Source organism: Pseudomonas sp. rhizo25 (assembly GCF_031931935.1).
Classification (GTDB): domain Bacteria; phylum Pseudomonadota; class Gammaproteobacteria; order Pseudomonadales; family Pseudomonadaceae; genus Aquipseudomonas; species Aquipseudomonas synxantha.
This window is the reverse complement of the sequence record NZ_JAUJXA010000006.1, coordinates 1-56,668: the sequence shown is the minus strand read 5'-3', so window position 1 is coordinate 56,668 and position 56,668 is coordinate 1. Positions and strand designations below refer to the sequence as shown.

Annotated in this window: 51 protein-coding genes (1 of these 51 cut by a window edge); 21 read left to right on the top strand and 30 right to left on the bottom strand. The window is 60.5% G+C overall.

Features of this window, described 5'->3' with window-relative positions:
- The 4 genes from QZR30_RS15245 to puuE form a co-directional block, all read right to left on the bottom strand.
- A protein-coding gene (locus tag QZR30_RS15245) for an ureidoglycolate lyase (RefSeq protein ID WP_005789953.1) crosses the window boundary here: on the bottom strand, nt 1-61 show its 5' portion. 443 nt of this gene lie to the left of the window's left edge; only the first 61 of its 504 coding nucleotides appear in the window; the start codon lies at nt 59-61; the stop codon falls past the left edge of the window.
- Nucleotides 62-206: 145 nt separating this feature from the next.
- On the bottom strand, nt 207-1,202 hold the full coding sequence (gene alc, locus QZR30_RS15240) for an allantoicase (protein ID WP_005789952.1): 996 nt from the start codon (nt 1,200-1,202) through the stop codon (nt 207-209).
- 41 nt (nt 1,203-1,243) lie between these two features.
- Entirely contained in the window at nt 1,244-1,759 is a 516-nt protein-coding gene (uraD, locus tag QZR30_RS15235) for a 2-oxo-4-hydroxy-4-carboxy-5-ureidoimidazoline decarboxylase (protein ID WP_046071842.1), read from the bottom strand.
- On the bottom strand, nt 1,756-2,682 hold the full coding sequence (gene puuE, locus QZR30_RS15230) for an allantoinase PuuE (RefSeq protein ID WP_046071843.1): 927 nt from the start codon (nt 2,680-2,682) through the stop codon (nt 1,756-1,758). Before puuE ends, uraD begins: the two co-directional genes overlap by 4 nt.
- Before the next feature lie 431 nt (nt 2,683-3,113).
- Here puuE and uraH point away from each other — a divergent pair, with 431 nt between their 5' ends.
- Together uraH and QZR30_RS15220 are read left to right on the top strand one after the other, a co-directional pair.
- Nucleotides 3,114-3,467: a hydroxyisourate hydrolase gene (gene uraH / locus QZR30_RS15225; protein WP_046071844.1), complete on the top strand. Its 354-nt coding sequence runs from the start codon at nt 3,114-3,116 to the stop codon at nt 3,465-3,467.
- A 160-nt stretch (nt 3,468-3,627) separates the two neighbouring features.
- Complete coding sequence (locus QZR30_RS15220; RefSeq protein ID WP_311903616.1) at nt 3,628-8,850, top strand: dermonecrotic toxin domain-containing protein; 5,223 nt, start codon at nt 3,628-3,630, stop codon at nt 8,848-8,850.
- On the opposite strand, the gene QZR30_RS15215 is transcribed toward QZR30_RS15220, so the two are convergent.
- The gene (locus QZR30_RS15215; protein WP_311903615.1) at nt 8,837-9,466 is read right to left on the bottom strand and encodes a LysE family translocator; all 630 of its coding nucleotides are present in this window, start codon (nt 9,464-9,466) and stop codon (nt 8,837-8,839) included. The genes QZR30_RS15220 and QZR30_RS15215 overlap by 14 nt on opposite strands.
- Before the next feature lie 66 nt (nt 9,467-9,532).
- A complete protein-coding gene (locus tag QZR30_RS15210) occupies nt 9,533-10,879 on the bottom strand; it encodes an NCS2 family permease (protein WP_046071847.1) in 1,347 nt (448 codons plus the stop codon).
- A gap of 307 nt (nt 10,880-11,186) precedes the next feature.
- On the opposite strand from QZR30_RS15210, the gene QZR30_RS15205 reads away from it, so the two are divergent.
- Nucleotides 11,187-11,789, top strand: a complete 603-nt coding sequence (locus tag QZR30_RS15205) for a glutathione S-transferase family protein (protein WP_046071848.1) — start codon at nt 11,187-11,189, stop codon at nt 11,787-11,789.
- Nucleotides 11,790-12,465: 676 nt separating this feature from the next.
- On the opposite strand, the gene QZR30_RS15200 is transcribed toward QZR30_RS15205, so the two are convergent.
- Nucleotides 12,466-13,362 carry a LysR family transcriptional regulator gene (locus QZR30_RS15200; protein ID WP_056847951.1) on the bottom strand — a complete coding sequence of 299 codons (897 nt, stop codon included), beginning with the start codon at nt 13,360-13,362 and terminating at the stop codon, nt 12,466-12,468.
- Between the two features lie 111 nt (nt 13,363-13,473).
- Between QZR30_RS15200 and QZR30_RS15195 the strand changes: the two genes are divergently transcribed.
- Genes QZR30_RS15195 through QZR30_RS15185 form a run of 3 tightly spaced genes read left to right on the top strand, consistent with a single transcriptional unit; the run spans nt 13,474 to nt 16,410 of the window.
- The gene (locus tag QZR30_RS15195) at nt 13,474-14,766 is read left to right on the top strand and encodes a CitMHS family transporter (RefSeq protein ID WP_046071850.1); all 1,293 of its coding nucleotides are present in this window, start codon (nt 13,474-13,476) and stop codon (nt 14,764-14,766) included.
- Between the two features lies 1 nt (nt 14,767).
- Nucleotides 14,768-16,093 (top strand): acyclic terpene utilization AtuA family protein, encoded by a 1,326-nt coding sequence (locus QZR30_RS15190; RefSeq protein ID WP_311903614.1) that lies wholly within the window; start codon nt 14,768-14,770, stop codon nt 16,091-16,093.
- A complete protein-coding gene (locus tag QZR30_RS15185; RefSeq protein WP_046071852.1) occupies nt 16,090-16,410 on the top strand; it encodes an AtuA-related protein in 321 nt (106 codons plus the stop codon). The genes QZR30_RS15190 and QZR30_RS15185 overlap by 4 nt, the downstream gene beginning before the upstream one ends.
- A 120-nt stretch (nt 16,411-16,530) precedes the next feature.
- Here QZR30_RS15185 and QZR30_RS15180 read toward each other — a convergent pair whose 3' ends face one another.
- The 5 genes from QZR30_RS15180 to QZR30_RS15160 all read right to left on the bottom strand — a co-directional run bounded on the left by QZR30_RS15180 (nt 16,531) and on the right by QZR30_RS15160 (nt 19,307).
- Nucleotides 16,531-16,902 carry a glutathione S-transferase N-terminal domain-containing protein gene (locus QZR30_RS15180; protein WP_046071853.1) on the bottom strand — a complete coding sequence of 124 codons (372 nt, stop codon included), beginning with the start codon at nt 16,900-16,902 and terminating at the stop codon, nt 16,531-16,533.
- A gap of 101 nt (nt 16,903-17,003) precedes the next feature.
- Nucleotides 17,004-17,549, bottom strand: coding sequence for a GTP cyclohydrolase I FolE (folE, locus tag QZR30_RS15175; protein WP_043051833.1), 546 nt, complete (start codon nt 17,547-17,549; stop codon nt 17,004-17,006).
- Nucleotides 17,550-17,627: 78 nt separating this feature from the next.
- Nucleotides 17,628-18,185, bottom strand: coding sequence for a Smr/MutS family protein (locus QZR30_RS15170; RefSeq protein ID WP_046071854.1), 558 nt, complete (start codon nt 18,183-18,185; stop codon nt 17,628-17,630).
- Nucleotides 18,186-18,260: 75 nt separating this feature from the next.
- On the bottom strand, nt 18,261-18,581 hold the full coding sequence (locus tag QZR30_RS15165; RefSeq protein WP_046071855.1) for a hypothetical protein: 321 nt from the start codon (nt 18,579-18,581) through the stop codon (nt 18,261-18,263).
- A gap of 135 nt (nt 18,582-18,716) precedes the next feature.
- Nucleotides 18,717-19,307, bottom strand: coding sequence for a cysteine hydrolase family protein (locus QZR30_RS15160; protein ID WP_043051836.1), 591 nt, complete (start codon nt 19,305-19,307; stop codon nt 18,717-18,719).
- A 241-nt stretch (nt 19,308-19,548) separates the two neighbouring features.
- Between QZR30_RS15160 and prmB the strand changes: the two genes are divergently transcribed.
- Nucleotides 19,549-20,457 carry a 50S ribosomal protein L3 N(5)-glutamine methyltransferase gene (prmB, locus tag QZR30_RS15155; RefSeq protein WP_046071857.1) on the top strand — a complete coding sequence of 303 codons (909 nt, stop codon included), beginning with the start codon at nt 19,549-19,551 and terminating at the stop codon, nt 20,455-20,457.
- Between the two features lie 94 nt (nt 20,458-20,551).
- Here prmB and QZR30_RS15150 read toward each other — a convergent pair whose 3' ends face one another.
- Together QZR30_RS15150 and QZR30_RS15145 are read right to left on the bottom strand one after the other, a co-directional pair.
- Nucleotides 20,552-21,355, bottom strand: coding sequence for a hypothetical protein (locus QZR30_RS15150; protein ID WP_274355263.1), 804 nt, complete (start codon nt 21,353-21,355; stop codon nt 20,552-20,554).
- Between the two features lie 99 nt (nt 21,356-21,454).
- Complete coding sequence (locus QZR30_RS15145; RefSeq protein ID WP_046071859.1) at nt 21,455-22,417, bottom strand: alpha/beta hydrolase; 963 nt, start codon at nt 22,415-22,417, stop codon at nt 21,455-21,457.
- A 143-nt stretch (nt 22,418-22,560) separates the two neighbouring features.
- On the opposite strand from QZR30_RS15145, the gene aroC reads away from it, so the two are divergent.
- From aroC to QZR30_RS15125, 4 genes are all read left to right on the top strand, one after another.
- The gene (aroC, locus tag QZR30_RS15140) at nt 22,561-23,652 is read left to right on the top strand and encodes a chorismate synthase (protein WP_311903607.1); all 1,092 of its coding nucleotides are present in this window, start codon (nt 22,561-22,563) and stop codon (nt 23,650-23,652) included.
- A 58-nt stretch (nt 23,653-23,710) separates the two neighbouring features.
- Nucleotides 23,711-24,874 (top strand): MFS transporter, encoded by a 1,164-nt coding sequence (locus QZR30_RS15135; RefSeq protein WP_311903606.1) that lies wholly within the window; start codon nt 23,711-23,713, stop codon nt 24,872-24,874.
- On the top strand, nt 24,871-25,401 hold the full coding sequence (locus tag QZR30_RS15130) for an acireductone dioxygenase (protein ID WP_046071862.1): 531 nt from the start codon (nt 24,871-24,873) through the stop codon (nt 25,399-25,401). Before QZR30_RS15135 ends, QZR30_RS15130 begins: the two co-directional genes overlap by 4 nt.
- A 211-nt stretch (nt 25,402-25,612) precedes the next feature.
- On the top strand, nt 25,613-25,882 hold the full coding sequence (locus QZR30_RS15125) for a response regulator transcription factor (RefSeq protein ID WP_046071863.1): 270 nt from the start codon (nt 25,613-25,615) through the stop codon (nt 25,880-25,882).
- 58 nt (nt 25,883-25,940) lie between these two features.
- On the opposite strand, the gene QZR30_RS15120 is transcribed toward QZR30_RS15125, so the two are convergent.
- Both QZR30_RS15120 and QZR30_RS15115 read right to left on the bottom strand, forming a co-directional pair.
- Entirely contained in the window at nt 25,941-26,219 is a 279-nt protein-coding gene (locus tag QZR30_RS15120; RefSeq protein WP_003172952.1) for a DUF3509 domain-containing protein, read from the bottom strand.
- Nucleotides 26,220-26,319: 100 nt separating this feature from the next.
- A complete protein-coding gene (locus tag QZR30_RS15115; RefSeq protein ID WP_148666909.1) occupies nt 26,320-26,628 on the bottom strand; it encodes a hypothetical protein in 309 nt (102 codons plus the stop codon).
- Here QZR30_RS15115 and QZR30_RS15110 point away from each other — a divergent pair.
- From QZR30_RS15110 to QZR30_RS15095, 4 genes are all read left to right on the top strand, one after another.
- Nucleotides 26,627-28,453 (top strand): long-chain-acyl-CoA synthetase, encoded by a 1,827-nt coding sequence (locus QZR30_RS15110; protein ID WP_311903601.1) that lies wholly within the window; start codon nt 26,627-26,629, stop codon nt 28,451-28,453. The genes QZR30_RS15115 and QZR30_RS15110 overlap by 2 nt on opposite strands.
- A 106-nt stretch (nt 28,454-28,559) precedes the next feature.
- Nucleotides 28,560-29,075, top strand: coding sequence for an ankyrin repeat domain-containing protein (locus QZR30_RS15105; protein ID WP_311903599.1), 516 nt, complete (start codon nt 28,560-28,562; stop codon nt 29,073-29,075).
- A 40-nt stretch (nt 29,076-29,115) separates the two neighbouring features.
- Complete coding sequence (locus QZR30_RS15100; RefSeq protein ID WP_046071866.1) at nt 29,116-29,646, top strand: hypothetical protein; 531 nt, start codon at nt 29,116-29,118, stop codon at nt 29,644-29,646.
- Between the two features lie 68 nt (nt 29,647-29,714).
- Entirely contained in the window at nt 29,715-29,906 is a 192-nt protein-coding gene (locus tag QZR30_RS15095) for a PLDc N-terminal domain-containing protein (RefSeq protein ID WP_003172956.1), read from the top strand.
- A 77-nt stretch (nt 29,907-29,983) separates the two neighbouring features.
- On the opposite strand, the gene QZR30_RS15090 is transcribed toward QZR30_RS15095, so the two are convergent.
- From QZR30_RS15090 to QZR30_RS15055, 8 genes are all read right to left on the bottom strand, one after another.
- The gene (locus tag QZR30_RS15090) at nt 29,984-31,117 is read right to left on the bottom strand and encodes a spermidine synthase (protein WP_311903596.1); all 1,134 of its coding nucleotides are present in this window, start codon (nt 31,115-31,117) and stop codon (nt 29,984-29,986) included.
- Between the two features lie 41 nt (nt 31,118-31,158).
- Complete coding sequence (locus tag QZR30_RS15085) at nt 31,159-32,463, bottom strand: MFS transporter (RefSeq protein ID WP_056847956.1); 1,305 nt, start codon at nt 32,461-32,463, stop codon at nt 31,159-31,161.
- Between the two features lie 46 nt (nt 32,464-32,509).
- Nucleotides 32,510-33,634, bottom strand: coding sequence for a HesA/MoeB/ThiF family protein (gene moeB, locus QZR30_RS15080; RefSeq protein ID WP_068967532.1), 1,125 nt, complete (start codon nt 33,632-33,634; stop codon nt 32,510-32,512).
- A 1-nt stretch (nt 33,635) separates the two neighbouring features.
- Complete coding sequence (locus tag QZR30_RS15075) at nt 33,636-33,908, bottom strand: MoaD/ThiS family protein (RefSeq protein WP_046071870.1); 273 nt, start codon at nt 33,906-33,908, stop codon at nt 33,636-33,638.
- Nucleotides 33,909-33,911: 3 nt separating this feature from the next.
- Nucleotides 33,912-34,682: a hypothetical protein gene (locus QZR30_RS15070; RefSeq protein WP_152973744.1), complete on the bottom strand. Its 771-nt coding sequence runs from the start codon at nt 34,680-34,682 to the stop codon at nt 33,912-33,914.
- Nucleotides 34,657-35,358, bottom strand: a complete 702-nt coding sequence (locus QZR30_RS15065) for a TfuA-like protein (RefSeq protein WP_052721990.1) — start codon at nt 35,356-35,358, stop codon at nt 34,657-34,659. Before QZR30_RS15065 ends, QZR30_RS15070 begins: the two co-directional genes overlap by 26 nt.
- Nucleotides 35,339-36,556, bottom strand: coding sequence for a YcaO-like family protein (locus QZR30_RS15060; RefSeq protein ID WP_056847958.1), 1,218 nt, complete (start codon nt 36,554-36,556; stop codon nt 35,339-35,341). Before QZR30_RS15060 ends, QZR30_RS15065 begins: the two co-directional genes overlap by 20 nt.
- A gap of 77 nt (nt 36,557-36,633) precedes the next feature.
- Nucleotides 36,634-36,810, bottom strand: coding sequence for a hypothetical protein (locus QZR30_RS15055; protein WP_156382953.1), 177 nt, complete (start codon nt 36,808-36,810; stop codon nt 36,634-36,636).
- Between the two features lie 719 nt (nt 36,811-37,529).
- Here QZR30_RS15055 and QZR30_RS15050 point away from each other — a divergent pair.
- On the top strand, nt 37,530-39,617 hold the full coding sequence (locus tag QZR30_RS15050; protein ID WP_056847959.1) for an LTA synthase family protein: 2,088 nt from the start codon (nt 37,530-37,532) through the stop codon (nt 39,615-39,617).
- A 71-nt stretch (nt 39,618-39,688) separates the two neighbouring features.
- On the opposite strand, the gene QZR30_RS15045 is transcribed toward QZR30_RS15050, so the two are convergent.
- Nucleotides 39,689-39,841: a DUF3309 family protein gene (locus tag QZR30_RS15045; protein WP_015885095.1), complete on the bottom strand. Its 153-nt coding sequence runs from the start codon at nt 39,839-39,841 to the stop codon at nt 39,689-39,691.
- A 326-nt stretch (nt 39,842-40,167) separates the two neighbouring features.
- Here QZR30_RS15045 and QZR30_RS15040 point away from each other — a divergent pair, with 326 nt between their 5' ends.
- On the top strand, nt 40,168-40,983 hold the full coding sequence (locus QZR30_RS15040) for an SDR family oxidoreductase (RefSeq protein WP_046071874.1): 816 nt from the start codon (nt 40,168-40,170) through the stop codon (nt 40,981-40,983).
- A 127-nt stretch (nt 40,984-41,110) separates the two neighbouring features.
- On the top strand, nt 41,111-41,314 hold the full coding sequence (gene csrA / locus QZR30_RS15035; RefSeq protein WP_046071875.1) for a carbon storage regulator CsrA: 204 nt from the start codon (nt 41,111-41,113) through the stop codon (nt 41,312-41,314).
- Nucleotides 41,315-41,324: 10 nt separating this feature from the next.
- Here the strand turns inward: csrA and QZR30_RS15030 are convergent, their stop codons facing one another.
- The 4 genes from QZR30_RS15030 to QZR30_RS15015 all read right to left on the bottom strand — a co-directional run bounded on the left by QZR30_RS15030 (nt 41,325) and on the right by QZR30_RS15015 (nt 46,505).
- The gene (locus QZR30_RS15030) at nt 41,325-41,552 is read right to left on the bottom strand and encodes a YheU family protein (RefSeq protein WP_046071876.1); all 228 of its coding nucleotides are present in this window, start codon (nt 41,550-41,552) and stop codon (nt 41,325-41,327) included.
- A 75-nt stretch (nt 41,553-41,627) separates the two neighbouring features.
- The gene (locus QZR30_RS15025) at nt 41,628-42,812 is read right to left on the bottom strand and encodes an osmoprotectant NAGGN system M42 family peptidase (RefSeq protein WP_056847960.1); all 1,185 of its coding nucleotides are present in this window, start codon (nt 42,810-42,812) and stop codon (nt 41,628-41,630) included.
- Nucleotides 42,813-42,983: 171 nt separating this feature from the next.
- Nucleotides 42,984-44,729, bottom strand: coding sequence for an N-acetylglutaminylglutamine synthetase (gene ngg / locus QZR30_RS15020; RefSeq protein ID WP_056847961.1), 1,746 nt, complete (start codon nt 44,727-44,729; stop codon nt 42,984-42,986).
- Between the two features lie 3 nt (nt 44,730-44,732).
- On the bottom strand, nt 44,733-46,505 hold the full coding sequence (locus tag QZR30_RS15015) for an N-acetylglutaminylglutamine amidotransferase (RefSeq protein ID WP_056847962.1): 1,773 nt from the start codon (nt 46,503-46,505) through the stop codon (nt 44,733-44,735).
- Nucleotides 46,506-46,815: 310 nt separating this feature from the next.
- On the opposite strand from QZR30_RS15015, the gene QZR30_RS15010 reads away from it, so the two are divergent.
- The gene (locus QZR30_RS15010) at nt 46,816-51,630 is read left to right on the top strand and encodes an NEL-type E3 ubiquitin ligase domain-containing protein (protein ID WP_311903585.1); all 4,815 of its coding nucleotides are present in this window, start codon (nt 46,816-46,818) and stop codon (nt 51,628-51,630) included.
- Between the two features lie 7 nt (nt 51,631-51,637).
- Here QZR30_RS15010 and mnmC read toward each other — a convergent pair whose 3' ends face one another.
- Nucleotides 51,638-53,629, bottom strand: coding sequence for a bifunctional tRNA (5-methylaminomethyl-2-thiouridine)(34)-methyltransferase MnmD/FAD-dependent 5-carboxymethylaminomethyl-2-thiouridine(34) oxidoreductase MnmC (gene mnmC, locus QZR30_RS15005; RefSeq protein WP_311903583.1), 1,992 nt, complete (start codon nt 53,627-53,629; stop codon nt 51,638-51,640).
- Between the two features lie 153 nt (nt 53,630-53,782).
- Here mnmC and pap point away from each other — a divergent pair, with 153 nt between their 5' ends.
- Nucleotides 53,783-55,297, top strand: a complete 1,515-nt coding sequence (gene pap, locus QZR30_RS15000) for a polyphosphate:AMP phosphotransferase (RefSeq protein WP_046071882.1) — start codon at nt 53,783-53,785, stop codon at nt 55,295-55,297.
- A 180-nt stretch (nt 55,298-55,477) separates the two neighbouring features.
- Nucleotides 55,478-56,662, top strand: a complete 1,185-nt coding sequence (locus tag QZR30_RS14995; protein ID WP_059397738.1) for a thiolase family protein — start codon at nt 55,478-55,480, stop codon at nt 56,660-56,662.
- Nucleotides 56,663-56,668 lie beyond the last annotated feature (6 nt).

Sequence of the window (56,668 nt, the reverse complement as noted above, 5' to 3'; positions counted from 1 at the left end):
TAACGTCTCCGAAAGGGGCGAAGGCTTCTTTGGTCAGGGGTTCGATCATCAGTGTGCGCATGGCTGTCTTCTTAATCTTGAATTGTTATTGGATCAGTGTAGGAGCGAGCTTGCTCGCGAAAAACTCAACAACACCGCGTGTATCCAGGATGGGCGCGTTATCGTTGACGATCTTCGCGAGCAAGCTCGCTCCTACAGTCTCAGCATTACTTCGATACTTTGCCCAGGACGCGCAGGCGACTCACACCGCCATCCGGGAACACATTCAGGCGGATATGGGTAATCGGCCCCAGTGCCTTGATCTGCTCGGCGAAGGTGTGCTCGGCGTGCATCTCCAGTTTCTGCGCCGGCAACAGTTCGCGCCAGAACAGCGATTGGGTTTCGATCTGGCTGTCGGTGCCACCTTTCACGAACGCGCCCTGGATCGAGCAGGTGTCCGGGTAGTTGCCCTTGAAGTGCAGGGTGTCGACGATGATCTTCTCTATCTCGCCCGGGTGGCCGAGGGCGACGATCACCCAGTCATTGCCAGGTGTACGACGACGCGCGGTTTCCCAGCCGTCGCCCATGTTGATGCCACGGCCCGGGTTGAGGATGTTGCTCATGCGTCCGAAGTGTTCGTCGGAGCAGGCCAGGGCACGCCCGCCATTGAGCGCGGCAGCCAGGTCGACCTGTTCGTTGTCGCCCACCGAAGACCAGTCGCGGAACGGCACGCCGTACACACGCAGACGGGCTACGCCGCCATCCGGGTAAATGTTGAAGCGCAGGTGGCTGAACGCCTGGTCGTTATTGATTTCGTGGTAGTGGTGGCTGTTGCCTTGCAACTCGACCGCCGACAGCACTTCCACCCACTGGGTATTGGCGTCCGGCTCGCCCGAGGCCAGGAAGCAGGCTTCCAGGGAGGCCGACGGCGGGAAGTTGCCGGTGAAGAATGAAGTGTCGATGTCCACACCTTTGATCGAACCCGGCACGCCCAGGCGGATCACCGCGCTGTCGTAGCCTTCGAAGCGCTTGCGGCGTGACTCCCAGCCGTCCATCCACTTGCCGTTGTCATCGAAAACGCCCTCCTTCCACACGGCCGGGGTCGGCTGGAACAGTCGGTTGGCGTCGGCGAACCAGTCATCGGTCACCGAGATGATCTTGGTGCCCAGGCGGGCGTCGGCCAGGTTGACGAACTTCTCGAAAGGTACGGCGTAAGCTTTCATTCTTCTTGTCTGCCTTAGATAGAGTGGCTGGGGATGGTCGTTTAGAGGGTCAGTAAACGGAACAACGCGATCTTGTTGATCTCGTCCAGCGCGCACTTGAACTCGGTGTCTACCGAGTTGTGTATGCGCGTTTCGAACGCGGCGAGGATCTGATGCCGGTTGCTGCCTTTTACCGCCATGATGAAGGGAAACTTGAACTTGGCCTTGTAGGCGTCGTTCAGCTCGGTGAAGCGAGAAAACTCTTCGGCCGTGCATTGGTGAATCCCCGCGCCAGCTTGCTCATCGGTGCTGGCTTGGGTCAGTTGGCCCTGGACGGCGGCTTTACCGGCCAGGTCCGGGTGAGCGTTGATCAATGCCAATTGGCGGGTGTGATCAGCACTCAACAGGATATCGCTCATGCGCTGGTGCAGGGTTTCGATCTGGTCGATCGAAGCATCCTGGCCCAGCTCGAAGGCCTTTTCGGCCACCCATGGCGAGTGTTCGTAAATATCGGCAAAGGCCTGGACGAAAGCGTCGCGGCTCAAGGTCGAAGGTTTCAAGGTCTGGAATGCAGTCATTTCGCCGCTCCCGTGTAGGGGTGGGTTTGCTGCCAATGGCGGGCAATGTCGACACGCCGGGTGAACCACACCTGTTCGTGACTCTTGGCGTATTCAATAAAACGCTTCAAGGAGGCCAGGCGGGCAGGGCGGCCGATCAGGCGGCAATGCAAGCCGATGGACAGCATCTTCGGTGCCTCGGCGCCTTCGGCATACAGCACGTCAAACGCGTCTTTGAGGTACTCGAAAAAATCATCGCCCTTGTTGAAACCCTGCACCTGGGTAAAGCGCATATCGTTGGTATCCAGGGTGTAGGGGATCACCAGGTGCGGCTTGCCGGTGGGGTTATTGGGTTCCCAGTAAGGCAGGTCGTCGTCGTAGGTGTCGCAGTCATAGAGGAAGCCGCCTTCCTCCATTACCAGCCGTCGGGTGTTGGGGCCGGTGCGCCCGGTGTACCAACCCAGTGGGCGCTCGCCGGTCAGCTCGGTGAGGATGCGGATCGCTTCGAGCATATGCTCGCGTTCCTGGGCCTCGTCCATGTACTGGTAGTCGATCCAACGGTAGCCATGGCTGCAGATTTCGTGACCGGCATCGACCATCGCACGGATCACATCCGGGTGGCGTTGGGCGGCCATGGCCACGGCGAAGATGGTCAGCGGAATATCGAATTGCTTGAACAGCTTGAGGATGCGCCACACACCGGCACGGCTGCCGTATTCGTACAGCGACTCCATGCTCATGTTGCGCTCGCCTTGCAGCGGCTGGGCCGAGACCATTTCCGAGAGGAAGGCTTCGGACTCTTTGTCGCCATGCAGGATATTGCGCTCGCCGCCTTCTTCGTAGTTGAGTACGAACGATAGCGCGATGCGTGCCTTGCCCGGCCAATGGGGGTGAGGAGGGTTACTGCCGTAACCGATCAGGTCGCGTGGGTAGTCAGCGCTCACTGCAGTCTTCCTTCTTGTTCGTCGAGGTGGCGATGAGTGATTGTATACAACTTATTCGCCACTTTGTAAGTGTGCATTTCTGCATTTTTTCTGAACGGTCGGTTTACAAGGGTTGCAAGAAACCTGCCTGACTGGTCAATTTAAGCAAAATAATTGCGCTGTCTGCGTAGGTGCATAGAACTGTAGGAGCGAGCTTGCTCGCGAAGAACTTAAAGTCACCGCGTTTCTCCTGAAGACCCGCGGTATCGTTGGCGATTTTCGCGAGCAAGCTCGCTCCTACAGGGGGCAGGGCAAGAGACGCGATGAGTAGGCTGAATTTATTGTGTACAATTTTTGTTGAAAGTGTCTTAATCGACCATCGCCGACTTTTTCACTGCCCTGAAAAAGTGCGGGTTTTCTCTTCTACTGACTTCAGGAGGCGCGTAAACGCCATGGGACGTTTGACCACACACGTTTTGGACGCTGCGCACGGCTGCCCCGGCAGCGCGATCAAGGTCGAGCTGTACCGTGTCGAAGGTACACAGCTGCAACTGGTTGCCAGCGCCCGGACCAACAGCGACGGCCGTTGCGACGCGCCGCTGCTGCAAGGTGACGACTACCGCAGCGGTGTCTACCAGCTGCAATTCAGTGCCGGCGACTATTACCGAGCCCGTGGTGTGCAATTGCCGGAGCCTGCGTTTCTCGATGTGGTGGTGCTGCGCTTCGGCATCAGCGCCGAACAGGATCATTACCATGTGCCCCTGCTGATTTCGCCTTACAGCTACTCCACCTACCGCGGTAGCTGAGTCGTCACCGCGCTTTACCCCCAATGCTCTTCGTTGGTTTCGCCCGCGCACACTGCGGGCTTTTTTTTGCCCGCGGCCCGTGCGCCGCGCCCAACTATGTAACGCACCCTGGGTGGCCGGGGTGCCTAGGCTCGGCTTTTTCTGTACGGGAAAGCCCGCCATGAGCACTGACACCACCTCCACCTGGGCCGATAAGCTCGACTTCGATGACCCGCACACTACATCGGCAGACCGCGACGAGGCGATGCGCACGCTGCTGACCCGTCGGCTCAACGCAGTCACGCAACCCAGCCTGGAAATCAATCGGCTCCACGAAGCACAGGCCAGCGCCAGCGAAGCGGCCAAGACCCTCAGTGGTTTGCTCGGGCGCGCGCCCAGGGTGCTGGGCATCGTGCGCAGCGCGCTGCAGGAGGCGTTTGGCCTGGACCCGGACACCGTGCTGTTCACCGAACCGCGGCCACCGGCCCCGGCCCAGAAGATCGACAGCCTGACCGAGCGCGCACTGGCTTTGCTGATCCAGCCCTATGTGCCGGTCAATATCAACCACTTCACCACGCTGAGCATCAAGGACGATCCGGCCCGTACCTTGCCCTATACGGCCTGGGATGCGCTTGTGCGAGTCAAGGGGTTGACCTTGCTCGAGCGCATCGAACAGGCGACCCGTGAGTACTGGCAACAGCTGGCCCATGGTTCGTGGTTGACCCGTCGCGGGCGCTGGGCGCAATTGCGTACGTCGTTGTTCGCCGCCAATGCGTTGCTGGCCCATCGCTTGTATCAACTGTCTGACAGCGGCTTTGACATGCTGCGCAAATTGCTCGAAATACCCGACGGCGACCAGCGTCAGCGGGCCGGCGGCGAATGGGCGAATGTCCATGTGTGCAGGGTCATGTGGCCCGGCACCAACCAGCGCAGCGTGCCGGTTCCAGGGGCCTTGCATATCTATCGCGAGGGCGGTGAGGGGGATTCGCCCCACGTGGTGTATCTGCCCGGCCTGTTTCGCCAGTTCTACGAGTTCGGTTCCTGGCACCAATTGGTGTGCGACCTGCCGATACTGGTCAATGGCCCGCTGAGTCGTGTGTTGTGGCAGTGCCTGCCGTTGCGGCGTTGGCATGAACTGTGTGAGGCGCCCAGCGTTACCCCCACGCCGTTCATCCCTCAGCGCGGGAGCCTGTTGCGTGACGACGCGCTGTTCGCCAGCGCCAGCGAGGTGCTGGACGGGCAATGGGATAACGAACTGGCGTGCGCCTTGTCGATCAATCACGCCGCAGTGGGCCTTCAGGGCGCGAACGCGTCTGCGGCGCCCGATGTGTGGCGCTTGCTCAAATTTATCGAGAAAGGGCGTAGGCGCCTGGTCACCTTCCCACGCTTGGGACATACCCTGCAGATCTTGCTGGAGTGGGATCGGCAGCGCCGCAGCGGCGAGATTGTGGCAGGGCACCTGGCGCCGGAGCTTGCGTGGAAAACCCGCGAGGCGCAGCTCAAACGTTATGAAAAAGCCCTGATGGGCCTGCTCGACGCGACGGACGTGGGCAAGGGCAGCGTGGCCTACCAGGATTTCCTCAGTCTTGAGCGCCAATGGCAGGCCCAGGTAGCGGCAGCGCGCAAATGGGCCCGGGGGCCGTCGGATCGCGTGTTCAAAAAAGATTATTGGCAGGAGCAACCCGAGGGCTCGCGCAATCGTGGCTCCTTGCTGGGTGCGGCACAGCTGAGTGCGTTGCTGTATGAGGCACAGATGCAGCAGCGCCTGAACCTGATCAGCGATGCCCACCTTGTGCACCTGGAAGCGGCGTTGAGTGAAGCTTGGCAGCCTGGGCAAAAGGCTACGGATACCTGCGTGCTGCAAGTCGCGGTGGGCGGCGATGCCGCTACCTTGTACCCGCTGCTCGGCGCGGTGCTGGTGACCGGCAACGCGGCCCAAGCCAACCCCGGCGCCTCGTACCCGGTGCTGCTATATGTGACCGGCCGCTACGGAGGGCTGGTAGCGTTTGATTCCCTGAATGCTTTTGCCGAGGCGCTTGAAGCCAGCCTGAAAAGCCGCGATGGCTCTATGCTGTGGCGCTGTATCGGGCGGCATCAGCGGGAACAGGCACGCACGGCGATCAGCGCGTTGCCCACGGGGGCATCCCTGGTGGTGAGATATGAAATGATCAAACGCGCCGTGATCAAGGACCTGTTTATCAAGCATATGCAACATCACGTCGCGATGAACAAGCTGATAGATCAGGGAAAGCGGCTGTTCAGCGAGGTGAGTGACCGGCAGCTGAGCCGCCTGTTATTGGCACAGGAATTGTTCGACGGCCTGCTGGTCCCGGCCAATGATGCACGAACCCTGGCCGTGGCCAATTTCAGCCTGTTGCAGTTGGCAGCCAGCCAGGCGAGCAAGCTGCCCGCCTGGCTGGCCACGGCAACCCGCGCCCAACGCCAGCACTACAGGGGCCTGTGTCGCCGCTACCTGGCCAATGCCTGGGCGGTTGAACAAAAACTGTGGCTGGAGTTGCCCGACCTGGAATCCTTTGCCCGCCAGGCACTGATCGCCCGTTTGAGCAAAGATGGGTTTTACCCGCAACTGGATATCGATAAACCGCTGCTCGATATGCCCGATGATGTGAGTTCCCAAATGTGTAGCTGGTCAAGCCAATGCGCGGTAGGAGATCGCAATGCGAAAATCACCGTCAGTCAGCAGCGCACCACCTTCAGCCTGCTGCAACTGGCGCTGCATAACCTTGATCCCAAGGCCCCCTGGACCCGCTGGCGCTTGAACCGGGCACGCTGGCTGGACTCGGCATGGAAAGACCGGCTGAGTGTGTCTTACCTGGTCAAGACCCTTGCGTCCCTGGACGTGGGCGGGGAATACGACAAGCTGATCCGGCGTGCGTTCTACCCGTCGGCATCGACCCAGGTGCCTGCCCCGGGCCTGTCCCAGGCCTTGGTTTATCGGGCCTTGCAGCAAAGGGCCCAGATGCAGGTGTACAGCGCGATCCGGCAAGGCTTGAGCGATCAGGCGCAACGTGTGTTCAGCCGCGTCATGGCGGCGCAGGCGGCGAGCGATCTGAAAGGTGATGGGTTGGATGTGCAATTGGGCTTGGTGCGTCTGGTGGGCCATACCCTGGAACATGATCGCCATATCGCCGGGATACTGGTCATGCACGACAGCCTTTCCGGGCTGTGTGTCGTGTATTGGCCCGCCGCGCTGGAAAGCCCACCCATCGCCGAGTACGCCAGCGTGGCCCTGGCCGAGCAAGCCTTGAACAAGGTCGGCGCCTTGTCCCTGAACCTGAAGGCGTTGGCGGGCCAGGTGGCGCCCGACTGGGAGGTCCAGGCCGTCAACAGCTATCCCGACGAAGATCCGCAGATGGAACCCCGCCAATTATTTATACGCCGGGTTTATGTACCGGTGGTTGCGCGTTTTGTCAGGCAGCTCTTCCGTTTTTTCACGGTGCGACACAAGGTTCCAGCGGTAGACCAAAGCAGTGTCGAGGTACAAATCAGCGAGCAGATTGCGCTGGCGCCCGATGCTTGGCTGGCGATGGTGACCACGTCCCAGGGCAACGCCAGGGCGCTGCTGGCCCACGCGCGGATGTTCGAGCTGCAACGCCGTGCCCAGGCCCAGTCCAATTCTTCCCAGGTATTAGAGGCATATCGCGAGCAACGCCTGGGCGAACAGCACGCCGCGAGCATTCGGGGGCTGTTGTCATTCGTGCCGGTGTTGGGCGTGGGTATCAGCTTGTATGAAATGCTGCTCGCGGCACGGCGCTATCATTTCAGCGGCGATGCCCATGACGCCGTGGATGTAGCGTTCCTTACCCTGATGGCGTTCCTCGATGTGTTGTTGTCCTTTCTCCCTGCTCCCAAGGGTATGCGTGTTGCGCGGCCCTCCTTGTCGCATTTGCATCGCCACCATGGGTTCGCCAGTGGCGCATTCGCCGGCCTGAGAGTGTCACCTGGCAAACCGCTCAGTCTGCTGGGGCATTTCAAATCCTTGAGTGGGTTGGAGGGCGCCGTTGAGTTGAAGTGGCCGGAAGGCAAGGGGCGGTATGTGAAGAATGGCCAACAGATGGTTACCGAGGGGCAAGAGGCCTACTCGGTGTATCAACGTAAGAATGAATCGGCGCTGCGCCTGAAGAAAACCCAGGGCGATGGGCAAGATGAATTGCTCTTGAACATCGACCAGCCCAGGGAGTGGTTGCTGGGGGCCGATGCACCACAACCGGGGCCCAGTTCGGGCGTGCTCAACCCGTGGCGCGGGCAAGCGCAGACGGTGCAGGACTGGCAACCGCCGATTGTGCGTACTGCTACACAAACCAGAATTGTGCAATCAAGCTCAACGGCTACCCATTGGCAAAATTGGCGCATCCCACCCGGGGAAGTGGGGCAAATATCGCGGTCTCCGTCTGCCGGGGTGTTTTACATTGATCCGGATGCTCGAGGTTTTCCCCACAATGTCATCCGGGTGGCACCTGCCAATACCCATCTGATGTATCCGTTGAGCAGCTATTACAGGATGCTTCCCGAGGGCAACCAGGCTCCCCTGCAGGGCATTCAGTTTATCCACAGGAATGAGCCGCTGGTTTCGTTGGCCCGTGCTGACATTGAGCGTTGGACGGTTACGCAAACGCTTGAGCAGCCTGTTCCGGTAACCCATGTTCAAGCCAGTGAATGGCGGTTCCATGCCCCCCTGTTCGACAAACCTTTGACGGACTCTGTGGGCACTGCGTTCCCCACCATGACAACCCACAGCCGGGAGTTCACCGTCGCAAGGTTGATTGAGTTATCAGGCCCGGAGCGCCCTGCAACGGCCACTCATCTGCTCAACCTGCGGGCGGCGCTCGACGAATGGATACCCCAACCCCCTGCGCGGCCTGGCCAGACGGATGACTTGCTGCGGATGTTGCGTCCCCATGACCTGGGCGATGCGTACATACACATCGGTTTCGATGGTAAAGCGCCTGGTTTTACGCGGGTAGACTTCACTCCGGCCGTCCCTTTAGAGGCCAGGCTCCAGAGAGACAAGCACCTGGTTGCAGCTAGACAGGCTACGCAACGAGTGGCAATTCAGAGGGTACTCAATGATCAGGGTTTCACTGTGCGGGAGCTCCCGGTAGCACGCGACAGGGCGGGTGTGATACCGGATTTGATCGCAACTCATCCCAATTCTCCAAACCGACTGTACTACGTGGCATATCAGTGGCTTGAGAAGGGGAGCATCAGGATGTTGGGCAAGTTCAAGGAGCGTTGGCTGCGCAAAAGTGCGTCAGCAGACGCCGAGGTTAAACTTGCGCTGGAGCAAGGGCGCCTGGTTTCGATCATGGCCGGCATTCAATGGCCTGTCTTTGGACGAGTGCCTGCCAGTGTTTACTTCATCAAATTGGCTACTGTCCCTTAAGCAGCGACACCACCCCGGCACCGCCGAACAGTGCGGCGCTCACCCGGTTGAACCAGCTTTGGCCATTGCCGCTGCGCAGATACCGCGCGGTGCCATGGGCGCCCAGGCCGTAAGCCAGCTTGCACAGCAGGTCGAGCACAGCCCAGGTGGCAATCATGACCAGCAGCTGTGGAAAGAACGCTTGCTGACTGTTGAGAAATTGCGGCAGGAAGGCGGCGAAAAACAGGATGTCCTTGGGGTTGCTGGCACCCAACACAAAAGCCCGGCCAAACAGAGCGCGAAAGCGTGGCACTGCCGGTGCCTGCGAGGACTGGGCCACGTGGGCCGGTTGCCGCGCTTGCTGCCAGCTCTGCCAGGCAAGATAGAACAGGTACAGTGCGCCGACGATTTTCAAGGCGCTGAACCACTGCTCCGATGCCAGCAACAGCGCGCCCAGGCCCAGGGCCGAGGCGCTCAGCAGGCAGATCGAGGCAATCACGCCGCCGAGAAACGCCGGGTATGAACGGCGCAGGCCGTAGTTGAGGCTGTTGCTGATCATCAGCAGCGACAGCGGGCCGGGGATCAGGATCACAATCAATGCAGCGCCGCTGAACAGCAGCCAGGTTTCCAGGGTCATTTACAGTCCTCCATTGGTGCAAAAGCCTCACCCGGAGGTGAGGCGATTCTTTCAGCTATTCCCGACCTACAGGAAGATGAACTTGGCGATAAAGATCGCGCACAGCACCCACAGGCTGACGGAAATCTCGCGGTACTTGCCGGTGCCGGCCTTGAGCGCCACATAAGTGATAAAGCCCAGGGCGATCCCATCGGCGACCGAAAACGTCAGCGGCATCATGATCGCGGTGACGATCGCCGGGATGCTGTCGGTGGCTTCATCCCAATTGATATGGGCCATGCTCGCCATCATCAGCATCGCGACGTAGATCAGCGCGCCGGCGGTGGCATATGCCGGAATCATGCCAGCCAGCGGCGCGAAGAACATCGCCGCCACAAACAGCACGCCCACGGTCACCGCGGTCAAGCCGGTACGACCTCCTGCGGCAACACCCGCCGCACTTTCCACATAGCTGGTCACCGGCGGCACGCCGACCATGGCGCCAAACACGCTGGACGCACTGTCGGCCTTCAACGCCCGCGACAGGTTATCGATCTTGCCATCGGCATTCACCAGCCCGGCGCGTTGCGCGACGCCCATCAGTGTACCGGCGGTATCAAACATGTGTACAAAAAGAAATGCAAATACCACGCTGATCATACTGACATTGAATACACCTTTGATGTCCATCGCCATCCAGGTGGGTGCCAGGCTCGGTGGCGTGGAAAGAATGCCGTTGTAGTGCACCAAGCCCAGGCCCCAACCGGCCAGGGTCACGGCGATGATGCTGATCAGGATCGCGCCGAATACCCGGTGGTAACTGAGAATGGCGATCAGCAGGAAACACACCGCCGCCAGCAGCGGTGCAGGTTCGTGCAGGGAGCCGAGCTTGATCAAGGTCGCAGGGCTGTCGACGATGATGCCTGCGGTCTTCAGACCGATCACCCCGAGGAACAAACCGACGCCTGCGCCCATGGCATGGCGCAGGCTCACCGGAATGCTATTAAGCAGCCATTCGCGCACCCGCGACAGTGTCAGGCCCATGAACAGCACGCCGGAAATGAACACCGCACCCAGCGCGGTTTCCCAGGTGTAGCCCATGGTGCCGACCACGGTGTAGGTGAAAAACGCGTTCAGGCCCATGCCCGGCGCCAGGCCTACCGGCCAGTTGGCGTACAAGCCCATCAGCAGGCAACCCAGGGCGGCGGCGATACAGGTGGCGACGAACGCCGCGCCATGGTCGATACCTGCATCGGCCATGATATTGGGGTTGACGAAGATGATGTAGGCCATGGTGATGAACGTGGTCAGGCCGGCAATCAGCTCGGTCTTCACTGTGGTGCCATGCAAACGCAGTTTGAACAGGCGTTCCAGCCAGCCACCTTGCGGCGCGGCGAGGTCAAGCGTAGGGGCTTCGGTTTTGCGGCTATCCACAGCGAGTACTCCTCAAGGGTTTTATTGTTATGTCCAGCGCCGGGCACCTTAAGTGGGCAACGGCGCTTTGAGGTACTGGCGGGTTTGTTGACCAGTAGGTCAGGAACTCGCACGAAGCGAATTATGCTTTTGTATACAAATAAAGCAAATAATGTTTTCGATTGTTTGGGCAAAAGGGGATGAAAGGCGGATTTCCAGGCGTGTGGGCTATTTATTCTGGCCGTTACCTTGAAACAATCCCTCGACACCCGCACCTTATCGGCGCAAGCATTCGGTCAGAGCGCACAAGCAGCATAAGGGGAGCCCCATGTACAAGGTTTATGGCGATTACAAGTCGGGCAACTGCTACAAAATCAAACTGATGCTCAATCTGCTGGGCATCCCGTATCAATGGATCGATGTCGACATCCTCAACGGCGACACCGAGACCGCTGAATTCCTGGCCAAGAACCCCAACGGCAAAATCCCGGTATTGGAGCTGGAAGATGGCACCTGCCTGTGGGAGTCCAATGCGATTCTTAACTTTCTCGCCGATGGCAGTGAGTTCTTGCCCACGGAACCACGCCTGCGTACCCAAGTATTGCAGTGGCAGTTTTTCGAGCAGTACAGCCATGAGCCGTATATCGCGGTGGCGCGGTTTATCCAGTTCTACCTGAACATGCCGGAAGATCGCCTTGAGGAATACAAGACCACCCACAAGGGCGGTTACAAAGCCTTGAGGGTCATGGAGCGCCAGCTGCAAGCCACGCCGTACTTGGTGGGTGAGCAGTATTCGATTGCCGATATTGCGCTGTATGCCTACACCCATGTGGCCCATGAAGGGGGCTTCGACCTGGCGCCTTACCCGGCGGTACAGGCGTGGTTGCAGCGCGTGGCCAGGCATCCGAAACATGTGACGATGGTGGATTAAACACGGGCGCAAAGGTAGGAGGGCTTGCTCCTACTAGCGGCCTTACAGCGTACAGCTATCTGACTGATGCACCGCGATCCAAGTGTGGGAGGGGGCTTGCTCCCGATAGCGGTGGGTCAGTTAATAATTTATGACTGTTATTCCCCCATCGGGACATGGGTATCTACACAACTTCTGGTACGCCGCCGGCCCATGTGGGAGGGGGCCCCCGATGGCGGCCTCACAGCCGACCAGGATGTTCGGTTGGATCGAGTACATATCCATTATTTAAGTGACGGCCGCTATTGGTTCCGCCCTTACGGCGGGTCACTTTTGAAAAGCGCAAAAGTAACCAAAACGCTCTTGCCCCACCACTCGGCACCTCGCTTAGGCTCGGTGTGCCCGTAATTCGACAGGGATTTGGGGGGCCGCCGCCACGCGCCATCCATGGCGCGGGGCGGCTAAACCGGCATCCCTGCCGGTTTGCCCCCCAAATCCCTGTCGAATTGCGGCCAGCGTGGTTTAACGGGGCGCCTAAGATCAAAAGCAGATCAAGATCAAGATCAAGAGCGGCTCGCTTCGCATCGTGGTTACTGACGGTCGCATGTCAGAGTTGTGTAGATACCCATGCCCATCGGGAGCAAGCCCCCTCCCACAGTTAGATAGCGATAAGCTGCCAGGCAGCAAGCCCCCACATTCAGCGCAGCGGCGTATCAGATAATTCTTCATTGAGCAGTTCAAAGCAGCGTTGTGCTGCCGGACTCAACGTCATCCCACTGCGACTGATCAAGCCAATCTCTCGATTTACCCCGGGATGCTCGATGTCGATCCGCTTCAATCCTTCCAGGCTGTCTGCCGCTGACTCCGGCAGCACGCTGATGCCCAATCCCTGGCGCACCAACGCCAATACCGTCGACATGTAGTTGGCCTCCATGCCCGCGTTCAGCGTCAGCCGGGTCTCGTCAAACAGGCCGTCCACCTGTTCGCGCACACTGCTGTCGCGTCCGGTAAGGATGATCGGTTGGTCTGCCAGTTGTTCCAGGGTCAGTGATCGAAAGCGAGTCAGCGCATGATTCTGCGGCACAAAAGCACACAAACGATCATTCAGCACCGGCACGAATTCCAGGCCGTGACTCAAGCGCGCACGTACCCCGACGCCGAAATCCACCTCGCCGTTGCGGACCTGGGCATGAATGCGATGGGCCACCAGATCATGCAGGCGCACCTCAATACCGGCGAAGCGTTCGCGGAACAGGCGCAAGGCCGGGGGCAGGGCGCCGGCGCATACCGAAGGCAGGGCGGCGATGGTCACCACGCCCCGGCGCAGGGCGGCCAGGTCGCGGGAGCCGGTGACGATGTTGTCCAGGTCCAGCAGCAGTTTTTCCATCGGCCCGCGGGCCTCCTGGCCGGCAGCGGTAATACTCACGTGGCGTGGGCTGCGGTCGAGCAGGGCGACGCCGAGCCAGTCTTCCAGTTGTTGCACCTGCACGGTCAGGGCCGACGGCGATAGATGCAGCTCGTTGGCGGCCTTGGTGAAACTGCCGGTGCGGGCAACGGCAAGGAAAGCCTGGATGTGCTGGATCGAGTTTTTCATTCTGTTTTTCCGAACGTGCTAGGCCGAATATTCCAATTTACAAAGACTAACCCGCTTCCAATACTCCAGGGAAAACAATAACCGGCCAACCAGGCCGCCCTGGAGTAACCCATGCTCGCAACCCTGGGTGTCATCACCATCCTCTGCCTGCTCGCTGCCGTCATGAGCAAACGCCTCTCACCGCTTGTGGCCCTGATCGCCTTGCCGATCATCGCCGCGCTGCTCGGTGGTTTCGGCCTGCAGACCAGTGCCTTCATCATTACCGGGATCAAGAACGTCGCCCCCGTGGTCGGCATGTTTGTGTTCGCAATCCTGTTTTTCGGGATCATGACCGACGCCGGCATGCTTGACCCCATCATTGATCGGATCCTGCGCACGGTAGGGACGCGTCCTACGCGCATTGTCGTTGGTACTGCCACCCTGGCTCTGCTGGTGCACCTGGACGGTTCCGGCGCAGTCACCTTTCTGGTGACCGTGCCGGCGATGCTGCCGTTGTATACGCGGCTGGGCATCGACAAGCGCATCCTCGCCTGCGTCTGCGCAATGGCGGCGGGGGTCAACTTTCTGCCCTGGACCGGGCCGGTACTACGCTCGTCGGCAGCCCTGCACGTGCCTGTCGCTGACTTGTTCCAGCCGTTGATCCCGGTGCAGATCGTCGGGCTGATCTTTGTCTTCGCCTGTGCCTGGTGGCTGGGCCATCGTGAAGAAAAACGACTCGGCCTGGGCGCTGGTTCGACGGTGGATGCGGTGCCGCAACGGGTGCTCAGTGATGAAGATATCAAGCTGCGCCGCCCTCGATTGTTCTGGCTCAACCTGATTTTGACCGTGCTGGTGATGGTGGTGATGATCGCCGGTTGGGTCGATCCGGTGGTGATGTTCATGCTCGGCACCGTGATCGCGCTGTGTATCAATTACCCCAACGTCGACGCCCAGCGTGCACGCATCGACGCCCATGCGAAAACCGCGCTGACGATGGCCAGTATCCTGCTCGCCGCCGGGGTGTTCACCGGCATCATGCAAGGCACCGGCATGCTCAAGGCCATCGCCGAAGTGGCGGTGGCGCAGATTCCGGCGGGTCACGGCAAGTTGATCCCGGCAGTGGTGGGCTTTTTATCCATGCCCCTGAGCATGTTGTTCGATCCCGATTCCTATTATTTCGGTGTGATGCCGGTGATCGCCGAAGTTGGCAAGGCCTTGGGCGTTGACCCACTGCAAGTGGCCCAGGCCTCGTTGCTGGGCGTGCACACCACGGGTTTCCCGGTCAGCCCGCTGACCCCCGCGACCTTCCTGTTGGTGGGCCTGTGCAAGATCGAACTGGCCGATCACCAGCGCTTCACCATTCCTTTCCTGTTTGCCGCCTCGGTGTTGATGACCCTGACGGCATTGCTCCTGGGAGTGATTTGAGATGAATACATTGCGTATCGGTTCCGGCGCTGGCTATTCCGGCGACCGCATAGAACCGGCTGTGGAACTGGCCGAACAGGGCGACCTGGATTACCTGGTGTTCGAATGCCTGGCCGAACGCACCATTGCCCTGGCGCAGCAGGTGCGTATCAGCGACCCGCAGGGCGGTTACGACCCGTTGCTGGGTGAGCGCATGCGCCGGGTCTTGCCCTTTGTCGGACGGCTTGCAGGGCGTCGCCGCCTGCGTGTGATCACCAATATGGGCGCGGCCAACCCGCTGGCGGCTGCCATTGAAGTACGGCGTATTGCCAGCGAACTCGGCCTTGGCCTCAAGGTGGTGGCCGTGGTGGGCGATGATGTACTGCATGCCTTGCCTGGCGAGCAGTTGCTGGATAACGGCCAGACCGTCGGTTCCCTCGGCGAGCGGCTGATTTCCGCGAATGCCTACCTGGGTGTGGACGGTATTCTTGAGGCGCTGCGTGTCGACGCTGATGTGGTGATCACCGGGCGTGTGGCCGACCCTTCGTTGTTCCTGGCGCCACAGATGTTTGAGTTCGGTTGGGCCTTTGATGACTGGCAACGCCTGGGCCGCGGCACCTTGGTCGGGCATTTGCTCGAATGCGCAGGCCAGGTCAGTGGCGGTTATTTTGCCGACCCGGGTTTCAAGGATGTGGATGACCTGGCGCGCCTGGGTTTTCCGCTGGCTGAAGTCGATGCGGATGGCCACGCCTTGATCACCAAAGTCGCAGGCTCCGGGGGGCGGGTCAGCCGGGCCACATGCGCCGAGCAATTGATCTACGAAGTGCATGACCCTGCCGCCTATCTGACCCCGGATGTGACCGCCGATTTTTCCCAGGTGGGGTTTGTCGAGGAGAACGTCGACCGGGTGCGTGTCCAGGGCGCTGATGGCCGTGCCCGGCCTGAACAGTTGAAGGTCAGCGTCGGTTATCTGGATGGCTGGATCGGTGAGGGGCAGATGTCCTACGGCGGTCCGGGTGCTGTCGCACGGGCCAAACTGGCGCGGGACGTTGTTCTCAAACGTCTGGAGTTGATGGGCGTGAAGATGCAGGAGGTGCGCGCCGAGTTGGTCGGCATGGACGCGCTGCACGGCCAGCGCAGCAGTGTTGAGCCCTGGGAAGTACGTCTGCGCGTGGCGGCTCGTTGTGAGGACCGCAGTGAAGCCGTGCGCGTCGGCAATGAAGTGGAAACCCTCTATACCAACGGCCCTAGCGGTGGTGGAGGCGCGAGCAAGAACGTGCGCCAAGTGGTGGCGGTGGCGTCGTTGTTGTTGCCCCGTGAAGCGGTGAAACCGAGGATTGAAGAATGAAACTGCATACGCTGGCCCATTCCCGTACCGGGGATAAGGGCGACACGTCGAACATCTCGATCATTGCCTATCGCGCACAAGACTACCCGTTGCTGTGCGAACAGCTTACGGTGGAGCGCGTCACAGCGTTTTTCAAGGATTTGCTGGACCCGTTAGCGGCCCCCGTTCGGCGTTATGAATTGCCGAATGTGCAGGCGCTGAACTTCGTGTTGCCGGGGATCTTGCGTGGGGGCGTGACCCGCTCACTGGCCCTGGACGCCCACGGCAAGTGCCTGGGCTCGGCACTGCTGGATCTGGACCTGACAACACCGACCTGATTTCTGTAGGAGCGAGCTTGCTCGCGAAAAACGTCAACGACAACGCGTGCTTCCTGAGTAAACGCGGTGCCTATGAGTTTTTCGCGAGCAAGCTCGCTCCTACATTGACTGCAGCGTGCTTCAGACTGCAGCGAAGCGCTTGTCCAGGTAATCGATGATTACCTTGGAGTCGTACATCCAGGTGGTCTGGCCATTCTCTTCGATGCGCAGGCACGGCACCTTGATTTTGCCACCTTGCTCCAGCAGAGTCTGGCGGTCCTGCTCGTTGTTCTTCGCGTCTTTGAGGGCGACCGGCACGTTTAGGCGATGCAGGGTACGGCGGGTCTTGACGCAAAACGGGCAGGCGTGGAACTGATACAGCGTCAGGCTCTTGGCCGCTTCGTTCACGAGTGCCTGTTGTTCGGCGGGGCGCTGTTTTTTGCGTGGGCGGGTCAGGAAATCGCCTGCGATGATGATTTGGCCGAGGCCCACTCGAAGTGCTTTGACGAACATGGCTGTTACCTCTTGCCCATAACTGAGGGGGCGCAGCTTACCTGATTTCTGCAGGCGAAAAAAAACCGGCGATGAACGCCGGTTTTTTCAAGCGAGGCCTGTTACTTGATCAGGCTGAGAAACTCGCTGCGGGTAGCGGCGTTGTCGCGGAACTCACCGAGCATCACCGAGGTGATCATCGACGAATTCTGTTTCTCTACACCGCGCATCATCATGCACATGTGCTTGGCCTCGATCACCACGGCCACGCCCAGGGCGCCAGTGACTTCCAATACGGCATCGGCGATCTGGCGGCTGAGGTTTTCCTGGATCTGCAGGCGGCGAGCATACATGTCGACGATCCGTGCGACCTTCGACAGGCCCAGCACTTTGCCGCTTGGGATATAGGCAACGTGAGCCTTGCCGATAAACGGCAGCAGATGGTGTTCGCACAACGAGTACAGCTCGATGTCCTTGACCAGCACCATTTCGCTGTTGTCGGAGCTGAACAAGGCACCGTTGGTGACTTCTTCGAGGGTCTGTGCATAACCGCGGCAGAGATACTGCATCGCCTTGGCGGCACGCTTTGGCGTGTCGAGCAGGCCCTCGCGGGAGACATCCTCGCCGAGTTGGCCGAGAATCTCTGTGTAATTCTGTTCCAGGGACATGAAACTACCTGTGGGATTTTCGCAAAGTGCAAGGTTACGGTGGCGGACACATCGCTGCAAGCCTGACGATGGCACTTGTTACTCGTCGCGCCCCTCCAGCATGGTGCGCTTGAGCATCACATACACCGCGCCGGCACCGCCATGGCGGGGCTGGCAGGAGGCAAAGCCGAGTACTTGGGCATGCTGGCGCAGCCAGGTGTTGACGTGACTCTTGATCATCGGCCGTTTGCCGTCCAGCCGCACCGCCTTGCCGTGGGTGACGCGCACGCAGCGGATTTCGAACCGGGTGGCTTCGGCGAGGAAGGCCCACAAAGTTTCCCGGGCTTTTTCCACGTTCATGCCGTGCAGGTCGAGGCTGCCTTCGAACGGGATCTGGCCGGCCTTGAGCTTGCGTATCTGGCTTTCCTGCACGCCGTCGCGAGCCCACATCAGCTCATCTTCGGGGCCGACGTCGATGACGAACTGGTCTGACAGGCCATCCACCGTGGTGGCATCGGTGCGCACGGTCGCGGCCTGGCGCAGCTTGGCGATCTGCGCCCGGTCAGTCTTGGGTTTGCCGGTGTCGGCGCGGTCGTGCTTGATCGGCTTGACGCCGCGCAGCTCGTTCTTGAACAGGGAAAAATCGTCGTCTTGCATGTCAGCCTCCGCGAAGGGCGGGCAGTTTACCTAAATCGCGGCGGCCAGGGCGCAGGAAACGCTATCCAAGCGCCATCAGTCGTGCTTTTTCATCAGGTGCGAGGCGATATTCAACGACAATGGCTGGCGCATCCGCCGACGGCTGCGGCGCCACAGCCATACACCCAGCCATATTACGAGCAGGCCAATCACTAACAGGATCGCCGAGCCGCCCGGGCTGGCATTCAGTTCGCCCAGTGCCGGTGAATGCCCAAACAGGCCGGCGCCACCAGCGCCCGCCAACAGCACGCCTACTATGGCCAGCAACGCGGCAATGCCGGCTACCAGGCGCAGACGCCAGTTGCTGGGGCCCTTGGGGCGCAAGCGACGAGCATCAAAACCATCGGATATCTTCATTCCGACCTTTCCTCCAGGGTATCGGCCCTTCGACCGGAAGATACACAGGTTGTTCCAGTGCTCGAGGTAAAAGCGCCAAATGAGAGGGCTTTGCGGATGAGCGGCGCAGTCAATACGCCGCTCATTGGGGAGTGATCAGATCAGATCTTTGGTCAAGGCGAGGGTGGCGAAGTTGTCGGCCATGATCGCCATTTCGGTCTGCTGCACGTGCTCGGCACTCAGGATGCCGCCCTTGTAAGGCAGGTCGCGGGTGGCGCAGGCGTCTTCCACGAGGGTGCAGCGAAAGCCCAGGTTCTTGGCCGCACGCACGGTGGTACTGACACTGGAGTGGCTCATGAAGCCGCAGACGATCAGGTCCAGAGAGCCAAGGTCCTGCAGGTGTTTTTCCAGGCCGGTGCCGTGGAAGGCGCTGGGCAGCAGCTTGCCGATAATGGTTTCGTCACCCTCAGGCTCCAGGCCCGGAATGAACTCGCCGCGCTCGCCCTGGGGGTCGAACAGGCCGCCGACGGTGCCCAGGTGGCGCACATGCACGATCGGGCGCCCGGCGTTGCGTGCCGCCGCCGACAGTTGCTTGATATGCTCGACAGCCGCGTCCATGCCCGAAAGGGCGAGTGGGCCGCTGAGGTATTCCTTCTGGGCGTCGATGATCACAAGGGTCGCATGATTGAGGTTGGCTGCTGCGTAACCGCGACCGCTGAGTTGAAACATCGTCTTTGGAACGGACATTCTGGGGGCTCCTGTGAGTGGGGCTTTTGCGACATTGTCCACTGGCTGAGCGCTTCTGTGAATCGCTACTATCGTAAGGTACGCCGTTGCTGGCGTGCAGCCATGTCAAGAGGTGAGCCTGTTTAACACAAAGCGGGCCAATTGGATGAAATCCGACGTACGGCGCCGGGGTTTTCGTACATCGTCCGTACAGGTGAAGGCTGTTAGAATCGCCAGTCGTTTTTTCCAGGAGTCTGCCCCCGTGATCACTTCCCGCCTGCGCACCTTGCGCGACCACATCCGTTGGGCTGTCAGCCGTTTCCATGGGGAAGACCTGTTTTTCGGCCATGGTACCGACAACGCCTGGGACGAAGCCCGGCAATTGGTGCTCGGCGCCTTGCACCTTCCGTGGGAAATTGCCGACAGCTACCTGGATTGCAACCTGGAAGAAGAGGAAATCTCCCATGTGCAGCGCTTGCTGCATCGCCGTATCCATGAGCGTGTGCCGACGGCGTACCTGTTGAAAGAGGCGTGGTTCTGCGGCCTGTCGTTTATCGTCGATGAGCGCGTGTTGATTCCGCGCTCACCGATTGGCGAACTGATTGAACACCGCTTCGAGCCATGGCTGGCCCAGCCGCCGGCACGCATCCTCGACCTGTGCACTGGCTCTGGTTGCATTGGCATTGCCTGTGCCTACGAGTTCCAGGACGCTGAAGTGGTGCTGGGTGACTTGTCTTTCGAAGCCCTGGAAGTGGCGAATCAGAATATCGAGCGCCACGGCGTCGACGAGCGCGTCTACACCGTACAGGGCGATGGCTTCGACGGCCTGCCTGGCCAGCGTTTCGACCTGATCGTGTCCAACCCGCCCTACGTGGATGCCGAAGATTTCGCCGACATGCCCGACGAATACCAGCACGAGCCGGAATTGGGCCTGGCCTGCGGTGACGACGGCCTGAACCTGGTACGCCGGATGCTCGCCGAAGCGGCCGATCACCTGACCGAGAAGGGGTTGCTGATTGTCGAAGTGGGCAACAGCCAGGTGCATGTCGAAGCGCTGTACCCGGAAGTGGACTTCGCCTGGCTGGACTTCCAGCGTGGCGGGCATGGGGTGTTCATGTTGACGGCTGAGCAGTGTCGCCAACATCAGGCCATTTTCGCTGCCAGGGTTTAACCCAGGTTTAACTGAAGAAACTGGGCCAATGTGGGAGGGGGCAAGTCGAATCGTCGCACCGCCCCTCCCACATTTTTAATTGCATTCCAGTCTGTTAACGGTGTGTGGCAATCCAGATCAACAACCCCGCCTGAAACACCGTAAACGCCACCAGGCAGGTGATGGTAAAGCGCAGCCCGCTGTCCTCCCGCTTGAACTTGGTGACCTTTTCCTCCTCCTTGCGCAACTTCACTTCCTGTTCCATCAGGTTCTGCTCGGCCTGTTGCAGCATCTGCGCGGCTTCGAGAATCTCCACGAACTGCACCTTCTCGGTGTTCCAGCTGTCGAGTACGCCGCTGACCTTGCCCGGCTGTACATTGCCTTTGAGGTGCTGCACATCGGCATAGGCCACATCAAAGCCCTGGATACGCAGGAAATGATCGCGGCGCAGGCGCGTGGCTTCGTTGAGGGCGTCCTTGTTGGCCAGGTCCACGCCATCGACGCGGTAGTGTGACCACTTCTTCTTTGCCCATGCGGCGGCCTGGGCGACCAGGAAGCGGCCGAGACCGCGGTTGGCCGGTTCGATTTCGAGGCTGTTGCCCGGGCCAAAGTGCACGCGGTGTTGATCGTGATCGACCCAGATATCCAAGTGATTCTGCTCGCGACGCACCCGTTGGCCTGGCAACTGAATAACCATGCGCAGCAAGCTGTGATGTTTGTCATGGCGCTCGGCATAGCCGAACTGCACGAAGCGCAACGGCCTGGCACCGGTGGCACGGTCGGTGGCCAGGGGCGCCAGGCGCAGCATCTTGAAATGTTCGGCGTGGACGTCCGCCCACGGCAGGGCCGGCGCCACGACGGCCTCGGGCCCAGTCGGGGTGTCGGCAGTCGATTCGGGTGTTGCTTCGGTGGTTGTCATGCGGCGCGATCCTGTCCAAGCCCGGCGAGCCGACAGTCTTTTTACTGTCGACCCAGGGCTTATCGGCCGTTTTTCCCAGGACTGGAGGCCAATAGTCGCTTAACGGGGTTGAAGTCCGTCGATAAAGCCGATGATGCGCTGGCCCAGCTCAGCGGCGAGGGGCAGTTTCGGGTCGTTGTAGGACGCCAGTTGCTGCTTGACGTTGTTGGGCACGATGCGCATCACGTGGTTCATGCCTTCGATCACCGTCAACTGCGCGTCGGGCTTGGCCTTTTTCAGTTGCCGGGCATCTGCTACACCGACCTGGATGTCGTTGGTGCCCTGGATGATCAACGCCGGCATGCTCAGCCTGGCGAAAGCGGCCGACGGGTCGGCGCGGAACAGGCTGATCAGGTAAGGCTGCACGCTCGGCCGGAAAATGCCCTCCAGCGGGCGCGGCACATCGGCATCCACTTGGCCGGCCTTGAGGTGGTCGAGGATTTGATTACTGCGCAGCAACAGGGCAGGGGGCAAGTGATCGGCCAGTTGCTGGCGAATCACCTGGTCCACCGGGCGGGCGCTGCCCGACAGGGAAATGACCCCGGCCGGCGCCAGTTGCGGGGCGGCGAGGGCGGCCACCAGGGCGCCTTCGCTATGGCCCAGCACGATCAACGGGCCCATGCGCGGGTCGGCCTTGAGCAACTTGCCCCAGGCCACTGCGTCGGACACGTAGGCGTCGAGTGTCAGGTTGCGCTCATCCGGCGTGGCCGCCAGGCTCGCGGCCACGCCGCGCTTGTCGTAGCGCACGCTGGCGATGTTATGCCGGGCGAGCACCCAGGCCAGGCGCTTGAGGCTGTCATTGCGGGCGCCGTCGGCGCTGTTGCCATTGCGGTCGGTGGGGCCGGAGCCGGCGATGATCAGCACCACCGGCACCGGTTTGTCGGACTGCGGTAACAGCAACGAGCCAAATAGCTCGCCGCTGCCGGTGTCCAGGCTGATCGGGCGTTGCAGTACGACAGGGGAGGCGGCCTGGGCCACAGTGGTCAACAGGGTGAGGGTGAACAGTAAAACTCGCAGCATCATCGCGCCATCATCAGAGAGGTGCCGGTTGGACCAACGTCTACCGGTAAGGTTTCGAGGATGAACTAGTCGGTTAGCCTGCGTATACTGGCCGTCTTAAGTTATTACGGTTGACTTGATTCAACTGATTTCACGGAGCGCCCTGCATGTCCGGCAATACCTTCGGCAAATTGTTCACCGTCACCACCGCGGGCGAAAGCCATGGCCCGGCGTTGGTTGCCATTGTCGACGGCTGCCCGCCTGGCTTGGAGCTGAGCCTGGAAGACCTGCAGCGCGACCTGGACCGCCGCAAGCCCGGCACCAGCCGCCACACCACCCAGCGCCAGGAACCGGACGAGGTCGAAATCCTCTCCGGGGTCTTCGAAGGCCGCACCACCGGCTGCGCCATTGGCCTGTTGATTCGCAACACCGACCAGAAGTCCAAAGACTACTCGGCGATCAAGGACCTGTTCCGCCCGTCCCACGCGGACTACACCTACCATCATAAATATGGCGAGCGCGACTACCGTGGCGGTGGCCGCAGCTCGGCGCGGGAAACTGCGATGCGCGTGGCTGCCGGTGCCATCGCCAAGAAATACCTGGCCACCCAAGGCATCGTCATCCGTGGCTACATGAGCCAGCTGGGCCCGATTGAGATCCCGTTCAAGAGCTGGAACAGCGTGCAAGACAATGCCTTCTTCTGCCCCGACCCGGACAAGGTGCCGGAGCTGGAAGCCTACATGGACCAGTTGCGTCGCGACCAGGACTCCGTCGGCGCCAAGATCACCGTGGTGGCCGAAGGGGTGAAACCGGGCCTGGGCGAGCCGATCTTCGACCGCCTCGACGCCGAGCTGGCCCACGCACTGATGAGCATCAATGCGGTGAAGGGCGTGGAGATCGGCGCCGGTTTTGCCTGCATCGCCCAACGCGGCACCGAACACCGTGATGAGCTGACCCCGGAAGGTTTCCTCAGCAATAACGCGGGCGGCATCCTCGGCGGTATCTCCTCCGGCCAGCCGATTGTGGCGCATCTGGCGCTCAAGGCGACCTCGAGCATTACCACGCCGGGCCGCTCGATCGATGTGCATGGCAACCCGGTGGACGTGATCACCAAGGGCCGCCACGACCCGTGTGTCGGTATCCGGGCCACGCCGATTGCCGAGGCCATGATGGCCATCGTGCTGATGGACCATCTGCTGCGCAACCGTGGGCAAAATGCCGATGTGCGCGTGAGTACGCCGGTACTGGGCCAGCTGTGACGTTCTGTGGCGAGGTGCGAGCTTGCTCGCGCCGGGCTGCGAAGCAGCCCCGCCTGAAATGACCCCACCGCTCCCGTACTGGCGCCTCTCCAGCTTCTACCTGTTCTACTTCGCCCTGCTGGGGGCGACGGCGCCGTTCCTGGCGCTCTACTTCGATCACCTTGGGTTCTCCAGTGCGCGCATCGGCGAGCTGGTGGCCATCCCCATGCTGATGCGCTGCGTGGCGCCTAACCTGTGGGGCTGGATCGGCGACTACACCGGCCGGCGCCTGGCCATCGTGCGGTTTGGCGCGGTGTGCACCCTGGCCAGTTTCTGCCTGATCTTTGTCAGCAAGACCTACGCCTGGCTGGCGATGGTCATGGCCCTGCACGCATTCTTCTGGCATGCGGTGCTGCCGCAGTTTGAAGTCATCACCCTGGCCCACCTGCACAAGCAGACCTCGCGCTACAGCCAGGTCCGCCTATGGGGTTCCATAGGTTTTATCCTCACTGTGGTGATCATGGGGCGTCTGTTCGACTGGCTGAGCCTGGATATCTACCCGGTGGTGGTCGTGGTGATCATGGCCGGCATCATTGGTGCCAGCCTGTGGGTGCCGAACGCGCAGCCCACCAGCCACGGCAAGCGCCTGGCCGGTGACGGTTTCCTCAAGCAATTGCGCAGTCCCGGGGTAATGGCGTTCTATGCCTGCGTAGCGCTGATGCAAATGAGCCATGGCCCGTACTACACCTTCCTCACCCTGCACCTGGAACACTTGGGCTACAGCCGCGGTGTGATCGGCCTGTTGTGGGCGCTGGGGGTGGTGGCGGAGGTGCTGATGTTCCTGGCCATGAGCCGCATCCTCGCGCGCTTTTCCGTGCGTCGGGTGCTGTTGGCCAGTTTCCTGCTGGCGGCGCTGCGCTGGTTGCTGCTGGGCTCGTTCGCCGAATTTTTGTGGGTGCTGCTCCTGGCGCAGCTGCTGCACGCCGCCACGTTCGGCAGCTTTCACGCGGCGGCAATTGCCTTTGTGCAACGCAGCTTCGGTGACCGCCAGCAAGGCCAGGGCCAGGCGCTATATGCGGCATTGGCCGGCACGGGCGGCGCCCTCGGTGCCCTGTATTCCGGCTATAGCTGGAACCTGCTGGGGCCGACCCTGACATTCAGTATCGCCAGCGCCGCGGCCCTGGCCGCCGCCATTATCATTGGCCTTCGATTGCAAGAGCCGAACCAAGGAGCCATGCAATGAGTTATGTAGCCGTCTACCCCATCGCCACTGCGGATACCCCGAACAAGGTGCTCACCCATGTCGATGACATCCGGTCGATCCTGGCCGAGCACGGCGTTCGCTTTGAGCGCTGGCAGCCCAGCCCGGTCGAAAAGGGCGCCAGTGAGGCTGAAATGATCGAGGCGTACCGGGCGCAGATCGATGCGCTCGGCTACGCCGCCGTGGAAGTGATTCGCGTAGAGAATGATCATCCACAGAAGGACGGGTTGCGAGCCCAGTGCCTGGCCGAACGAACCTACAGTGAAGATCACGTACGCTTCTTCGTCGCCGGCCAGGGGCTGTTCACTCTCCATATAGACGATTATGTGTACGGCGTGCGCTGTGAGAAACATGACCTGCTGATCATCCCGGCAGGTTTACCCCACTGGTTCGATATGGGCGAGAACCCGCACTGTGTAACGCTGCGCTTGTTCGACACCGCTCAAGGCCGGGAACCAAAACTCACCGGCGACGATATAGCTGTTCGTTTTCCGGAATTGGACGACTAAGCATAAAAAATTGAATATTCAACCCAGGCAAGTTGGAATTTGCTGTGGGAAGAAACTCAATTAGTTGTAGGGCGAAGCTGTTTATTCTGTCCTTTACGCTTTCACTCCATTCGTTATGTAACTCTCTGTTCCGCGTCAATGTTTAAGCCATCTGTCAATAGGAGGAATCCGAAAGGTGGCAGCGCATCAGCAGATATCAAAGGAGAGAGCAATGAATGGCCCAGAGCAGACATATCCCCCGTTGGTTATCGTACCCACGGCTGTCAGGAAGCGCCTGAGCTTGTCTGGCAAGCCCCTGACGCCGACGGAGCTGGAAATCCTGCGGTGGGCCTCAGAGGGCAAGACCGTCTGGGAGATCAGCCAGATTCGCGCCACCTCCGAAGCCACAGTGAAATTCCATCTGCGCAATATCTACGGCAAGCTAGATGTCACCAACCGTGTGCAGGCGATGAATGAAGCCTCCCGCCAGGGCTTGTGTTGAAGGCATAAAAAAGGGCCGCGAAGCCTAAAAGCGTCGCGGCCCTTTTCACGTCGATGACTTAAGCCGAATGGTAAGTCGGCAGGGCAAACCGGTTCTGGCTTTGCAGCATCGAAATCTGTGGCAGCTCACTGGCTTGTTCGGCCAGGTCGCGACGAATGGCGCTGATCACCCATGTCAGTTGATCAGCGGTGTGCAGCTGCTGGTAAGAGATCGAACGCTTGACCTGCTTACCTTCGCTGTTGCGCAGGGTCAACAGGATGCCGCCGTCTGGACGTGGTTGGGTGGTGACGTCGTAGTTGGAGAATACTGAAGCGAATTTATCTTGGATCAGGCTCATGTCTATCAGCTCCGTTGGCTCAAGTTGGCAAGCATGGAGTGATAGGTGCAGTGATTGTGCCAGTATTGCCTGTCTTAAAAAAACCTTATAAATCAGCTACTTATAATTTTTTGCAGTTTTCATTTTCGTGCATTTTGCATGAAGGTCCATCGTGCATCCTGCATTTTGCGCTACCGGGTCGGGCATTTTTCACGCTGGGCCGTTGGCCCTCCACACTATTGACCACGATTTTTCCCAGAAAATTCCATCGCCAATGGCCGCCGCCGCCTGGGATACAAAACTTTTCAAATCCTGCGTGTACAGCCAAAGAATGGCTGACGTATTTTCCTGCGAGCCATTCGGCGAATTCCCATGGGGCCGTCGATGTTTCTCGACCAGACCAAGAATAAGAAAAGGGACGTTCCGCCATGAGCCATCCGCAAAACGACCTCATCACCTGGAGCATGATGCTGCGCAAGGTGCCTGCTATCGTTCGAGCACTGCCGCGAGTGGTCCGCGGCATGCGCGCAGGCAATGTCACTGACCCCAGGCAACCCTGCGGCTTGGGCTGGCATTTCGAGCAAGCCACGCTGCGCAACCCAGATGGCAACGCCTTGCTTTATGCGGACAGCGCGATCAGCTATCGCGACGCCAATCAGCATGCCAATCGCATCGCCCACTACCTGCAGGCCCAAGGCATCCGCAAGGGTGACGTGGTGGCGCTGTTTATCGAGAACCGCCCCGAGTTGCTGTTGAGCGTGTTGGCCGTGGCCAAGCTGGGGGGCATCTGCGCCATGCTCAACACCTCGCAAACCCAGGCGCCGCTGGTGCACAGCCTGACGTTGGTCAAGCCCGCAGCCATCGTGGTAGGCGCGGAATTGTCGAGCCCCTACGCGGCGGTGCGCGATCAGGTCGGGATTCCGGCCGAGCGGACCTGGTTTATCGCAGATCAACCCGGCAGCGCGACGCCCGCAGGCTACATCGACCTGATGGCTGCCAGCGCCGACGGCCCGGTAGACAACCCGACGAGCTCCGCGCAGGTTTTCTTCAACGACCCCTGCTTCTATATCTACACGTCCGGCACTACCGGCTTGCCTAAGGCCGGCATCATGAAGCACGGGCGCTGGACCAAGACCGCCGTGAGCTTCGGCAGCATCGCACTGGACATGGGCCCGCAGGACGTTCTCTATTGCACCTTGCCGCTGTACCACGCCACCGGCCTGTGTGTGTGCTGGGGCTCGGCGATTATTGGTGCGTCCGGCTTCGCCATCCGGCGCAAATTCAGTGCCAGCCAGTTCTGGGACGATGCGCGCAGGTTCAACGCGACCACCCTTGGCTACGTCGGTGAGTTGTGCCGCTACTTGCTCGACCAGCCGCCCAGCGAACAGGACCGCGATAACCGCGTGACCAAGATGGTCGGCAATGGCCTGCGCCCCGGTGTGTGGGCAACGTTCAAGCAGCGTTATGGGGTCGAGCATATCTGCGAACTGTATGCCGCCAGCGACGGTAATATCGGCTTCACCAATGTGCTGAATTTCGACAACACCATCGGCTTTTGCCTGCAGCATTGGGCGCTGGTGGATTACGCCCACGACACGAATGAGCCGCTGCGCGGCAGTGACGGGTTCATGCACAGGGTCGCCACCGGTGGCCAGGGCCTGTTGCTGGCGCGAATCGATGAGAAATCGCCTTTCGATGGCTATACCGACCCCGAAAAGAACCGCAAGGTAGTGCTGACCGACGTGTTCGAAAAGGGCGACCGCTATTTCAACACCGGCGACCTGGTGCGTAGCATTGGCTTTGGCCACGCGCAATTTGTTGATCGCCTGGGCGATACCTATCGCTGGAAGGGCGAAAACGTCTCGACCACCGAAGTGGAAAACGTCCTGCTGCAACACCCGCAGATCGCCGAGGTAGTGGCCTACGGTGTCGAGATCGAAAACACCAATGGTCGTGCGGGCATGGTCGCCATCACCCCCAGAGAATCCCTGGCCGCTCTGGATATGCGTGAATTGCTGCAATTCGCCCACGGCCAGTTACCTCATTATGCGGTGCCACTATTTCTGCGGATCAAGGTGAAGATGGAAACCACCGGCACCTTCAAGTACCAGAAAGTGAAGCTCAAGGAGGAGGCATTCGACCCGGGCAAGGCCGGCAATGATCCGGTCTACGCCTGGTTGCCAGGTACGGACAGCTATGTGCCGGTCACCGGGCAACTGCTGGTCCAGATCCAGGGCGGACACTTTCGTTATTGATTCTGGCTATGACGGCTTTTGACAAAAAAGCCATGACACTGGGGAACTCCCTCGCGACACTGAGCGCCTTATTCAGTTACATAAGCCGCCTAAGCAAGGAGCCCCCATGTCAGACCAGCCCAAACAAATGACCGAAGACGAAGCTGCCGAATTTGCCGAGCAGGTCTTCGACGTGGCCCGCCTTGGCGACGCCGCCATGCTCGCGGCGTTGTTGGCCAAGGGCTTGCCGGCCAACTTTCGTAATCACAATGGCGACACCTTATTGATGCTCGCGGCCTACCACGGTCATCCCGAGGCGGTAAAAGTACTGCTGGAATTCAAGGCCGACCCCTTGATCGCCAACGACAAGAACCAGTTGCCGATTGCTGGCGCGGCGTTCAAAGGCAACCTGCCGGTGGTGCAGGCGCTGATCGACGGCGGCACGCCGGTTGAGGCGGCGTCGTCGGACGGGCGTACGGCCTTGATGATGGCGGCGATGTTCAACCGCGTTGAAATGGTTGATTACCTGCTCAGCAAGGGCGCAAACCCCAAGGCCACCGATGCACAGGGTGCCACTGCGCTGGCGGCGGCAAAGACCATGGGCGCGGTGGATACGGCGGCGCAGTTGCAGAAACTGGTGTAGGCTACGCGCCCTCCAAAACCCGCCCGCCATAGGATCGCCCATGAAAACCGCCCTCGTCGAACTCATCAGCAAAATCAGCGCCGGCGTCATGGGCGACGACGAGGTAGCGCGCATCGCCGATGAAGCGGCCCAGGCCTACGCGGACCCGGCGGCGTTCCTGACGGCCAACCCGGATATCAACTACGACGACAGCTTCCCGATCCCGCTGGGTGAATGGGTGGTGGTCGGTAGCTTGCCGGACACGGTGTTGTTCCAGGCCGATACCTACGTCGACCTGTTTGCCCAGATCGTCGCGTCGTTCGGCCCGGGCGTGGCGTTCAACCTCAAGCCCAAGCAATTGGCCAAGACCGAAGACCTGACTGCGCTGAACCGTATCCAGATCCAGATGAGTGCCCTGAGCCCGGAAGATGGCGGTTATGTGCTGATGAACTTCAGCCAGTTGCTGGACGACGAGATCCAGGCGGTACTGGTATTTGGCAACGACCTGCCACGGGTGCTGGAGCTGTGTGCCGAAGTCGGCATCAAGGCTGAGCCATCCCTGGAAGCCTTGAAGATTGCCGTACACGTCTGAAAATAAAACGGAACCCCTGCCAGGCCTGGCTATCCTACAAGGGCATGCCCTCACTTAGGAGCGACACCATGGGTTCCACTTTTAATGGCCTGATTGGCCTGATCATCCTCGCGCTGGATATCTGGGCGATCATCAACGTGTTCAAAAGCGGCGCGAGCACGGGCGCCAAGGTGCTGTGGATTTTGTTGATCCTGTTGTTGCCGGTACTGGGCCTGATCATCTGGGCGATTGCCGGGCCACGCGGTAACGTGCGGATCTGAAGCCGCCGTAGAGGCGGTGCAGCGCGGCTGGGTCTACGGTGCGTCTGATGCACCGCAGGCGCAGCCGCGTAGCTGGGTCACGCTGCTTGTGACAATCGATCCAGCGCTCTGCGGAAGCCCTCCACCTTGTTCGCATCCCCGCGGGTCCTGTGGGTAATAACGCCATAGGCGTAAGGAAGCAGCCCCTCCAGCCAGTCTCGAGGGCGTGCTTCGACGCTATTGTCCAGGGTCGCGACGACCCAGTCCGGCAACCATGACATATCACGATCAGAGAAGTTGACCTCACCTGCGATCAGCAAGGCCAGGGTGGTGCGCAGTGATGATGGGTCTTTCAGCAGGCGCTCCTGCAGTGCCAGGCAAGCTTGCGGGTGATCCAGCAGCTTAAGCAGATCGCCGGGTTTGCCCAGCACCAACGGCGGCGCAAGCAGTGCGGACAAGGCCGGTAACGCACCCACCCAACGTTTATGCACCTCCTGATCAATCCCTGCGAAGTCCAGTGCTGGTGGTACATCCGGCGTGTCTTGGATAACCGTGGGCGTCAGGTAGCGCAGGCGAAGGCCCATGAGGTCCATGAACAGCCGGTCACTGACACACAACGACCCCACGGCTGCAGTGGTGGAGGGCGGTGGGCCGATGATGAACGTCGCATTGCGTCGGTGGGGCAGGTGGTGAATGTCGCCCCAGCTGTCATTCAGACGCTTAGCCAGCCAGGCCTGCGGGGTAAAACCTATGAACGGCTCTAGGTTCATGGGCACGCCAAAACCGTTGAATACCACATGACCGCGAGGGTTCAGGCGGCTTTTGAGCCGTTGGTGAAACCCCTGATCAAACACGATCGGGGCGTAACCCTCCTCGGTGTAGAGATCGACGATGATCACATCGAACCGCTCGGAGGTCGCGCCCAGGAAGTGCGCGGCATCGTCGACCACACTGTCAAAGCGCAGATGCGCTGCCAGTCGGTTGCGGTTTTCCAGGCTTCGCACGGTGGCGGTCTCGTCCAGGTCGACGGCCAACAGGCGGGTCACCCGGGTACTGGCTGCAATGGGCGCCAGCGCCACGCCATCCGAAAGCCCCAGCATCAACACCGAGATGTCCGATTTCGACGGGTCGCCCAGGAAGCCGATGCACCCCATGTCGTCATAATATTGGCCGCAGAAGATCTGTTCATGGCGAGCGGGTTCAGGCCGGTCCTTGAGGTCTGACGTGGTCAAAGGCAACTCCATTTGCAAGTGGTGGGTGATGACGAGACGCGTCAGCGCGCGAACGCTGCCGGGTATTTGTCCAGGTAGGCATCGCTCAGTTGCGTGTCCTGGGTGCGCATGAACGTTTTGAAGTCGGGTACCAGAAACACCAGCAACGACAACAGCAGCACCATGAGGCCCAGCACGGTGATGGTCAGCGCGACGCCCAGATGGGCGATCAGGCCGGTCATCGCGAAACTGCCCAAGGGGCTGGCTGCGGCAGAGAGAAACGCCACCGTGGCAAAGATCCGGTTGCGATGGAGTTTGGGGGTTGCCAGTAACCTCACGGCCGAGGTGGGGATGTTGATCAGCATCAGGCCGACGCCCCCGCAGAAAAAGGCCGCCGGCACCAGCAACGACGAAGACACGGTGCCGACCACCACCAGGTTTAACCCCAGTAACGCAAAGCCTGCGGATACACACAGGTCGCGGGGAAGGCGATCGGATAACCAGCCGATGATTTTGTAGCTGCCTGCCAGAATCCCCAGTCCGAAACATGAGTCCAGAAGACCGATGTAAGTGACCGGATAGTGGATGACGTCTTTTACGTAGAGTGGCAGCAGGATGGTGAAAAAGGGAAACAAGGCAAAGTTGATCAGCATCGCGACAATGGCCAGGTAAAACTCGACCTTCACGCCATACACCACCTTGAAGCCGGAGTAGATCATGCGCCAGCCGCTGGTGGCGGGGGCATTGTCGCTGTGGCTGGTGGCACCGACGGGGTTAGGTATGGTCGCTATCAGCGCCCCGGCGAAGAGAATCGCAACAAAATCGGCGGCAAACGCAAATGTGATCCCGAACCCATAGATCAACCCACTGGCCATGACGGGCCCCAGCAGGATCGAAAAGGACGACATCACGCTTTTAGTGCGAAAGGCCAGGGAGACTTTATCGTCGTCCGCAAATAAAGGAATGATCGACGCCTGGAGCGGATCGCGTACGCCGACGATCGCGCTGCTGATCATCATCAGCGCGCCCACTGTCCAGGGGTTGAAAGACCCCGTGGCAGACAGTACCACCATCAACAAGGCAGTCAGCAAGCTGAGCCAGGAAGCCAGCTTGATGATCAGGATCTTGTTGTACTTGTCCCCCAGCCACCCCAGCAGGGGTTTGGCTAATACCTCGGCTGCGATGGAGCAGGCAATCATATTGGCAAAATAAAGTGCAGACCCGGTTTCCTGTAACGCCCACCAGGCCACCGCCAGTTGATTGCAGCGGCCCCCCAGCACCATCAGCAAAAAGCTGAATTGCACTTTCAGCAGACGTCGGTCGATGCCGGGAAAACCCCAGGTGATGCCTGAAGAATTTGCGCTCATTGAGGGACCTTTGATACGGAGAGGGTAACTGCGCAATCAGCGGCGTTCACGGCGCGACCAGCGTGGCGTTGTCAGGAAAAGTCGTCAGGTAGCGCTCGATGCCACCTTCAAGGCTAAAGAGTTCCGCGTGCGGGTGGATGCTGCGAACCGCCAGCAGGGCGGCCTTGCTCCTGACCCCGGATTTGCAATAGAAGACGATACGGCGGGTGGTATCCAGTTCTTGCCGGCGATCGAGTATGTCTTTGAGCGGAATCAAGCGGCCGCCCAGCGAAGCGTGCAGGTGTTCATGGCTGTCGCGTACGTCGACCAGTTGCAAGGGTGCTTGTGACTCGAGCCAATCATGTAAGTTGTCGGGCGACAGCCAGTCGCTGTCACGCCATGCAGGCGTGGTGGAAGCCCCCAGGGTGGGTGCGGGAAGGCGGTTCCGGTTTTTATGGACGCTCAACAGGTGAAAGGTGTTGTCCAGGCAGTCGATGGACAACAATTTGCCGCTCAATGGCTCACCTGTCTGGAGGATGAGTTTGAGCACTTCGTTGGCTTGAAAGCAACCGAGCAGGCCAGGTATGACACCCAGCACGCCAGCTTGCGCGCAGTTTTGCGTCAAGTGTGGAGGCGGTGGGGTTTCGAACAGATCGCGAAAGCACGGCCCCCGCTCCTGGGTGGCTTGGTGGTAGTGATTAAATACCGACACCTGGCCTTCGAACTGACTGATCGAGGCATAGACCATCGGTTTCTCACCGGCGACACAGGCATCGCTGATGAGGTATTTGGTGTCGAAGTTATCCGTGGCGTCGACGATGATGTCGTAGCTCGCCAGCAGCGACAGCACATTGTCCGGGTTCAGCGTGGTGGCAAAGGTATCGACGACGATGTCCGGGTTCAACTGGTTGACGCGCCGCTTGGCGGCCGACACTTTCAGTTCGCCCACATCGGCCATCCCATAGAGAATCTGTCGATGCAGGTTGCTCAGGTCGACGATGTCGTTATCAACGATGCCGAGCGTGCCGACCCCGGCGCCCGCCAGGTACAAGAGCACCGGGCAGCCGAGCCCGCCGGCGCCGACCACCAGCACCTTGCTGTCTTTGAGACGTTGCTGGCCCAGGGCACCGACTTCACTGAGGATTATCTGGCGGGCATAACGGGAGGTGTCCGTCTTCAGGTCGCACTGCATGTCAGCCACCTGCCACGGCGTTGATCAGAATCAACTGCGCATTACTGTCCAGGGCGCGGCCGCGGTCTTGCGCACTCATTACCGGCATGCCGTTGACGAACAAGCCCACGAACGGCTGGGGATGAAGGTCCTCGGAGAACACCGGGCCAATCAACGCGGGAAACCGCGCGGTCAGGTTGCCCAGTACATCATTGACACACAAACCCTCGGCCTCGTGGGTTTTATGTTGGTCGGTGTAAGGCATGAACTGCCGGGGAAAGTGTACGACTGCCATGGGTCATCCTTGAGCGTTGTCAGTGGTCAGTTCACTGGAGAATGTATCCAGCCTGGAGGTGATCAGCTTGCCGATTTCAGACAATTCGGCGGATGCCTGGAGCGTGGCCAGGCTCTGCAGGAAATACTGGTGCAGAAAATCCAGCCGTTCGGGGCGCGCCCGTCCGGAGCCGCTCGCCACCAGGCGCTGGTGATAGTTCACGGCGCTGACCGCAAACAGGCAAGCCAGCAGGACACCCCGAGGGTTCTTGCCGCCGGTGCCCGATGGCAGCACATAGTCGTTCGCGCTGTCCTTGAGCTGGAAGTCGTAAATCTCGGCGATCATGCTGCACCAGATATGCGACAGCTCATGCACGAGCAGTTCCTCAAGATCGGTGATGCTGGTGAACGCGTCTTCACCCAGGAACATCTGTTGCGGCAGCACCGGATTGGTCAGGCTGACCTGGTGCGTCAGCAACTTATAGATATTCACTGGCAGATCGAACAGTTTGCTCCAGTGCGGCAGCAAGGCTTTAAGGTTGCTCCTGGCTTCGGCCAGCATGAACTGCTCGGCGTTACCCAGCGCTTGATGGGGTGGAAACTCAGGCGCGCCTTCGACGTGCTGGTGATACAGGTCGGTGGCAAAATCAGGTTGCAGATAAGTGGCTAACGGTAACTCGCTGCCCGCAATATTCCTGCGTACAACGGCGACGAGGGTTAGAAGTTTGGTGCTGTTGAAGTGTGGATTTACAAACGGCAAGCCGTTTATTTCACACAGTATCTCTGATGGCGACATTCTGTTTTACCGTCTTCGTCCATGGTTTCAGTTTGAGAAAATCGATCAAGTCCAGACTTTTTATTCTGTAGGCCGAAAAGTTGGCCAGGGCACTGTCTATGGTGGGTTCCGCGACAGGCAGTGCCATCAAGGCGTCTTTCAGACAACTGAGCGTGCGATGTCCGTACCACATGTTTTTCAGGTAGTGCAGGGTTTGCTGTGCGTGGGCTGGCGTGATGATTTGCTCCGCCGTCCAGTGCTTCAAAAACTGCCGGATATGGATAAGCGGCTCGCTGAGCGAAAGGTAAGGCGCTTGTGCCTGGTGCACCAATGTCACTTCGTCGTCGGACATGTCCGGGTCGCTGGCGAATTGCCGATAGACTTCGCCAAAGCCGGTCATTCCCAACCTGTCCATTTCACAGGCGCGAATGGCCCCCATGGAAGACAGGCCCCAAATGCGCCAACCGGCGTTCAGCGCCGTCAGGATCTCGGCATGCCCGACTGCAGGGTGTGCATGGAACACCCCATCGACAATCGCAAGGTCCGAGGGCGGCGATTGCGCGACCAGGCGTTCTATGTCGCCGCGTTTGACGGGCGGGCATACCACCAGGTCGTCACTGCACAGCAGTCGGCTGTCGATGCCTTGCAGGGAAGGGCCCGCAAATAGCGTGCAGGGTTCAAGCGCTTTGTTTGACATACGTAAGTAACCTCGGACCGACCCTTTTCAACCCGGGTTCAAAGGCTTCAAGCCCCGGAATCATGATTCTGACCACCGTGATGTCGTCCGTGGCCTTGCTAAGCACGACCCTCAGCACGCTACTCAGGCCGATGGCCTGCAACCGCTCGATAAGCAACGTCCAGGCCGCTTCGATGGTGGGGATCGCGGCTTCCTGGCAGTCGATGGCGGAGTAATCGATCATCTGTTCACGGGAGGTCGCCACGTTACGCAAGCGTGAGATCGCTTCAAGCTCCACGGAGCGGCCTTTCTTCTCGAAGTATTTGACCCGCTCAATGATGTCGTCCCGGCCACCGTGGATGTGACTCAGACGGCTTTGGGCCGCTTCGCAGATTGCCCGGATCAAGGCGATTTCCTTGATCGGATGCAGCCCTGAGCCAGTCGCCACAGAGATGGGGGCCTGGGGGGACTCTTCCATGATGAACGCCTGGAAGTAGGCCAGTCCAAAGCAGTTCTCGGTGTAGCGGACCGACAGGCTCAGGCCGGCGTCATTGACCTTGCTGATCAGGGCAGCGATCTCTGCGCTGTACTGGTCCAGATGGACGAGGCAGGAACGGTCATGCAGGTGATTGAAGGCCTGGACATCGCGCTCCATCAGTTCGCACATCGCATGCACCGAGGCTTCCACCAAGTCATTGCCGGAGGCCAGGCCACTGGAGCTTTCTCCAAAGAGTTGTTGCCCTGGGTTCTCGGGGTAGGGAATGAACACCAGTTCGGCGGGTGCAAGGACCTTTTTCTCGCGCAATACGTCTTCGACTTCGATGGCCATGATGAGCGCGTCGGCATTGGCAGAGAAGCCATACAGCATGCAGAACTGATTGAACGCTATGCGGCCCTCATGGCTGTCGATGAGTTGCCGAGGAGTGCTCTCCACCAGTGTCAGTTGGGCCGTATTGTATTGCGCAAGGCTGAATTCGATAGCCTCCATGTACGCGCCTATCTTGGCTTCGGCTGGCCTGAGGCCTTTGCCTGCATTGACGCACAGCGAGCCCTTGAGGGCATCGGGTCGAATACTGGCAAACACTGGGATGCCGATACGGTCCAGCCAGGTTGTGTCGGTTACTCGGGTAATGCCCAGGCGTGGGGCAAGGTCGTTGGTGATGATGGATAATGTTTCTTCGGCACTGCGACGACGAAGGCTCGAACTAAGCCTTTGCATAAGTTGTTACCTTGGCGTGATGAAAGTTAAACAAGCACACACTGGAAACGGGAGGGAATGACTTCCCTCCCGTTTTTTCAGGCTGCGATTTTCACTTCTTCAGCCAGGGCCAGCGTCAACACGTTGTTGTTCGACTGGTGTGCGACAAAGCCAGCATGCATCAGGCTTTCATCGTTCAGAATGACGGAAAACTTCTCCGCGGTTTCCGAATCGAGTTCCAGTTCAAAAGTTGCATTGTTAACGAGAGCGTCCATTTTGTTTTTCCTATCCATAGCATTGCGTTTAAGGGTGTGTGTTGCGCAACGGCTATGAAACTTGCAGGCGGGGGAGCGGGTGTCAAGACAATACAATTATTTTCAATTCTGCCTTTTTGCGATGAAAGGGCTGAATAGTTAATTGAAAATATGGGCTGATCTGCGCGTCTGCATTTCATGCAAAATGTGCCGAAGTCTAATGCAGCAGCAGGTTTGCGCCGTCGCGCGCAACAGCGATGCGTAGTTTGGTGTATGACTTGGCTTCGGTGATTGGGTGCGTGTCCAGTCGGTTTCATGACCCCCATAATGGGGACGACTGCCTTCGGCAAAATTACCGGTGCAATGGGTGGGCACACCGCGCAAAATTGATGGCGTAACAATGGCACCTGCGATGCCCCACCCGTACCGATAATTTTTTTCAGCTGCGTGGCCGAAGAATGACCGGGCCATTCGTATTTTGTGTATCGAGATATTCGCTGCACAGAATTTTCACATTCCATCCAAGACAATTCGCCGGCTGTATTCGCCTGGCAAGGCTCTATCCCTGGGGCTTCTAAAGACCCAGCCAGGTTGCACGTTCAGTAATTAATAGCCTTGCCGGCCTTGATCGGGCACCATTTGTGCCGCCGCGTTAACCGCCTACCCCAGCCAGCCTGGGCGAGGGACGGACGCCACTGCCTTATTTCGCAACTTAAACTTCCAATGGGTCCTAAAACGACATGGCAAACCCGGACGCCCTGAATCAGCAGCGAGCTGCAAATCGCCTGCTGCAACCGACCGTCAAATCCCATCTGGCTTACACGCTGCTGTGCGCACTGGTCATGATGGTGATGTTCTCCCTGCTGCGCCTGGCGTTGCTGGTCTACAACCGCGAGATGATCCTGGATACGCCGGCCTCGACGTTCCTGGAAGCGTTCGCCAACGGCCTGCGCCTGGATATCCGCCTGGTCATGTACCTGCTGATTCCGCTGTTGTTGGCGCTGTTCAGTGTGCGGGCCATGGCGGCGCGCGGGTTCTTCCGCTTGTGGCTGACCATTGCGTCGAGCATCGCCTTGTTCCTGGGCCTGATGGAGATGGACTTCTACCGCGAATTCCACCAGCGCCTCAACGGCCTGGTCTTCCAGTATGTGAAGGAAGACCCGAAAACCGTGATGAGCATGCTCTGGTACGGGTTCCCGGTGGTGCGTTACCTGCTGGCCTGGGCCGTGGGCACGCTGATCCTGAGCATGGCCTTCAAGGGCGCCGATCGCGCAACGCGCCCACGCGGCCCGTTCAGCGGCGGCACCATCAGCACGCGCCAGGTGGCACCGTGGTACAGCCGCATCGCGGTGTTCGTGGTGTGCCTGCTGGTCGCCGTGGTCGCCATCCGTGGCACCCTGCGTCAGGGGCCGCCGCTGCGTTGGGGTGATGTCTACACCACCGATTCCAACTTCGCCAACCAGCTGGGCCTCAATGGCACCCTGTCGCTGATCGCTGCGGCGAAGTCGCGCTTCTCCGAAGATCGCTCCAATATCTGGAAAGCCACCCTGGAACAGCCATTGGCCACCCAGACCGTGCGTGACATGCTGGTGTTGCCGCAGGAAAAATTGGTGGATACCGACACCGCCGCCGTGCGCCGTGACTTCACGCCACCGGCCGAGAAGACCCTGCCGATCAAGAACGTCGTGGTGATCCTGATGGAAAGCTTCGCCGGTCACTCGGTGGGTGCATTGGGACGTCCGGGCAATATCACCCCGTACTTCGACAAGCTGACCAAGGAAGGCTTGTTGTTCGACCGTTTCTTCTCCAACGGTACCCACACCCACCAGGGTATGTTCGCCACCATGGCCTGCTTCCCGAACCTGCCGGGTTTCGAGTACCTGATGCAGACCCCGGAAGGCAGCCACAAGCTGTCGGGCCTGCCGCAGTTGCTCAGCGCCCGTGATTTCGACGATGTGTACGTCTATAACGGCGATTTCGCCTGGGACAACCAGTCGGGGTTCTTCAGCAACCAGGGCATGACCAACTTCATTGGCCGCAATGACTTTGTGGATCCGGTGTTCTCCGACCCGACGTGGGGCGTGTCCGACCAGGACATGTTCAACCGTGGCCTGGAAGAATTGAAAGCCCGTGAAGGCGGCAAGCCGTTCTATGCGCTGCTGCAGACCTTGTCCAACCACACGCCGTACGCGTTGCCGACGCCATTGCCGGTTGAAAAAGTCACCGATCGTGGCAGCCTCAACGAGCACTTGACGGCTATGCGCTACTCCGACTGGGCCTTGGGCCAGTTCTTTGAAAAGGCCCGTAAGGAGCCGTACTTCAAGGAGACTCTGTTTGTGATCGTGGGTGACCACGGCTTTGGCAACGAGCAGCAGATCACCGAGATGGACCTGGGCCGCTTCAACGTGCCGATGCTGATGATTGCGCCGGGCATGCAGGAGAAGTTCGGTGAGCGTGATCACACGGTGGGCACCCAGATCGACATCGTGCCGACCATCATGGGCCGCCTGGGCGGCGACACCCTGCACCAGTGCTGGGGCCGTGACCTGCTTAACCTGCCGGAAGGCGACAAGGGCTTCGGCGTGATCAAGCCGTCGGGCAGCGACCAGACCGTAGCCTTGCTCACCGGTGACCGTGTGCTGGTATTGCCCAAGGAAATGCCACCCAAGTTGTGGGAATACACACTGGGCGCCGAGCCGACCGGCAAGGTGATCCCGGAATCGCCGGACGAGGCTGCACTTAAGCAGAAACTAGAGTCGTTCCTGCAAACCGCAACCAAGAGCCTGCTGGATAACACCGCGGGTGTGGTGGATGGTAAGCCGGACTAACTGACCGGCAATAAAAAAGAGGCCTTCTAGAAGGCCTCTTTTTTTTGCTTCTTAAACGCTTGGCGCGGCGTTTATATCCGGCCGAGCAACAGCAGTACCAGCAGGACTACCAACACCACACCGAGGATACCCGATGGGCCGTAACCCCAGTTACGCGAATGCGGGAACACCGGCAGGCCACCCACCAGCAGGAGGATCAGGATAATGATCAGAATGAGGCTCATGGTTTTTTCCTTATAGGTCTTTGGTAAAGACCGGTTATTTACGATACCCCCGTCTATCTGATTACGGGCGCCTTACTAACTCCGACTCTTTTACTTCACAGAAAATTCCGTGTTTTTTTAAAGCATTTTGCTCAGTCGCTTATTTCTTTTAACGCGTACGCAAATCCATCTTATTAGTTGAAGTTTATTGAACTTAGGCTATACGCAGGCATCCGACCGAGCCCGCGGTTTGCCTGGGGCATTCATCACTCTGATGGTGCGTGGGTGCAGGAAAAACCTTCGCTACACTGCCGGTCACTTCTTTCGTGAACCACAAGGCACTTCCTATGCAAAACCGCATGATGATCACTGGCGCCGGGTCCGGCCTGGGTCGTGAAATCGCTCTGCGCTGGGCCCGTGAGGGCTGGCAGTTAGCCTTGTCGGATGTCAGCGACGCCGGTTTGCAGGAAACCCTCAAGCAGGTCCGCGAGGCGGGCGGTGATGGGTTTACCCAGCGCTGTGACGTGCGTGACTACAGCCAGCTCACTGCGCTGGCCCAGGCGTGCGAGGTGAAGCTGGGTGGCATCGATGTGATCGTCAACAATGCCGGCGTGGCCTCAGGCGGGTTCTTCGCCGAACTGTCCCTGGAGGACTGGGACTGGCAGATCGCAATCAACCTGATGGGCGTGGTCAAGGGCTGCAAGGCGTTCCTGCCGCTGCTGGAAAAGAGCAAGGGCCGGATCATCAACATTGCGTCGATGGCCGCGCTGATGCAAGGCCCGGCCATGAGCAACTACAACGTGGCCAAGGCCGGCGTGGTGGCGTTGTCGGAAAGCCTGCTGGTGGAGCTCAAGCAGCAGGAAGTCGGCGTACATGTGGTGTGCCCGTCGTTTTTCCAGACCAACCTGCTCGACTCGTTCCGAGGGCCGACCCCGGCCATGAAGGCGCAGGTGGGTAAGTTGCTTGAGAGTTCGCCCATCACCGCGACGGATATCGCTGATTACATCTACCAGCGCGTGGCCGCAGGCGAATTTATGATCCTGCCCCATGAGCAAGGACGCATGGCCTGGGCGCTGAAACAGAAAAACCCGCAGTTGCTGTATGACGAGATGACGCTGATGGCTGACAAAATGCGCGCCAAGGCCCAAGCCGTTAAAGGCTGATCCGGGCGAAGTCTGTCAGGTAAATTACCTACCTGTGTAGGCAGCGCCTGATTTGATCGCAAGCCATTGCCGGTCCATTTTCAAGGGCGCATGGTCAGGGTCCTGTCACTCGAAAAGGACAACCGCCATGCTGGTCTTGAGCCGCACACTAGGCGAAGCCATCTCCATCGGCGATGACATCGTCGTGCATATCCTTGAAGTAAACGGTACCCACGTGAAATTCGGCATCGACGCGCCACAGGACGTCAAAGTGCACCGAGCCGAGGTGTACCAGAAGATTCTCAAACACCAAGGGCCCGCCACCCATCCTGTGCCGGTCCCCAATCTTTAGGCGCAGGTGTTCAGTCGAACAGATGCTTGGGCACATCGTGCTTGAGCATCAGTTGGCATTGCTCGCTATCGGGGTCGAAGACGATCAGTGCCTGGCCCTTGGTCAGCGCCTGTCGCACGCGCAGCACGCGGGTTTCCAGGGGCGTATCGTCGCCATTATCAGTGCCGTCGCGGGTGACGAAGTCTTCGATGAGGCGGGTCAGGGTGTCGACTTCAAGTGCATCGTGGGGAATCAGCATACAAGCCTCGGGGGTAGAATCCCGGCGATGCTACTGCGCCGGGACCTTTGTTGCCAGTATCAGGTGGTGCCAGGGTCAGGACTTCTGACCCACAAGGCTGTCCACCGACGGTACGCGGGTGTCGCTCTCCATTTGGGTTTCATGCTCGATCTGGTGACTGAACCGGTCCAGGGAGCCCTGGGCCGGTTGCGCATCGCTGGCGAACACTGGCGGGCTAAGGATGTACGCGCCCAGCAAGCGACTCAGCGCAGCCAGGCTATCGATATGGGTGCGTTCGTAGCCATGGGTGGCATCGCAACCGAACGCCAGCAGAGCGGTGCGGATGTCATGGCCGGCAGTCACCGCCGAGTGCGCATCGCTGAAGTAATAACGGAACAGATCGCGGCGCACCGGCAGGTCGTTATCCGCCGCCAGACGCAGCAAGTGCCGCGACAGGTGATAGTCATACGGCCCGCCGGAGTCCTGCATCGCCACGCTCACCGCATGTTCGCTGGAGTGTTGGCCGGGGGCGACCGGGGCGATATCGATGCCGACAAACTCACTGACATCCCAGGGCAGGGCGGCCGCGGCGCCACTGCCGGTTTCCTCGGTGATGGTGAACAGCGGGTGGCAGTCGATCAGCAGCGGCTCGCCACTGTCGATGATCGCCTTGAGCGCGGCAAGCAGGGCGGCGACACCAGCCTTGTCATCCAGATGGCGAGCACTGATATGCCCACTCTCGGTGAACTCCGGCAGCGGGTCGAAGGCCACATAGTCACCGACGCTGATACCCAGGGAGTCGCAATCGGCGCGGGTGGCACAGTAGGCGTCCAGGCGCAGCTCCACGTGGTCCCAGCTCACCGGCATTTCATCCACGGCAGTGTTGAACGCATGCCCGGAGGCCATCAACGGCAACACGCTGCCGCGAATCACACCATTATCGGTAAACAGGCTGACCCGGCTGCCTTCGGCAAAGCGGCTCGACCAGCAGCCCACCGGGGCCAGGGTCAGGCGGCCGTTGTCCTTGATTGCACGCACGGCGGCGCCGATGGTGTCCAGGTGCGCGGAGACGGCCCGGTCCGGGCTGTTTTTCTGGCCCTTGAGAGTGGCGCGAATGGTGCCGCGCCGGGTCATCTCAAACGGGATGCCAAGTTCTTCCAGGCGTTCGGCGACGTAGCGCACGATGGTGTCGGTGAATCCGGTCGGGCTGGGGATGGCGAGCATTTCCAGCAACACTTTTTGCAGGTAGGCGAGATCGGGTTCGGGGATGGTTCGGGTCATGGAAACTCCTGATGAGTAGGGGGCATCGATGGTTTCGATGAAAGGGTTGAGCGATTCGTTGCCTGTGCCGGCCTCATCGGGGACAAGCCCCATCCCACCCTTGATGTGTGAACACAGGCAAATGTGGGAGGGGGCTTACCCCCGATAGCGGTTTCACATTCAACACAAGCCTCAAGCGGTCGGCTGACTGTGCGGAAACAACAAATCCACAAACTTTTCTGCGGTAGGTTGCGGTTCATGGTTGGCCAGCCCGGCCCGTTCGTTGGCTTCGATAAACACGTACTCCGGTTGGTCGGCCGCCGGCACCATCAGGTCCAGGCCGACCATGGGAATATCCAGGGCGCGGGCAGCACGCACGGCAGCGTCCACCAGCGTTGGGTGCAGGATCGCCGTGACATCTTCCAGGCAACCACCGGTATGCAGGTTGGCGGTGCGCCGTACGGCTAGTTGCACGCCCCGGGGCAGGATGCTGTCGTAGTCATAACCTGCGGCTTTGAGGGTGCGCTCGGTTTCCGCATCCAGGGGGATTTTGCTCTCGCCGTCGGTGGCAGCCTGGCGACGTCGGCTCTGGGCCTCGATCAAGGCGCGGATGGAATGCTGGCCGTCACCGATCACTTCGGCAGGGCGGCGAATCGCGGCGGCGACCACTTCAAAACCGATCACCAGGATGCGCAGGTCCAGGCCTTCGTGGAAGCTTTCCAGCAATACGCGACTATCGAACTGGCGCGCCGCTTCGATGGCTTGCTGCACCTCTTCGATGGTTCGCAGGTCTACCGCCACGCCTTGGCCTTGCTCGCCGTCCAGTGGCTTGACCACGATGTGCTGGTGTTCATCGAGAAACTCCAGGTTGTCGTCGGCACTGCCCGCCAACTGCTGCGAGGGCAGTTGCAGGCCGGCGGCCTTGAGCACCTTGTGGGTCAGGCTCTTATCCTGGCACAGGGTCATGCTGATGGCGCTGGTCAGGTCGCTCAGGGACTCCCGGCAACGCACGCGGCGCCCGCCATGGCTGAGGGTGAACAGGCCCGCATCGGCATCGTCGACCTGCACATCAATGCCGCGCCGATGGGCTTCCTCGACGATGATCCGCGCATAGGGATTGAACTCCGCCTGCGGCCCGGGGCCGAGGAACAGCGGCTGGTTGATGCCGTTCTTGCGCTTGATCGCAAAGGTGGTCAACGCGCGAAAGCCGAGCTTGGCGTACAGGCTCTTGGCCTGGCGGTTATCGTGCAGCACCGACAGGTCCAGGTAGCTCAAGCCACGGCTCATGAAGTGCTCCACCAAGTGGCGCACCAGTACTTCACCGACCCCGGGCCGCGTGCATTGCGGGTCGACGGCCAGGCACCACAGGCTGCAACCGTTTTCCGGATCCTGGAAGGCTTTATGGTGATTGAGGCCCATCACGCTGCCGATCACTGCCCCGGTGTCTTCGTCCTCGGCCAGCCAGTACACCGGGCCGCCCTGATGGCGCGGCGTCAGGCGCTCGGCGTCGACGGGCAACATGCCGCGGCCCTGATACAGCTGATTGACGGCCTGCCAATCGGCATCGCTTTGCACCCTGCGAATGCGAAAGCCGCGAAACACCCGGGTTGCCGGGCGATAATCGCTGAACCACAAGCGCAGGGTGTCGGACGGATCCAGGAACAACTGCTGCGGGTCTATCCCGAGGATCTGCTGGGGCGCTGCCACGTAGAGCGCGATGTCGCGCTCGCCGGGCTGCTCATTGAGCAGTTCCTGGGCCAGGGTGGCCGGGTCCGGGAAGGTATGGCCGATCAGCAACCGCCCCCAGCCGCAATGCACGGCAATCGGCTCGGCGGCCAGTGGGCTGCCATCTTCGGCCAGGCGCGCTTGCAGGCGCTCGTAGGTCGGCGCCTGGCCCTTGAGTAAGCGTTGGCTGTACGCCGCGGCATTCGGTTTCATCGATCAGATTCCTTGTTCGCTGAGCCACAGGTTCAGCGCCGCCAACTGCCACAGCTTGGAGCCGCGCAGCGGGGTCAGTTGGCCCTGGGGGTCGGTGAGCAAGCGGTCGAGCATGGCCGGGTTGAACAGGCCACGGTCCTGGCTCGGGTCCAGCAGCAGTTCACGCACCCAGTTCAAGGTGTCGCCTTGCAAGTGCTTGAGGCCGGGCACCGGGAAGTAGCCTTTCTTGCGGTCGATGACTTCGCTGGGGATGACCCGGCGCGCCGCTTCCTTGAGTACCTGTTTGCCGCCGTCGGGCAGCTTGAACTTGCCCGGCACGCGGGCCGATAGCTCCACCAGGCGGTAGTCGAGGAACGGCGTACGCGCTTCCAGGCCCCAGGCCATGGTCATGTTGTCGACCCGCTTGACCGGGTCATCCACCAGCATCACCGTGCTGTCCAGGCGCAGGGCCTTGTCCACCGCGGCATCCGCGCCCGGCATGGCGAAATGTTCGCGCACGAAATCACCGGCGGCGTCGTTGGCGGTCAGCCATTTCGGCGCGACGGTGGCCGCGTAGTCGTCGTAGCTGCGGTCAAAAAACGCATCGCGGTACGCGGCGTAGGGGTCGCTGGCGCCATCCACCTGCGGATACCAGTGGTATCCAGCAAACAGTTCATCGGCGCCCTGGCCGCTCTGCACTACCTTGCAATGCTTGGCCACTTCCCGCGACAGCAGGTAGAAGGCGATGCAGTCATGACTGACCATCGGCTCGCTCATGGCGCGGAACGCCGCCGGCAATTGCTCGATGATTTCGCTCTCGGCGATGCGCAGTTGGTGATGGCGGGTGCCGTAGTGCTTGGCGATCAGGTCCGAGTACTGGAATTCGTCGCCGCGTTCGCCACCGGCATCTTCAAAGCCGATGGAAAAAGTCGACAGGTCCTGCACGCCAACTTCACGCAGCAGACCGACGAGCATGCTCGAATCGACACCACCGGAGAGCAGCACGCCTACATCCACAGCGGCGCGTTGACGGATAGCCACGGCTTCGCGGGTACTGTCGAGGACGCGGTCGGTCCAGTCTTCAAGGCTGAGGTTCTGCTCATCCTCACGGGGGCCATAGGGCAGGGTCCACCAGGTTTTCTGCTCGGTTTTGCCGCTGGCCTCGATGCGCATCCAGGTGGCGGGTGGCAACTTTTCGATGCCCGCCAGCAAGGTGCGCGGGGCCGGCACCACCGCATGGAAATTCAAATAATGATTAAGGGCCACCGGATCCAGGATCGGGTTGATATCGCCACCCTTGAGCAGCGCCGGCAACGCCGAGGCAAAGCGCAGGCGCTGGCCGGTGCGCGACAGGTATAAAGGTTTCACGCCCAGGCGGTCACGGGCGATGAACAGGCGCTGGGCGTCACGTTCCCAGATAGCGAACGCGAACATGCCATTGAGCTTGGGCAGCAGCGCCTCACCCCAAGCGTGATAACCCTTGAGCAACACTTCGGTGTCGCCGCCGGAATAGAAGGCGTAGCCCAGGGCTTCAAGCTCTTGCCGCAGTTCGGGGAAGTTATAGATCGCGCCGTTGAAAGCCAGGGACAGCCCCAGTTGGGCGTCGACCATCGGCTGGGCTGAGCCGTCCGACAGGTCCATGATTTTCAGGCGACGGTGGCCCAGGGCAATCGGCCCTTGGGCGTGGAAGCCCCATGCGTCGGGGCCTCGGGGGGCGAGGTGATGAGTGATGCGTTCTACCGCTGCCAGGTCGGCAGGTTGATGATCAAAGCGTAACTCGCCAGCTAATCCACACATAAAGTCCTTACCGGTTTTTCCGTTGGGGAGAGGTCAACACATCGCGCGCTGAACGCGCAGGTACCCTGAAACTGACCCAGGCATACCCGTGGAGTTTTAGAACGATAAGTTATAAGCAGTCGGGGCCTCAGGCGCTGGTGAGCATCCATGGCCCGCCGCGGGCTGCGTGGCGGGGGCGTTAGATAGGTCAAGGTTGCACGCAAATTATGGGGCGGTAGCCCGCGCAAACCAGCAGGTATTCAAACCCATTCCCGGCGGCGGCGGGCATATGGTGGAGCGTCATTATTCAAGGTTGTCATGGAGGTCATGGATGTCACAGGTAAGTGAGGTGGTTACGCCAACGGTGTGGGCGCAGTTGCCCGGCAAACTGCTGGAGGCCACCCAGGATTTGGATATAACCCAAGTTTTGCTCGACCGGTTGCCCGGCTGGATGGTTCATGCCGACGCCCGCAGCCTGGCGCATATCAAGCGTGAGCATGAGGACAGTGAGGTATTGCGCGAGACGCTCGATAGGCTATTGAAAAACCTGGAGCCGCTCGACGAGTTCTGCAGCGAGCGACTTGAAGCATTGCTGCTCTCCAAGGGCCAGCAGTTGGATGTAAAGCACGATGTGCTGGAGTTGCCCCATCGCTCAATGACTAACGCCAACCCCGACCTGCTTGGGCCGCTGTTGATGACGGTGACGGTCGAGAAGCGCACGCTGCTGCAGGCCGCTATGCAGAATTTCAGCGCCTCCCAGGCTGAGGACGGCGGCTTGGGCATCGGTGCACTGGTGCGCGACGTCGGTACGGGGCTTGAGGTCGAGTCCATGAGTGCCGTCGAGTTTGCCGGCTATTGTCGTGAGTTGGACCTGGGGGCGGCCTATCAGCAACATCTGCGCGAGGTCTTCGACTTGCCCGCCCCTGGCGAGGTGACGACGGTGGATGCCTATAACCCGGCCGCCAGGGACATTGGCCGGCTCAAGCTGAGTGACATGCGCCTGGACCTGCATGTCGCCATGGGCAAGGGGCATGTGACCACGCAGACCGGCACGCTGTTATTCAAGGTGCTGTGGTCGGGCAGGGACACTTATCCAACCCGCGACCTGTTGCTGGAGGGCCGTGCTCTGGTCTGGCATGGATTGAACATCGACCAGGCATGCGCATGGAGCGTGCTGGTATTTTCCGGTAGCACCGGCCAGGGCCTGTCCCCGGGGCGCTGCGTGGTGTACATGCCCAACGATCCAGCCCGCCCATGGTTCGAGTACGACACCTTGGCGGCGTTCAAGGGCTATCTGTCGTCCAAGCTGCAGGAGCCAGCCTATCGCGAATTTTTCAAGGGCTATCTGGACGAATCCGAGCGCGTGGACTTTTTCCAGCGTTTTGATACCCGCAAAGCCGTGGAAAGCTTTGAGGCGGTGTCGGTCACCGTCGGTGTGTCGCGGTTTTTTTTCGATGCCTATGTCGGCAAGGCGCAATTGGATGCCAGGGTACTGGCGGTGCCGGTGGCGGAGGTCGACGAGGAGGCTCGAAGATCGCTGAACGAACGTTATGTGGAGCTGGGCCTGACATTGGCCAATATTGCCGGTTTTTTTGTGCCGGGCCTGGGCCAGTTGATGCTGGGGGTGGGCGTGGGTCAACTGCTGGGCGAGGTCTTCGAGGGCGTCCAGGATTGGCGACACGAGCACAAGACCCAGGCACTGGAGCATATGACCAATGTGGCCACAGGCATCGCGTCAATGGCACTGTTGGCAGCCGGGGGCAAAGTGGTCGGCGCCTTGTTCAAGGGCGCTTCGAGCACGCCGGCAAGTTATTTCGAGCAGTTCGAGGCGGTCAAGTCCGCCCAGGGGCAATCACGGTTGTGGCGACGTGATCTGCGCCCCTACCAGCAGTCGGTGACTCCTGAGGTGCTTGCCAACCCTAGCTACAAAGGCATTTACCAATATCAAGGGCGCTCTTATATCGCGATTGACGGCGCGATCTACCGGGTGTTTTTCGATGCGGGCATCGGTCGTTGGCGCGTGCTGCATCCGGTGCGTGAAGCGGCCTATTGCCCGCTGCTGGAGCACAACGGCTTCGGCGGCTGGCGTCATCAGGCCGAGCAGGTCGAGCAGTGGAACAGCCCGAACTATGTACTTGAGCGCTTGTCGCCCGGCTTGAGATCACTGCCCGATGGCCGCCTGGACGAAATCATCAGCACCACCAACAGCCGGTTGCCCTGGTTACGCCAACTGGCGCAGTACAACCAGCCCTTGCCGCAGCGGCTGCGCGACTGTGTGATGCGTTGGCGCCAGGAGCAATTGATCCGCGACCTGGCCTGGCAACTGGAATTCCAGAGCCAGCCAGATGCCGGTACGGGGACCGTGCAAATGCTGGCCTTGCCGATGCTGGAAGGGTGGCCCAAGGGGCGGTTTTTCGAGCTGCTGGACGCCGAGGGTAATTTGCTCAAGCGCTATCCCGACACCGCTCCATTCGATTACGAAGACATGAGCATCCACGTCAGTGAGCAGCAACTCAAGGACGGCCAGGTGATGCACACGCTGCTCGAGGCCCTCAGCGACAAGGAGCGCGACGTGCTGTTGGGCGAAAAAACCGACATCCAGCAGGCCCATAAGCTGCTGCGTACGCGTTTGCTGGCGGGGGTAAAACGGCATTACCGCACGCTGTTCGACCAGCTCTGCGAACATGCTGATCGGCCTGCTTCGGGCATTGCCGGCGTGCTCAAACACCGCTTCGCGCAATTGCCCACCGGGATGGCCGAGGAGCTATTGGCCCAGGCGTCGTCATGGGAACGCCTGTATTTGCGCAATACCGCCAGCGTGCCCTTGCGCCTGTCGCAGCGTGCCGGGCAGGCGTGGCGCGAGCTGCAGGAAGACCGTGCGGTGGCCGGCTTCTACCTGCCGCCGTTGGCCACCGAATCGACTCAACGCCTGGCGGTCAGCCTGCTGGGGCGGTTACCGGGATGGCCGGCGCAGCTGCGCGTGCAAGTGCATGAGCAGACGTTGGACGGTGCCTTGATTGGCAAGCTGGAAAATGCCACGGCGACCCGCCTGCGCAAGGTAGTCAAGTCTGGTCAGGGCTACCAGGCTTTCGATGAGCAGGGTCGCTCCCTGCATGAGCCGCTGCCAGGCCCGTTGGGCTTTTACCAGGCACTGTTGAACACGCTTTCAGCCACAGAGCGCACCGGCCTGGGGATTTACTCCACCGGCGAGCGGGGCGCCACGCAGTTGCAGTTGAGGTTACGCTGGCGGGTCGGGGATGAGCGTGACCTGGTGGCTGGGCATCTGCGGCGTGTCTCTGCCGAATCCTTGCCGTCGTGGGGCGAAGGTTGCGTGCAGGCGTCACCGCCGCAGGTTACGCCGCAGCCGGCGGCACTGGTCCGCAAGGTGAAAAAACTCTACCCCTTGCTCGATGATGCCCAGGCTTCAAGCCTGATCGAAAGCCTGGGGGCTGATCACATGGCACGTGCCCGTGCGGTCAAGGGCCTGCAGGACGACTATGAAACCCTGCGCTCAGTGCTCAGCACCTGGCGCCATGACCGCGCCGCGCTGACGAAAATCCCGGGCACGCCAGCGGACGCGCGGTTCAGTCGCAAGATCATCGTGCAGCGCCTCAAAGACTGTTGGCGAAGGATGACCGGATTGAACGAAGAAGCCAGCCTGTCACTTGATGAAATGATCGGCGGACCGCTGCCCACCTTGCCACCCCAGATCAAGTTCGAGCACGTGCGCAAACTGACAATGAAGAACATGGGGGTGGGCGATGAGGTGGGGTATTTCCTCAAGCACTTCACCGGGCTGACGTCCCTCGAGTTGTCGGGTAACCGCTTGACGCGCTTGCCGGAGGCGCTGTCGCGAATGCCGCAGTTGCAAGCCTTGTACCTGGATGACAATCAACTGGCGTTGACCGCCTACACGCGCACCAAGCTGGCAGACCTGCGCAACCTGAGGATCATGAACCTGGCGGGCAACCCGCTGATTGACCCGCCCAGGGTCGATCACCTGTTCGACCTGCACCAACTGATCTTGCGTGACTGCCGGCTCAAGAGCTTTCCCGAACACTTGTGGCGCTTGCCCTACCTGACCAGTGTGGACCTGCGCGAGAACGACATTACCGAGCTGCCGGCTTGGTTGTTCACGGCGCCTCGACAACGCACCCAAGGTATCAACTTGCGCCACAACCCCTTGTCGGCCTCCACCAGCCGGCAAGTGCTCGATTACCGTCGCCAGCGCGGCGTGGGCATGGGCTTTTACGAAGACGATATTGCGCGTTTGAACGAGCAGGCCGCTCGCGAGTTGTGGATGCCGGATTTGCGGCTGGCCGACTACGCGCCAAAAGAGGTGATATGGCGGATGTTGAAGGATGACAGGTCCAGTGACGGCTTGTTCAAGTTGCTGGCCGAGCTGGGCGGCGCGGCTGACAGCGAGCATGTGCGTGAAGACATGTCCCGGCGCGTATGGCGTGTACTCGATGCGACCAGCCAGCGCGATGAACTGGCTACTGAAGTGTTCGACCGGGCCGCTACCCCATACAACTGCGATGACGGCGCGGCGGTGAGCTTCAGCGCCCTGGAAATCCTGGTTGAGATCAGCGATGCGCGCCGGCAGGTCGAGGGCGGCCAGTTGTCTGCCAGGCCGTTGTTGGCGTTGGGGCGCGGCCTGTATCGGCTTGATCGCCTGGAAAGCATTGCGCGCAATCACAGCATCGCCAACCCCGGCGGCGATCCGTTGGAAGTCAGCCTGGCCTACCGCACCGGCCTGGCCAGCCGTTTCTATCTGCCAGGGCAGCCTAGGCACATGCGTTATGCCGGCTTGAGCGGTGTCACCCCGGCGGCGCTGAGCGATGCGGAAATCAAAATCAAGGCCGCAGAGGTTTCACCCGAGCTGTTGCGTTTTCTCAATGACCTGCCGTTCTGGACGGATTACCTCAAGCGCGCCTATGCCGCCAGTTTCAGAACCCTTAACGAGCCGTTCGAAGCGCGGATGCAAGAGGTGTTCGAACAAGGCGATGACCTTGAGGACGAGGTCTTCAGGTCGCGCATGAACGCCATTCTGCAGGAGCAGGCCACCGCCGAACAGGTGGCCTTCGAGCGCCTGACCCTGGCGGCCATGCGCGCTGACGAACTGGGGGTGTGCGAGATTCGCTAGGCAGGGTTCATGGGGTCTGCCGGGGCTTGCCGCGAATCAATTCACGCAAGGCGAAGCGGTTGGGATGGCACGCTTGAGCCACGCTGGCGGGCAACGGCAGCGGTTCATTATCCAGCCAGGCCGCCAACAGTTCTGCCGACAAGGGCGCGGTGATCAGGCCGCGTGAGCCATGGCCGCTGTTGATGTACACGCCGTCCAGCCAAGGGCAGGGCGTATCGGGCACTTGCCGGGCATCCCGGGCGAGTACCCCGTAGGCTTGGGCGAAGGCCGCTGCATCGGCCAGCGGGCCGACGATGGGCAGGTAATCGGGGCTGGTGCAGCGAAATGCCGCACGCCCCTGCAGGCTTTCCAGTGGTGCGCTGTCAGCATGCAGGGCTTGCAGCAGGGGCTGGGAAATTTCCCGTAGCAGGTTCAGGTTATCGACATGTTCGGCCAGGGTGGGCGTCAAGTCGTCGCTGTTGAACGCAAAACTGGCCCCCAGGGTATGTTCGCCCAGGCGTGCGGGGGCGACGTAGCCCTGGGCGCAGACCACCGTGCTCAAGCGTTGGCTTTCAGTGGTTTGCGGCAAGCGGGTGATTTGCCCGCGAATCCGCTTGAGGGGCAGGGCGGCACTGAAGGGGAAGCGCTTGACCTCGGCGGCCCCGGCGAGGATCACCACCGGTGCACTGGCGATCAACGCCTCGGCGTCACGGGCCTGCCATTGGCCGTCGACCTGCTGCAAATTCAGCGCCTCCTGATGAAGGCGCACCTCAATGCCTGGATGGCGGGCCTGCCACTCGCACAACGCTGGCGGATGGACCCAGCCGCCCTCGGGGAAAAACAACCCGCCCTGGTCCAGCGCCACCCCAGCGAGGGCTTGGGCCTGGGCCGCATCGACCGGGTGCAACAGGTCCGTGGCAAAGGCCTGCGCCAGTTGTGCCTGGCGCTCGGCCTCCTTGGGGTTGAACGCCAGTTGCAGCACGCCGCAAGCGTCCCAATCCACGCCACGCTGCAGTTGTTCGAGCAGCCTGCGGGTATAACCGAAGCCGCTGACAATCAACTGCGACAGTGTGGTGCCATGGGCCGACAGCTTGAGGTACAGCACCCCTTGCGGGTTGCCGGACGCCTCCTGGGCCAGCGCCGCATGCCGCTCCAGCAGGCACACCTGCCAGCCCCGTGCCGCCAGGCTGGCCGCGGTGGCACAACCGGCCAGCCCCGCACCGATCACCAGGGCGCGGCGTTCTGCGTAGTGGGTTGTTGGGCGGGCGAACCACGGTGGTGTAGCCGTGGGCCTGGGAATATCGGCTGGCCAGCCGACGAACTCACCGCGCAGGATTTCCCACTTGTGGCCGATGCCCGGCGTGCGCTTCATCTTGAAGCCCGCCGCGTTGATCAGCCGTCGCACCCAGCCGGTACTGGTGAAGGTGCTGATGGTCGAGCCCGGCGCCGCCAGGCGCGCCAGTTCGGCGAACAGCTCGGCGGTCCACATATCGGGGTTTTTCGCCGGGGCAAAGCCGTCGAGGAACCACGCATCGATCTGTGCATCCAGTTGCGGCAGTTGCTCCAGGGCATCGCCGATCAACAGGGTCAGGGTCACGCGACCGTGGCCCAGCACCAGGCGCTGGAAGCCCTGATGGATGGCGATGTATTGCGCCAAGAGTTGTTCGGCCAAGGGTTGCAGTTCAGGCCAGAGGGCCAGGGCACGTTGCAGGTCAGGGTGGCTGAGCGGGTATTTTTCCACGCTGACAAAATGCAGCTGCGCACCGGCTGCGGCGTGCTGCTCGAACAGTTGCCAGGCGCAGAGGAAATTCAAGCCGGTGCCGAAGCCGGTCTCGCCAATCACCAGTCGCCCTCCCGCAGGCAAGGCGGCGAAGCGCTCCTGCAGGCGGTTTTGCTCAAGGAACACATAACGGGTTTCTTCAAGGCCCGACTGGTCGGAGAAGTACACATCGTCGAACACCCGCGAGTGCGGGCGGCCTTGGTCATCCCAGTCGAGCTGGGCGTGGGTGATGGGGTTCATGGCGGCTCATAAAGGAAAGCGGGCAAAGACAAGGCGGCCATTCTAGCCGATCAACAGGGGTTGAATTGACCCAAGACAAGCGCGGGTGGAATTTCCTGCCCCAGGTCGTTGCCCAATCCGCTAGTCTTGAGCCATCTTGAAACGGAGCTGCCCATGTTCGAATCCGCCGAAATCGGTCACGCCATCGACAAAGACACCTATGACGCCGAAGTGCCGGCCCTGCGCGAAGCCTTGCTGGAGGTGCAGTACGAACTGCAGCAGCAGAAACGCTTCCCGGTGATTATCCTGATCAACGGCATCGAGGGCGCCGGCAAGGGCGAGACCGTCAAGCTGCTCAATGAGTGGATGGACCCGCGCCTGATCGAAGTGCGTACCTTCGACCAGCAGACCGACGAGGAACTGGCGCGCCCACCGGCCTGGCGCTACTGGCGGCAGCTGCCGGCCAAGGGCCGCATGGGTATCTTTTTCGGCAATTGGTACAGCCAGATGCTGCAAGGCCGGGTGCATGGGCAGATCAAGGACGCCCGGCTCGACCAGGCCATTGCCGGTGCCGAGCGCCTGGAAAAAATGCTCTGTGACGAAGGCGCGCTGATTTTCAAGTTCTGGTTCCATCTGTCCAAGAAGCAGATGAAGGCACGCCTCAAGGCCCTGGCCGACGACCCGTTGCACAGCTGGCGCATCAGCCCGCTGGACTGGCAGCAGTCCAAGACCTACGACAAGTTCGTGCATTTCGGTGAGCGCGTGCTGCGCCGTACCAGCCGGGATTACGCGCCGTGGCATGTGATCGAAGGGGTGGACAGCAATTACCGCAGCCTTACCGTGGGCAAGATCCTGCTCGAAGGCCTGCAAAATGCCTTGAAAATGCCCAAGGGCAAGGCCAGCGGCATGAACCCGGCGCCGCTGCCGTCGGCCGTAGACCAGGTAAGCCTGCTCAACAGCCTCGACATGACCCTGCGCCTGGACAAGGACGACTATGAAGAGCAACTGATCACCGAACAGGCGCGCTTCTCCGGCCTGATGCGCGACAAGCGCATGCGCAAGCACGCGTTGGTCACGGTGTTCGAGGGCAACGACGCGGCGGGCAAGGGCGGCGCGATCCGTCGTGTGGCCGCCGCCCTGGACCCGCGCCAGTACCATATCGTGCCGATTGCCGCGCCCAGCGAAGACGAACGCGCGCAACCCTACCTGTGGCGGTTCTGGCAGAAGATCCCGGCACGCGGCATGTTCACCGTGTTCGACCGTTCCTGGTATGGCCGTGTGCTGGTGGAACGCGTCGAGGGCTTCTGCACCCCGACGGACTGGATGCGCGCCTATGGCGAAATCAATGATTTCGAGGAGCAGTTGCGCGATGCTGGCGTGATCGTGGTCAAGTTCTGGCTGGCCATTGATAAGCAAACGCAGCTGGAACGTTTCCAGGCCCGTGAAGAGATCCCGTTCAAGCGCTTCAAGATCACCGAGGACGACTGGCGCAATCGCGACAAATGGGACGACTACCGTGCAGCCGTGGGCGACATGGTTGATCGCACCAGCACCGAGGTGGCGCCCTGGACCCTGGTGGAAGCCAATGACAAGCGCTGGGCGCGGGTCAAGGTGCTGCGCACCATCAATCGTGCGTTGGAAGACGCATTCGATAAAACCGACAAGCACGACAAAAAGAAAAAGAAATAGCGCGGATCGAACAATGGTCCAAATGTGGGAGGGGGCAAGCCTCCTCCCACATTGGATCGCCACACATCAGGTAGACCGTGTGTTGGCCCCATGCTTTTGCATTTATGCAGTGAATGATCATCGCAGCCGGCCGGGCCTGGCTCTATCCTCGATCCACAACCACAAGATCGAGGTAAGCCCATGCGTGAAGTAGTGATCGTCGACAGCGTGCGAACCGGCCTGGCCAAGTCCTTTCGTGGCAAGTTCAACCAGACCCGCCCCGATGACATGGCGGCCCATTGCGTCAACGCGCTGCTGGCCCGCAATGGCATCGATCCGGCCACCGTGGAGGATTGCATCGTCGGCGCCGGCTCCAACGAAGGCGCCCAGGGCTATAACATCGGGCGTAATGTGGCGGTGCTCTCGCAACTGGGTACCGGCACGGCGGGCATGACCCTCAACCGTTTCTGTTCGTCGGGCTTGCAGGCGATTGCCATCGCCGCCAATCAGATTGCTTCGGGCTGCAGCGACATCATTGTCGCCGGTGGTGTGGAGTCCATCAGCCTGACCATGAAAAGCGTCAACACCGACAACCTGATCAACCCACTGCTCAAAGAGCAGGTGCCGGGCATCTATTTTCCCATGGGGCAGACCGCCGAAATCGTCGCCCGCCGCTATCAGGTCACCCGCCAGGAGCAGGACATCTACGCCCTTCAGAGCCAGCAGCGCACTGCCCAGGCCCAGGCTGATGGCTTGTTCAATGATGAAATCGTGCCGATGGCGGTCAAGTATAAGGTCGAGGACAAGCACAGCGGTGAAGTGCAGATCCTCGATGGCGTGGTGGACCGCGACGACTGCAACCGCCCGGACACCACACTGGCCAGTCTCAGTGGTTTGAAACCGGTATTTGCCGAAGATGGCTCGGTGACGGCGGGCAATTCCTCGCAGCTCTCCGATGGGGCTTCAATGACCCTGGTGATGAGCCTGGAAAAAGCCCTGGCATTGGGGCTCAAGCCCAAGGCATTTTTCCGTGGCTTTACCGTCGCCGGCTGCGAGCCGGACGAAATGGGCATCGGCCCGGTGTTCTCGGTGCCCAAGCTGCTCAAGGCCAAGGGCTTGCAGGTGGCAGATATCGACCTGTGGGAGCTCAATGAAGCCTTTGCTTCACAGTGCCTGTATGCACGCAACCGCCTGGAGATCGATAACGCCAGGTACAACGTCAATGGCGGCTCGATCTCCATCGGCCACCCGTTCGGCATGACCGGGTCGCGGCAGGTGGGGCATTTGGTGCGGGAGCTGCAACGCCGTAATTTGCGCTACGGCATTGTCACCATGTGCGTGGGCGGCGGCATGGGCGCTACCGGGCTCTTCGAAGCCGTAAGCTGATCAAAA

What these genes read in the sequence shown, in the direction of transcription:
- alc (WP_005789952.1), bottom strand. Translation starts at nt 1,202, where the DNA reads ATGAAAGCTTACGCCGTACCTTTCGAGAAGTTCGTCAACCTGGCCGAC.
- uraD (WP_046071842.1), bottom strand. Translation starts at nt 1,759, where the DNA reads ATGACTGCATTCCAGACCTTGAAACCTTCGACCTTGAGCCGCGACGCT.
- uraH (WP_046071844.1), top strand. Translation starts at nt 3,114, where the DNA reads ATGGGACGTTTGACCACACACGTTTTGGACGCTGCGCACGGCTGCCCC.
- QZR30_RS15220 (WP_311903616.1), top strand. Translation starts at nt 3,628, where the DNA reads ATGAGCACTGACACCACCTCCACCTGGGCCGATAAGCTCGACTTCGAT.
- QZR30_RS15215 (WP_311903615.1), bottom strand. Translation starts at nt 9,466, where the DNA reads ATGACCCTGGAAACCTGGCTGCTGTTCAGCGGCGCTGCATTGATTGTG.
- QZR30_RS15205 (WP_046071848.1), top strand. Translation starts at nt 11,187, where the DNA reads ATGTACAAGGTTTATGGCGATTACAAGTCGGGCAACTGCTACAAAATC.
- QZR30_RS15200 (WP_056847951.1), bottom strand. Translation starts at nt 13,362, where the DNA reads ATGAAAAACTCGATCCAGCACATCCAGGCTTTCCTTGCCGTTGCCCGC.
- QZR30_RS15195 (WP_046071850.1), top strand. Translation starts at nt 13,474, where the DNA reads ATGCTCGCAACCCTGGGTGTCATCACCATCCTCTGCCTGCTCGCTGCC.
- QZR30_RS15190 (WP_311903614.1), top strand. Translation starts at nt 14,768, where the DNA reads ATGAATACATTGCGTATCGGTTCCGGCGCTGGCTATTCCGGCGACCGC.
- QZR30_RS15185 (WP_046071852.1), top strand. Translation starts at nt 16,090, where the DNA reads ATGAAACTGCATACGCTGGCCCATTCCCGTACCGGGGATAAGGGCGAC.
- QZR30_RS15180 (WP_046071853.1), bottom strand. Translation starts at nt 16,902, where the DNA reads ATGTTCGTCAAAGCACTTCGAGTGGGCCTCGGCCAAATCATCATCGCA.
- folE (WP_043051833.1), bottom strand. Translation starts at nt 17,549, where the DNA reads ATGTCCCTGGAACAGAATTACACAGAGATTCTCGGCCAACTCGGCGAG.
- QZR30_RS15170 (WP_046071854.1), bottom strand. Translation starts at nt 18,185, where the DNA reads ATGCAAGACGACGATTTTTCCCTGTTCAAGAACGAGCTGCGCGGCGTC.
- QZR30_RS15165 (WP_046071855.1), bottom strand. Translation starts at nt 18,581, where the DNA reads ATGAAGATATCCGATGGTTTTGATGCTCGTCGCTTGCGCCCCAAGGGC.
- QZR30_RS15160 (WP_043051836.1), bottom strand. Translation starts at nt 19,307, where the DNA reads ATGTCCGTTCCAAAGACGATGTTTCAACTCAGCGGTCGCGGTTACGCA.
- QZR30_RS15150 (WP_274355263.1), bottom strand. Translation starts at nt 21,355, where the DNA reads ATGACAACCACCGAAGCAACACCCGAATCGACTGCCGACACCCCGACT.
- QZR30_RS15145 (WP_046071859.1), bottom strand. Translation starts at nt 22,417, where the DNA reads ATGATGCTGCGAGTTTTACTGTTCACCCTCACCCTGTTGACCACTGTG.
- aroC (WP_311903607.1), top strand. Translation starts at nt 22,561, where the DNA reads ATGTCCGGCAATACCTTCGGCAAATTGTTCACCGTCACCACCGCGGGC.
- QZR30_RS15135 (WP_311903606.1), top strand. Translation starts at nt 23,711, where the DNA reads ATGACCCCACCGCTCCCGTACTGGCGCCTCTCCAGCTTCTACCTGTTC.
- QZR30_RS15130 (WP_046071862.1), top strand. Translation starts at nt 24,871, where the DNA reads ATGAGTTATGTAGCCGTCTACCCCATCGCCACTGCGGATACCCCGAAC.
- QZR30_RS15125 (WP_046071863.1), top strand. Translation starts at nt 25,613, where the DNA reads ATGAATGGCCCAGAGCAGACATATCCCCCGTTGGTTATCGTACCCACG.
- QZR30_RS15120 (WP_003172952.1), bottom strand. Translation starts at nt 26,219, where the DNA reads ATGAGCCTGATCCAAGATAAATTCGCTTCAGTATTCTCCAACTACGAC.
- QZR30_RS15110 (WP_311903601.1), top strand. Translation starts at nt 26,627, where the DNA reads ATGAGCCATCCGCAAAACGACCTCATCACCTGGAGCATGATGCTGCGC.
- QZR30_RS15115 (WP_148666909.1), bottom strand. Translation starts at nt 26,628, where the DNA reads ATGGCGGAACGTCCCTTTTCTTATTCTTGGTCTGGTCGAGAAACATCG.
- QZR30_RS15105 (WP_311903599.1), top strand. Translation starts at nt 28,560, where the DNA reads ATGTCAGACCAGCCCAAACAAATGACCGAAGACGAAGCTGCCGAATTT.
- QZR30_RS15100 (WP_046071866.1), top strand. Translation starts at nt 29,116, where the DNA reads ATGAAAACCGCCCTCGTCGAACTCATCAGCAAAATCAGCGCCGGCGTC.
- QZR30_RS15095 (WP_003172956.1), top strand. Translation starts at nt 29,715, where the DNA reads ATGGGTTCCACTTTTAATGGCCTGATTGGCCTGATCATCCTCGCGCTG.
- QZR30_RS15085 (WP_056847956.1), bottom strand. Translation starts at nt 32,463, where the DNA reads ATGAGCGCAAATTCTTCAGGCATCACCTGGGGTTTTCCCGGCATCGAC.
- moeB (WP_068967532.1), bottom strand. Translation starts at nt 33,634, where the DNA reads ATGCAGTGCGACCTGAAGACGGACACCTCCCGTTATGCCCGCCAGATA.
- QZR30_RS15075 (WP_046071870.1), bottom strand. Translation starts at nt 33,908, where the DNA reads ATGGCAGTCGTACACTTTCCCCGGCAGTTCATGCCTTACACCGACCAA.
- QZR30_RS15070 (WP_152973744.1), bottom strand. Translation starts at nt 34,682, where the DNA reads ATGTCGCCATCAGAGATACTGTGTGAAATAAACGGCTTGCCGTTTGTA.
- QZR30_RS15065 (WP_052721990.1), bottom strand. Translation starts at nt 35,358, where the DNA reads ATGTCAAACAAAGCGCTTGAACCCTGCACGCTATTTGCGGGCCCTTCC.
- QZR30_RS15060 (WP_056847958.1), bottom strand. Translation starts at nt 36,556, where the DNA reads ATGCAAAGGCTTAGTTCGAGCCTTCGTCGTCGCAGTGCCGAAGAAACA.
- QZR30_RS15055 (WP_156382953.1), bottom strand. Translation starts at nt 36,810, where the DNA reads ATGGACGCTCTCGTTAACAATGCAACTTTTGAACTGGAACTCGATTCG.
- QZR30_RS15050 (WP_056847959.1), top strand. Translation starts at nt 37,530, where the DNA reads ATGGCAAACCCGGACGCCCTGAATCAGCAGCGAGCTGCAAATCGCCTG.
- QZR30_RS15045 (WP_015885095.1), bottom strand. Translation starts at nt 39,841, where the DNA reads ATGAGCCTCATTCTGATCATTATCCTGATCCTCCTGCTGGTGGGTGGC.
- QZR30_RS15040 (WP_046071874.1), top strand. Translation starts at nt 40,168, where the DNA reads ATGCAAAACCGCATGATGATCACTGGCGCCGGGTCCGGCCTGGGTCGT.
- csrA (WP_046071875.1), top strand. Translation starts at nt 41,111, where the DNA reads ATGCTGGTCTTGAGCCGCACACTAGGCGAAGCCATCTCCATCGGCGAT.
- QZR30_RS15030 (WP_046071876.1), bottom strand. Translation starts at nt 41,552, where the DNA reads ATGCTGATTCCCCACGATGCACTTGAAGTCGACACCCTGACCCGCCTC.
- QZR30_RS15025 (WP_056847960.1), bottom strand. Translation starts at nt 42,812, where the DNA reads ATGACCCGAACCATCCCCGAACCCGATCTCGCCTACCTGCAAAAAGTG.
- ngg (WP_056847961.1), bottom strand. Translation starts at nt 44,729, where the DNA reads ATGAAACCGAATGCCGCGGCGTACAGCCAACGCTTACTCAAGGGCCAG.
- QZR30_RS15015 (WP_056847962.1), bottom strand. Translation starts at nt 46,505, where the DNA reads ATGTGTGGATTAGCTGGCGAGTTACGCTTTGATCATCAACCTGCCGAC.
- QZR30_RS15010 (WP_311903585.1), top strand. Translation starts at nt 46,816, where the DNA reads ATGTCACAGGTAAGTGAGGTGGTTACGCCAACGGTGTGGGCGCAGTTG.
- mnmC (WP_311903583.1), bottom strand. Translation starts at nt 53,629, where the DNA reads ATGAACCCCATCACCCACGCCCAGCTCGACTGGGATGACCAAGGCCGC.
- pap (WP_046071882.1), top strand. Translation starts at nt 53,783, where the DNA reads ATGTTCGAATCCGCCGAAATCGGTCACGCCATCGACAAAGACACCTAT.
- QZR30_RS14995 (WP_059397738.1), top strand. Translation starts at nt 55,478, where the DNA reads ATGCGTGAAGTAGTGATCGTCGACAGCGTGCGAACCGGCCTGGCCAAG.